49 protein-coding genes (1 of these 49 running past the window's edge) are annotated in these 57671 nt (G+C 63.0%); 21 read left to right on the top strand and 28 right to left on the bottom strand.

What is annotated here, in order from left to right:
- The coding region annotated (locus tag BDW41_RS22005; RefSeq protein WP_146217405.1) for a GntR family transcriptional regulator crosses the window boundary (this coding region is incomplete at its 3' end): on the bottom strand, nucleotides 1–42 show 42 of its 142 nt. 100 nt of the annotated region lie to the left of the window's left edge.
- A gap of 350 nt (nucleotides 43–392) precedes the next feature.
- Here BDW41_RS22005 and BDW41_RS22000 point away from each other — a divergent pair.
- The 10 genes from BDW41_RS22000 (at nucleotide 393) to BDW41_RS21955 (ending at nucleotide 17299) form a co-directional block, all read left to right on the top strand.
- Nucleotides 393–1541 carry an aldose epimerase family protein gene (locus tag BDW41_RS22000; protein ID WP_074552012.1) on the top strand — a complete coding sequence of 383 codons (1149 nt, stop codon included), beginning with the start codon at nucleotides 393–395 and terminating at the stop codon, nucleotides 1539–1541.
- Nucleotides 1542–1664: 123 nt separating this feature from the next.
- The gene (locus BDW41_RS21995) at nucleotides 1665–2849 is read left to right on the top strand and encodes a cellulase family glycosylhydrolase (protein ID WP_074552011.1); all 1185 of its coding nucleotides are present in this window, start codon (nucleotides 1665–1667) and stop codon (nucleotides 2847–2849) included.
- 333 nt (nucleotides 2850–3182) lie between these two features.
- Nucleotides 3183–4655, top strand: coding sequence for a GDSL-type esterase/lipase family protein (locus BDW41_RS21990; protein ID WP_074552010.1), 1473 nt, complete (start codon nucleotides 3183–3185; stop codon nucleotides 4653–4655).
- Nucleotides 4656–4668: 13 nt separating this feature from the next.
- Nucleotides 4669–7467, top strand: coding sequence for a TonB-dependent receptor (locus BDW41_RS21985; protein ID WP_074552009.1), 2799 nt, complete (start codon nucleotides 4669–4671; stop codon nucleotides 7465–7467).
- Nucleotides 7468–7566: 99 nt separating this feature from the next.
- Nucleotides 7567–9138 carry a glycosyl hydrolase gene (locus tag BDW41_RS21980; protein WP_074552008.1) on the top strand — a complete coding sequence of 524 codons (1572 nt, stop codon included), beginning with the start codon at nucleotides 7567–7569 and terminating at the stop codon, nucleotides 9136–9138.
- Entirely contained in the window at nucleotides 9135–10112 is a 978-nt protein-coding gene (locus BDW41_RS21975; protein WP_074552007.1) for a glycoside hydrolase family 43 protein, read from the top strand. The genes BDW41_RS21980 and BDW41_RS21975 overlap by 4 nt, the downstream gene beginning before the upstream one ends.
- 229 nt (nucleotides 10113–10341) lie before the next feature.
- Nucleotides 10342–12309 (top strand): beta-L-arabinofuranosidase domain-containing protein, encoded by a 1968-nt coding sequence (locus BDW41_RS21970; RefSeq protein WP_233496998.1) that lies wholly within the window; start codon nucleotides 10342–10344, stop codon nucleotides 12307–12309.
- An 851-nt stretch (nucleotides 12310–13160) separates the two neighbouring features.
- Nucleotides 13161–13790 carry a c-type cytochrome gene (locus BDW41_RS23270; protein ID WP_083337820.1) on the top strand — a complete coding sequence of 210 codons (630 nt, stop codon included), beginning with the start codon at nucleotides 13161–13163 and terminating at the stop codon, nucleotides 13788–13790.
- Between the two features lie 75 nt (nucleotides 13791–13865).
- Nucleotides 13866–16226, top strand: a complete 2361-nt coding sequence (locus BDW41_RS21960) for a phosphoketolase family protein (RefSeq protein ID WP_074552006.1) — start codon at nucleotides 13866–13868, stop codon at nucleotides 16224–16226.
- A complete protein-coding gene (locus BDW41_RS21955; protein WP_074552023.1) occupies nucleotides 16223–17299 on the top strand; it encodes an acetate/propionate family kinase in 1077 nt (358 codons plus the stop codon). The genes BDW41_RS21960 and BDW41_RS21955 overlap by 4 nt, the downstream gene beginning before the upstream one ends.
- Here BDW41_RS21955 and BDW41_RS21950 read toward each other — a convergent pair.
- The 7 genes from BDW41_RS21950 to BDW41_RS21925 all read right to left on the bottom strand — a co-directional run bounded on the left by BDW41_RS21950 (nucleotide 17296) and on the right by BDW41_RS21925 (nucleotide 22577).
- Nucleotides 17296–17925 (bottom strand): hypothetical protein, encoded by a 630-nt coding sequence (locus tag BDW41_RS21950; protein WP_074552005.1) that lies wholly within the window; start codon nucleotides 17923–17925, stop codon nucleotides 17296–17298. The two genes, BDW41_RS21955 and BDW41_RS21950, sit on opposite strands and share 4 nt — an antisense overlap.
- 72 nt (nucleotides 17926–17997) lie before the next feature.
- Nucleotides 17998–18759, bottom strand: a complete 762-nt coding sequence (locus tag BDW41_RS21945) for a glucose 1-dehydrogenase (RefSeq protein ID WP_074552004.1) — start codon at nucleotides 18757–18759, stop codon at nucleotides 17998–18000.
- Between the two features lie 101 nt (nucleotides 18760–18860).
- Nucleotides 18861–20327 carry an MBL fold metallo-hydrolase gene (locus BDW41_RS21940; protein ID WP_233496997.1) on the bottom strand — a complete coding sequence of 489 codons (1467 nt, stop codon included), beginning with the start codon at nucleotides 20325–20327 and terminating at the stop codon, nucleotides 18861–18863.
- On the bottom strand, nucleotides 20314–20751 hold the full coding sequence (locus BDW41_RS21935; protein WP_074552002.1) for a universal stress protein: 438 nt from the start codon (nucleotides 20749–20751) through the stop codon (nucleotides 20314–20316). Before BDW41_RS21935 ends, BDW41_RS21940 begins: the two co-directional genes overlap by 14 nt.
- 22 nt (nucleotides 20752–20773) lie before the next feature.
- The gene (locus BDW41_RS23455; RefSeq protein WP_074552001.1) at nucleotides 20774–20986 is read right to left on the bottom strand and encodes a hypothetical protein; all 213 of its coding nucleotides are present in this window, start codon (nucleotides 20984–20986) and stop codon (nucleotides 20774–20776) included.
- Nucleotides 20987–21054: 68 nt separating this feature from the next.
- The gene (locus tag BDW41_RS21930) at nucleotides 21055–21384 is read right to left on the bottom strand and encodes a hypothetical protein (protein WP_110301689.1); all 330 of its coding nucleotides are present in this window, start codon (nucleotides 21382–21384) and stop codon (nucleotides 21055–21057) included.
- 164 nt (nucleotides 21385–21548) lie between these two features.
- Nucleotides 21549–22577: a hypothetical protein gene (locus tag BDW41_RS21925; RefSeq protein ID WP_074551999.1), complete on the bottom strand. Its 1029-nt coding sequence runs from the start codon at nucleotides 22575–22577 to the stop codon at nucleotides 21549–21551.
- A 10-nt stretch (nucleotides 22578–22587) separates the two neighbouring features.
- Here BDW41_RS21925 and BDW41_RS23450 point away from each other — a divergent pair, with 10 nt between their 5' ends.
- Complete coding sequence (locus BDW41_RS23450) at nucleotides 22588–23499, top strand: cyclic nucleotide-binding domain-containing protein (protein ID WP_158537025.1); 912 nt, start codon at nucleotides 22588–22590, stop codon at nucleotides 23497–23499.
- A gap of 3 nt (nucleotides 23500–23502) precedes the next feature.
- Here the strand turns inward: BDW41_RS23450 and BDW41_RS21915 are convergent, their stop codons facing one another.
- From BDW41_RS21915 to BDW41_RS21905, 3 genes are all read right to left on the bottom strand, one after another.
- Entirely contained in the window at nucleotides 23503–25539 is a 2037-nt protein-coding gene (locus tag BDW41_RS21915; RefSeq protein WP_074551998.1) for a PAS domain S-box protein, read from the bottom strand.
- The gene (locus BDW41_RS21910) at nucleotides 25536–26237 is read right to left on the bottom strand and encodes a response regulator (RefSeq protein ID WP_233496999.1); all 702 of its coding nucleotides are present in this window, start codon (nucleotides 26235–26237) and stop codon (nucleotides 25536–25538) included. The genes BDW41_RS21915 and BDW41_RS21910 overlap by 4 nt, the downstream gene beginning before the upstream one ends.
- Before the next feature lie 225 nt (nucleotides 26238–26462).
- Nucleotides 26463–26942, bottom strand: coding sequence for a host attachment protein (locus tag BDW41_RS21905; protein ID WP_074551996.1), 480 nt, complete (start codon nucleotides 26940–26942; stop codon nucleotides 26463–26465).
- Nucleotides 26943–27029: 87 nt separating this feature from the next.
- On the opposite strand from BDW41_RS21905, the gene BDW41_RS21900 reads away from it, so the two are divergent.
- Both BDW41_RS21900 and BDW41_RS21895 read left to right on the top strand, forming a co-directional pair.
- On the top strand, nucleotides 27030–28466 hold the full coding sequence (locus tag BDW41_RS21900) for a divalent metal cation transporter (protein ID WP_233496996.1): 1437 nt from the start codon (nucleotides 27030–27032) through the stop codon (nucleotides 28464–28466).
- A 12-nt stretch (nucleotides 28467–28478) separates the two neighbouring features.
- Nucleotides 28479–29468, top strand: a complete 990-nt coding sequence (locus BDW41_RS21895) for a zinc-dependent alcohol dehydrogenase family protein (protein WP_074551994.1) — start codon at nucleotides 28479–28481, stop codon at nucleotides 29466–29468.
- 6 nt (nucleotides 29469–29474) lie between these two features.
- On the opposite strand, the gene BDW41_RS21890 is transcribed toward BDW41_RS21895, so the two are convergent.
- Nucleotides 29475–29912 carry a universal stress protein gene (locus BDW41_RS21890; RefSeq protein ID WP_074551993.1) on the bottom strand — a complete coding sequence of 146 codons (438 nt, stop codon included), beginning with the start codon at nucleotides 29910–29912 and terminating at the stop codon, nucleotides 29475–29477.
- A 304-nt stretch (nucleotides 29913–30216) separates the two neighbouring features.
- On the opposite strand from BDW41_RS21890, the gene BDW41_RS21885 reads away from it, so the two are divergent.
- A complete protein-coding gene (locus BDW41_RS21885) occupies nucleotides 30217–30795 on the top strand; it encodes a GNAT family N-acetyltransferase (protein ID WP_074551992.1) in 579 nt (192 codons plus the stop codon).
- A 15-nt stretch (nucleotides 30796–30810) separates the two neighbouring features.
- Nucleotides 30811–31692 carry a universal stress protein gene (locus tag BDW41_RS21880; RefSeq protein ID WP_074551991.1) on the top strand — a complete coding sequence of 294 codons (882 nt, stop codon included), beginning with the start codon at nucleotides 30811–30813 and terminating at the stop codon, nucleotides 31690–31692.
- A gap of 112 nt (nucleotides 31693–31804) precedes the next feature.
- Here the strand turns inward: BDW41_RS21880 and BDW41_RS21875 are convergent, their stop codons facing one another.
- The gene (locus BDW41_RS21875; protein WP_233496995.1) at nucleotides 31805–33214 is read right to left on the bottom strand and encodes a DUF4010 domain-containing protein; all 1410 of its coding nucleotides are present in this window, start codon (nucleotides 33212–33214) and stop codon (nucleotides 31805–31807) included.
- A gap of 669 nt (nucleotides 33215–33883) precedes the next feature.
- On the opposite strand from BDW41_RS21875, the gene BDW41_RS21870 reads away from it, so the two are divergent.
- Nucleotides 33884–34675: a GTP cyclohydrolase I gene (locus tag BDW41_RS21870; RefSeq protein WP_233496994.1), complete on the top strand. Its 792-nt coding sequence runs from the start codon at nucleotides 33884–33886 to the stop codon at nucleotides 34673–34675.
- Between the two features lie 52 nt (nucleotides 34676–34727).
- On the opposite strand, the gene BDW41_RS21865 is transcribed toward BDW41_RS21870, so the two are convergent.
- From BDW41_RS21865 to BDW41_RS21855, 3 genes are read right to left on the bottom strand one after another with little or no spacing between them, the layout of a single operon-like run.
- Entirely contained in the window at nucleotides 34728–36260 is a 1533-nt protein-coding gene (locus BDW41_RS21865) for a cryptochrome/photolyase family protein (RefSeq protein WP_074551990.1), read from the bottom strand.
- 24 nt (nucleotides 36261–36284) lie between these two features.
- Nucleotides 36285–36941 (bottom strand): ChrR family anti-sigma-E factor, encoded by a 657-nt coding sequence (locus BDW41_RS21860; protein ID WP_074551989.1) that lies wholly within the window; start codon nucleotides 36939–36941, stop codon nucleotides 36285–36287.
- Nucleotides 36938–37423, bottom strand: coding sequence for a sigma-70 family RNA polymerase sigma factor (locus BDW41_RS21855; RefSeq protein WP_233496993.1), 486 nt, complete (start codon nucleotides 37421–37423; stop codon nucleotides 36938–36940). Before BDW41_RS21855 ends, BDW41_RS21860 begins: the two co-directional genes overlap by 4 nt.
- 427 nt (nucleotides 37424–37850) lie before the next feature.
- Here BDW41_RS21855 and BDW41_RS21850 point away from each other — a divergent pair, with 427 nt between their 5' ends.
- Entirely contained in the window at nucleotides 37851–38417 is a 567-nt protein-coding gene (locus BDW41_RS21850) for a lipocalin family protein (protein WP_083337824.1), read from the top strand.
- A gap of 158 nt (nucleotides 38418–38575) precedes the next feature.
- Here the strand turns inward: BDW41_RS21850 and BDW41_RS21845 are convergent, their stop codons facing one another.
- The 11 genes from BDW41_RS21845 to BDW41_RS21795 all read right to left on the bottom strand — a co-directional run bounded on the left by BDW41_RS21845 (nucleotide 38576) and on the right by BDW41_RS21795 (nucleotide 48448).
- The gene (locus BDW41_RS21845) at nucleotides 38576–39103 is read right to left on the bottom strand and encodes a lipocalin family protein (protein ID WP_074552018.1); all 528 of its coding nucleotides are present in this window, start codon (nucleotides 39101–39103) and stop codon (nucleotides 38576–38578) included.
- 17 nt (nucleotides 39104–39120) lie between these two features.
- Nucleotides 39121–40209: a class I SAM-dependent methyltransferase gene (locus tag BDW41_RS21840; RefSeq protein WP_074551987.1), complete on the bottom strand. Its 1089-nt coding sequence runs from the start codon at nucleotides 40207–40209 to the stop codon at nucleotides 39121–39123.
- Nucleotides 40206–40991 carry a DUF1295 domain-containing protein gene (locus BDW41_RS21835; RefSeq protein WP_233496992.1) on the bottom strand — a complete coding sequence of 262 codons (786 nt, stop codon included), beginning with the start codon at nucleotides 40989–40991 and terminating at the stop codon, nucleotides 40206–40208. Before BDW41_RS21835 ends, BDW41_RS21840 begins: the two co-directional genes overlap by 4 nt.
- Before the next feature lie 8 nt (nucleotides 40992–40999).
- Entirely contained in the window at nucleotides 41000–41533 is a 534-nt protein-coding gene (locus BDW41_RS21830; RefSeq protein ID WP_074551985.1) for a DUF2878 domain-containing protein, read from the bottom strand.
- The gene (locus BDW41_RS21825; RefSeq protein WP_074551984.1) at nucleotides 41530–42828 is read right to left on the bottom strand and encodes a cyclopropane-fatty-acyl-phospholipid synthase family protein; all 1299 of its coding nucleotides are present in this window, start codon (nucleotides 42826–42828) and stop codon (nucleotides 41530–41532) included. The genes BDW41_RS21830 and BDW41_RS21825 overlap by 4 nt, the downstream gene beginning before the upstream one ends.
- Nucleotides 42825–43604 (bottom strand): DUF1365 domain-containing protein, encoded by a 780-nt coding sequence (locus BDW41_RS21820; RefSeq protein ID WP_074552017.1) that lies wholly within the window; start codon nucleotides 43602–43604, stop codon nucleotides 42825–42827. The genes BDW41_RS21825 and BDW41_RS21820 overlap by 4 nt, the downstream gene beginning before the upstream one ends.
- A 5-nt stretch (nucleotides 43605–43609) precedes the next feature.
- Nucleotides 43610–44884, bottom strand: coding sequence for an FAD-dependent oxidoreductase (locus tag BDW41_RS21815; RefSeq protein ID WP_074551983.1), 1275 nt, complete (start codon nucleotides 44882–44884; stop codon nucleotides 43610–43612).
- A 2-nt stretch (nucleotides 44885–44886) separates the two neighbouring features.
- Nucleotides 44887–45792, bottom strand: a complete 906-nt coding sequence (locus tag BDW41_RS21810) for an acyl-CoA desaturase (RefSeq protein ID WP_083337823.1) — start codon at nucleotides 45790–45792, stop codon at nucleotides 44887–44889.
- Between the two features lie 112 nt (nucleotides 45793–45904).
- Nucleotides 45905–46741, bottom strand: a complete 837-nt coding sequence (locus BDW41_RS21805) for a hypothetical protein (protein ID WP_083337814.1) — start codon at nucleotides 46739–46741, stop codon at nucleotides 45905–45907.
- A 171-nt stretch (nucleotides 46742–46912) separates the two neighbouring features.
- The gene (locus BDW41_RS21800) at nucleotides 46913–47308 is read right to left on the bottom strand and encodes a response regulator (RefSeq protein ID WP_083337813.1); all 396 of its coding nucleotides are present in this window, start codon (nucleotides 47306–47308) and stop codon (nucleotides 46913–46915) included.
- 222 nt (nucleotides 47309–47530) lie between these two features.
- Nucleotides 47531–48448 carry a tyrosine-type recombinase/integrase gene (locus BDW41_RS21795; RefSeq protein WP_233496991.1) on the bottom strand — a complete coding sequence of 306 codons (918 nt, stop codon included), beginning with the start codon at nucleotides 48446–48448 and terminating at the stop codon, nucleotides 47531–47533.
- On the opposite strand from BDW41_RS21795, the gene BDW41_RS21790 reads away from it, so the two are divergent.
- The 4 genes from BDW41_RS21790 (at nucleotide 48428) to avs1c (ending at nucleotide 56890) form a co-directional block, all read left to right on the top strand.
- Entirely contained in the window at nucleotides 48428–49006 is a 579-nt protein-coding gene (locus BDW41_RS21790; RefSeq protein WP_199535414.1) for an NAD(P)-dependent alcohol dehydrogenase, read from the top strand. The genes BDW41_RS21795 and BDW41_RS21790 overlap by 21 nt on opposite strands.
- Before the next feature lie 563 nt (nucleotides 49007–49569).
- Nucleotides 49570–50751 carry an AVAST type 1 anti-phage system MBL fold metallo-hydrolase Avs1a gene (avs1a, locus tag BDW41_RS21785; RefSeq protein ID WP_074551981.1) on the top strand — a complete coding sequence of 394 codons (1182 nt, stop codon included), beginning with the start codon at nucleotides 49570–49572 and terminating at the stop codon, nucleotides 50749–50751.
- Nucleotides 50748–56591, top strand: a complete 5844-nt coding sequence (avs1b, locus tag BDW41_RS21780) for an AVAST type 1 anti-phage system protease Avs1b (RefSeq protein ID WP_158537023.1) — start codon at nucleotides 50748–50750, stop codon at nucleotides 56589–56591. The genes avs1a and avs1b overlap by 4 nt, the downstream gene beginning before the upstream one ends.
- A 5-nt stretch (nucleotides 56592–56596) precedes the next feature.
- The gene (gene avs1c, locus BDW41_RS21775) at nucleotides 56597–56890 is read left to right on the top strand and encodes an AVAST type 1 anti-phage system protein Avs1c (RefSeq protein ID WP_074551980.1); all 294 of its coding nucleotides are present in this window, start codon (nucleotides 56597–56599) and stop codon (nucleotides 56888–56890) included.
- Nucleotides 56891–57119: 229 nt separating this feature from the next.
- Here avs1c and BDW41_RS21770 read toward each other — a convergent pair.
- On the bottom strand, nucleotides 57120–57671 hold a 552-nt coding region (locus tag BDW41_RS21770; protein ID WP_110301688.1), incomplete at its 5' end, for a site-specific integrase.

Genomic DNA, 57671 nt, shown 5'->3' with positions numbered 1-57671 from the left:
GACGTGTCCGTAAAGGGTGCGAACGGCAATGGGCTTCACCATGAAATCCTTGATTGAGGCTGCCTGGATCTTTTGTCGTACAAAATGACTATACGAATATTTTTGGATTGCGCCAAGGTGTTCGAAGCCCTTTTTCTGCCTCGGCGAAAGGGATGGTTGCGCCAGCACGCATCAAGCGCAACTTGGTGCGTCGCGGAATATCGCTATCGGAGCGCCGCCGCCACTCATCAGGCATTCGCCACTATGACGGGCTTTCAAATCTTCGTCGAAGCAAATGATCCGATAGTGCGTCGCACCATTCCGGATTCCTGCCTCAGAAGATACTTGCGTAATAATCCTACCATATGATTGCATGAGAACGTCGACGGCCTACCAATGGGGACAATAGCGATATGCGGCGCGCAGATTTTATGACTTCGATAGTTGGCCTGGCGGTGCTGGCGACGAGCGCACACGCTGCAGATGCAAGGCGCGAGACGTTCGGCACGATGCCCGACGGCACGAAAGTCGAAGCCGTTGTGTTGAGCAACGCTCACGGCATGCAGGTGCGCATCCTTGCGCTTGGAGCCAGCTTGCAATCGGTCTCCACACCGGATCGCAACGGCAAAAGCGAGAACATTGCGCTTGGCTATGCCTCCCTGGACGGCTACCTGTCCAAGCCGCAGTACTTTGGTGCAACGGTTGGGCGCTACGCCAACCGCATCGCCAAGGGTCGCTTCAGCCTGGACGGCCGCAGCTACGACGTGCCGGTGAACGACGGCGCCAATTCTCTGCACGGCGGCACGCGCGGATTCGACAAGGTGCTGTGGACCGTGGGCAAGGTGACGCACGACAGCGATAAGGCCAGCGTCATGCTTAGCCATGTCAGCCCCGACGGTGACATGGGTTATCCCGGAACGCTGTCGGCAAGCGTGGTCTATTCATTGGATGAGAAGAACCAGCTCTCCATCGACTACCGCGCAACCACCGACAAGCCGACCATTGTCAACCTGAGCAACCACGCTTATTGGAATCTCTCCGGCGAAGGCTCGGGCAGCGTGATGGACGATCGCCTCACCATTGCCGGTGAAGCGTACCTGCCGGTCGATGCAGGCTCCATTCCTACCGGTGAGATCCGCAAGGTTGCCGGCACGCCATTCGACTTCCGCCATGCCAAGCCGATTGGTCGCGACATTCGCACCAACGACCCGCAACTTCTCAATGGACGTGGCTACGACCACAACTGGGTGATCAGCAAGGGCGAGGCGAAGGCTCTGCGCATGGTCGCTCGCGTGGAAGATCCCATGTCCGGGCGCGTGCTGACGCTCAAGTCGACCCAGCCGGGCCTGCAGTTCTATTCAGGCAATTTTCTCGATGGGACGACCGTCGGCACTGGCGGGCACGTGTATCGCCAGGGCGACGCTTTTGTACTTGAACCGCAGCTCTATCCGGACACGCCGAACCAGGCGTCGTTCGGCTCGGCACGGCTGGAGCCGGGCCATGAGTACCGCAACCTGATCGTGTACGAGTTCACCACCGAGTCGGCGCGCGGAGCGCACTGACCTGCGAATCACTTGTCATCAAGGGCGCCTGGAAGGGCGCCCCAGGGAGCGCTTTGCCTCCGGAAAAGTGACTGCTCAACAAGCGCCGCCTACGACACCGGCGGCGCCAACGAAGGAAAACAGATGAAGCATGCATTTCTGGCGGTAGCCATGGGCCTGGCGGCAATGTTCGCTGCGCCGTCCCATGGACGCGATGCCGCGGAACGCTGGACGCCCGCCGAGGCCAAGGCCTGGTACGCCCAGCAGCAATGGCCGCTGGGCAGCAACTATCTGCCTGCCGATGCCATCAACCAGCTGGAGATGTGGCAGGCCGACACGTTCGATCCTGCCCGCATTGACATGGAACTGGGCTGGGCGCAGCAGGCAGGCATGACGACCATGCGCGTGTTTCTTCACGACCTACTGTGGCAGCAGGATGCCGCGGGCCTGAAGAAGCGCATGGGTACCTTCCTGGCGATTGCCGACCAGCACGGCATCAAGCCCATCTTCGTGCTGTTCGATTCGTGCTGGGATCCCCAGCCCAAGCTGGGTACGCAGCATCCACCGATCCCGGGCGTGCATAACTCCGGCTGGGTGCAGAGCCCGGGCGTGGCGATGGCGGATGAAAGCCAATATCCGCGCTTCGAGCATTACGTGAAGGACATCGTCGGCAGCTTCGGCAAGGACAAGCGCATTCTCGCCTGGGACGTATGGAACGAACCGGACAATCCGGGCGGCGGCAACTACGACCCGGTCGAGCCGAAGAACAAGGCTGAGGTGGTAGCGAAGTTGCTGCCGCAAGTGTTTGCCTGGGCGCGCAGCACGTCGCCCACTCAGCCGCTGACCAGCGGCGTGTGGCATGACGACGACTGGTCGGATGTCTCCAAACTCAACGCGGTGGAGCGCACCCAGCTCGAGCAGTCCGACGTGATCAGCTTCCACGACTACGGCTGGCCTGAGGCCTTCGCCGAGCGCGTCAAGCAGCTGCAGAAATACGGGCGCCCCATGATCTGCACGGAATACATGGCGCGCGGCAACGGTTCGACCATCGACGGCGTGCTGCCCATCGCCAAGAAGGCTGATGTCGGCATGGTGAACTGGGGCTTCGTGGTCGGCAAGTCGCAGACCAACATGCCGTGGGATTCCTGGCAGCGCCCGTACACCATGCAGCCGCCGACGCTGTGGTTCCACGACTTGTTCCATGCCGATGGCAAGCCATACAGGCAACGCGAGATCGACATTCTCCGTGCGCTTTCGCACGCACCGCGCGGTGTGGTTCCAGCCGACGCACTGAGCTACCCGATGTCACAGGGCGCTGTGGCGCGCTGATGCGCGCCGCAGTGCCAGGCAGTACCGACGCACCGTGACTGTCGCTACCGCCGCCCAAACCCGCCAGCCAAGCCGGCGGAGCAAGCCCATTGAGGGATACCCCCATGATTCGCCTCCACACACAACGGACCCCGCCTGCCAGTGCCTTCATGTTCGGCGTCGCACACGTCGCCTGTGCGAGGCAGACGGGCGCCGCCAACGGTGCTGGGCGATGAGCATCTCCATGCCTCTATGGCAATCCGTTTCTCCCCTGACCGGGCGCAGCGGCGGTGGTTTCCACCCCCTCCCACGGCGCCGCCGTTCGCGCCCCGGTCAATTTTTCGGGATGACATCATGACGGGTGCGCGCGGGATGCTGGCCATGTACGCGCTGTGTGCAACGGCGTTGGTGTCGCCACGAGCGGATGCCGGTGAGCACTGGGTGGCGGGTTGGGGTGCTGCTGCGTTGCAGGCGCCCATTGCCCCGAACATCGAACTGCCCTCGCCACCTCAAAATCCCGCACTGCATGACCAGACGGTGCGAGAAATCGTGACTGTCGGTGCCGATGGTACGCAGGTGCGACTGCATCTGGACAATCGCTACGGCGCGACCGCCGTCGCTCTCGGCCGTATCACGCTAGCCCGCGTCAAAAACGGCGAAGACGACGCCATTGATCCGGCATCACTCGTATCAGTAGCCCTGCATGGCGCAGGCAAACTCGTGTTGCCCGCCAATGGTTCGCTCGACACGGATGCCGTGGCGTTCACTACGCATGCGGGTGACCGTCTGGCGATAAGCCTCTATGTGCCGCAAGCGGTAGAACCCGCGTCCTGGCATGTGGACGCACGCTACAGGCAGCTCATCTCCGAACCTGGAGACCACACGGGTGATGCGACGTTCGCCGGAGCCGCGCAAGCGCCGGGCAATGACTGGCTCACGCGCGTGGATGTGAAGGGAGGTGAGGGCGCCGCGGCCGTGGTGGCAATGGGCGACTCCATCACCAACGGTTTCCGCGCCACGGCAGGCTCGAGTTATCCCGAGCAATTGGCAGTGCGCCTGAGACATGCCGGTTGCGCCATGCCCGTGATCAACGCGGGAATCGACGGCAACCAGGTAATGGCGGCGCACGGGAATTTCGGGCAGGGCGAAAGCATGGTCCGTCGTTTCGACGCCGACGTGCTGGACGTGCCCGGCGCGCGCTATCTCCTGCTGCTCGGTGGCATCAACGACATCGGCGAACCCACCATGGCCGCGCAGTCAACCGGCAGGGCGATACCCGATGCGCAGACGTTGGCGGCGCCCGTCATCGCCGGGCTGAAGCAACTGGCGTTGAAGGGGAGGCGGCATGGTTTACGCATCTACGGCATGACGCTGCCGCCTTTCGGTGGCACGGACCGCGCGTTCACGGCGCAAGGCGAGGCAGCGCGGCAGGCCATCAATGGATGGATTCGCCATGACGCACCGTACGACACCGTGATCGATGTCGATGCGGCCCTGCGCGACACGGTGCGGCCTGACCGCATGCAACCACGCTTCGATAGCGGTGACCACATTCACCCCAATGATGCCGGCTACGCCGCGATGGCGCAGGCGATTCCGCTCGCGCTGTTCGCGTGCAAGGCCAGTGCGGCCTCGGCAGGCATCCGTCGCTCGCTCTCGCCTGCGCAGCGTTCGGGTGAATCGGCCATGGTTTCGATCGCATTGATCCAAGTGCCGGGCCCCGCCGCTGAGGGGCGCCGTCTTTCCACCATGTCAGGTCCCGTCGCGGAGAGCGGCGGCACCAGGAACATCAACATCGCCGACACAACCGGCGTCGACAACCTCTGAGGGGAGGCTTTTCATGACACGCACGCATATCCACCGAACCTTGCTGGCAGCCGCCATCGCGGCCTCGTTCGGCGTCGCCCATGCGGCGGATGCACCCGCCACGGCGGCCGATCCGCAACAGGCTACGAACGCCAGCGGCACCAGCCAGCCGGCTACCACGCAGAAGAAAAGCGGCACAGCGGCCCAGGACGGCGCCACGGACGCACAGAAGAAGGACGCGGTAAACCTCTCCGGCGTGGTCGTCACTCCGCTGCGCGAGAGCCTGCAGAGCGCGCAGTCGATCAAGCAGGACTCGCGCATGATCGTCGATTCGATCGTGGCGGAAGACATCGGCAAATTGCCTGACAACAGCGTGGCCGATGCACTGCAGCGCATCACCGGCGTGCAGGTGGCGCAGGGCTTCCAGGGCGAGACCAATTCGGTCGTGATCCGTGGCCTGCCCAACGTCATCACTACACTCAACGGCCGCGAAATCTTCAGTGGCGTGGGCCGTGCGTTTGCCTTCCAGAACCTTCCCGCCACTGCGGTGAAGACCGTGCAGGTCTACAAGACCAGCGAGGCGAGCCTCCCGGATGGCGGCATCGCGGGCCTGGTGGATATGCAGCTGTTCCGTCCGTTCGATTTCGACGGCGCCAAGGTAGCCGCCACTCTCACCGAGACGAACAGCAAGTACGCGGCGCATACCGATCCGGTCGGCAGCGTGCTGCTCAGCGACCGCTGGAAGACCGATATCGGCGAATTCGGCGCGCTGTTGAATGTCGGCTACGACAAGCAGCATTACGCTTACAACGCCGTGTGGGACGATTTTCCGAAGGTGCTGACGGATGGCTCCGGTACGCCGGTGCGCACATCCAGCGGCAACCTGCTCTCTGCGCCCAACGGTTTCGGCGCCGACTACAACATCGGCAACCGGACGCGCCAGGAAGCGAACTACGCGCTGCAGTGGAAGCCCAACGACAGCACCGAGGTGTACGTCGAGGGTCTATACGACTGGGATTCGGATAGCTACAACCAACCGTTTTACTTCAGCTTCCCGGTGGGTTCGGTGGACCCGCACAACATCTCGGTGTCCAACACCTGTTATGCCGACAAGCTCACCGGCTCGCCGTATTACGGCCAGACGATCTGTGATGCCAACGGCGGTAGCTGGACGGGCAACACCTACGCGGCGACCAGCACGCAGGCGCATCAGCAGTGGGGTCACGATATCCAGAACTCGATCGGCGCGAAGTGGCACGGCGATCGACTGAACCTGTCGACTGATCTTTCGTTCAACTCTTCGTCGTTCCACGACCAGACCTTCATCGTCGACACCTTCCTCAAGGCACCAGTGACCACGATCTGGAGCGGCGCCCAGAATTGGCAGCTCGCCGGCAATCCCGCCAACGATCCGGCGAACTTCTATCTCAACGGCCTGTTCCAGACCTGGAACAATCAGCGCGGCACGCAAACCGCGTGGCGTGGCGACGGCAACTACGACATCAACGGCAGTTTCTTCCAGTATGTCGACTTCGGCTTGCGCTACTCCGATCACAAGGCCGAGTACACGGGCAGCGTAGAGGTTTCCACGCCGCCGCCGGGAGGTACGGGCGACATTTCGCTCAACCCGAACCCGGCCAATCAGGTGATTGCACGGTTCCCCAGCGGCTATTTCTGCAGTCAGCCGACTACCAGCGCGATCCCCGTGCCGTGGCTGAGCGGATGCTTCAACTACCTGACCAACAACGCCGATGCCATCCGCACGCTGTATGGCCTGCCGACTGGCCTGGCTCCGGAGAACCCGGGGCGCTTCTATCAGATCGACGAGAAGTCGTACTCCGGCTATTTCCAGTTCGGCTACGGCAACGAGCTATGGGGCATGCCATTCGACGGCCTGATGGGCATGCGCGTCGAGCGCGTCAAGCGCAACCTCGATGCGTTCTCCTATGACGCGGCAACCAACGTGTATACGCCACTGACGGCGAACACCAGTGCGCCGGTGTACCTGCCCAACGTCAGCTTCAATCTGCACATCAAGGATAACCTGCAGTTCCGTTTCGTGGCGGCCAAAACGCTGACCTATCCGGACTTCGGCCAGCTCAACCCGTCGCTTTCGCTCAACCCGGGCACCATCAACCGCGCCGGCATCGCAAGCAGCGGTAATCCAAACCTGAAGCCGATCCGCTCGAACAACTATGACGCGTCGCTGGAGTACTACTTCGCGCCGGCCAGCTACGTCAGTGGTGGTGTGTTCTATCGCGACATCAACGGCTACATCCAGAACTACGTGACGGACGTGACCATTGGCGGCCAGCCGTTCCAGCTCAACTCGCCGCAGAGTGCGGGCCAGGGCCACCTGGACGGCGCCGAGGTGGCGTACCAGCAGTTCTTCGACTTCCTGCCGGCGCCGCTCAATGGCCTGGGCGTGCAGTTCAACTACACGTACATCGAGGGTTCCACGCGATCGCCGCAGTTCATTGGTGGACCCGTGGTTACCTCTCCGTTGCAAAACGTGTCGAAGAATAATGGCAACGCCGTGCTGATGTACGAAAAGTACGGCTGGTCAGCTCGATTGGCGTACAACTATCGAAGCCGCTTCATCGACGGCTTCACCCAGCCGACCGTTTCCGGGGTCAATGACGAGATCAAGCCGGCCAACCAGGTGGACTTCTCGCTCGGATACGACGTCAACCAGTACCTGACCGTGGTACTCAACGCGACCAACATCTTCGGTGCGAACCTGCATCAGTACTGGGGCGACGGCAACTCCCGCCCGCGCGACATCCGCTACCAGGATCGTACGGTGGGCCTGGGCGTGCGCTTCAAGATGTAAATCTCTCCCGCTGGGCTGGAGCGGCGATGGCACGCCGCTCCCGCCATTTCTTCGGGCTTCTTCGTCAGGCCTTTGCGGACACAGAACGGTAATACGCACATGACACGCCTGAACTTTCTTTTGTCCACACTTGCCCTGTGCATTGCAGGGACGATCATTCGCCCATCAGTCGCACAGGACGCCACTGACACCTTCGTTGGTACGCGCCTGGCCGACGGCTCGGGTTACGTCACTGTGACGCGCATCGAGCACGGTTCGGCCGAAGACAAGGGCCGCCTGCTGATGGCGTTCGAGCAGCACGGCATGGACGGCATTCCGTTGTGGGAGAGCCGCGACGGCGGGGATCACTGGCGTTTTCTCATGAACGTTACCGATCAACAGCACCCGCATGACCCGCACTGGCAGTTACGCTGGCAACCGCACCTGACGGAGCTGCAACGCGCCAGCAGCGATCTTCCTGCCGGCACGCTGGTGCTCTCCGCCAATGCCACGGGCAACGACCCCAAGGGGCGCGTAGCGGAAGAGGATCTGCAGGTCTATGTCTCCACGGACGCGGGCAAGACCTGGCATTACCGCAGCTCCATCATCAAGGGCGGCGGTCATCCCGAAGACAAGGACAACAAGGGCGTGTGGGAATCCAACATCCACGTGCTCGATGATGGCCGCATGGTGGCCTACTACTCCACCGAGCAGCACAAGGCCGAGGGCTACAACCAGGTGCTGGCGCACAAGGTGTCCGGCGACGGGGGCAAGCACTGGGGCAGGGAAGTGCTGGACGTCGCCATTCCGGGCGGTGTGCAGCGCCCTGGCATGGCCATCGTTACGCGCCTGGGCGACAAGCGCTATGCGATGACTTACGAAAACATCGACGGACCAAAAAACGGTCAGGTGTTCATCAAGTTCAGCCGCGACGGACTGGACTGGGGCGATCCGCAGCGCCACGGCGAACCGGTGATGACGCTGTCCGGCTTCTGGCCGGCTGCATGCCCCGTGGTGACATGGTTCCCCGTCGGTGGCCCGGAAGGTGTGATCATCGTGTCGGCCGAGCGCGGGGGCGGCGGCGCAGAAGAGGGCGGGCGCGACCTGTACTGGAACAACGCATCGGGTCGCGGGCCGTGGTGGGAGGTGCGCGCACCGGTGCAGAAGCGCACAGGCAACATCCATGCCGGCTGGACGCAGGCGTTGTTGCTGCGCGACGACGGCCGCTTTCTCCACGTTACAACGTCATCGTCCGCGGGTAACCCGGCCAGCGTGGCGCAGAACGAAGTGCTCTACCAATCCGCAAAGCTCAACTTCAGCCGCTATGAGGCGGAGGACGCGCAATTCACCGGTGCGGTCGCCGTGCCTGATCCGGGGGCTTCCAATCTGCGCAAGGCCCGGCTGGGGCAGGGGTCGGCTTCGCGTTTGCGTTTCGTGGTGAACAGTACCGGCGGCGAACACACGCTGCACCTGCGTTTCGTTGACCTTGGCAACGCTGCGCAACCGTCGCTGGTGGTCAACGGCGCGCGCCTGCCCACCGGCGGCGCCACCAAGACCGGTGACCATTGGGAACTCGCCAGCGCCACTGCGATGTTGCTGCCGGGCCTGAATACCATCGATGTGGACGGCGGCGCGCATGCGGTGGATGTCGACTATCTGCAGATCGACGGCGACAACGCAGGCCAGCCATGAAGAAGGGCGCCTGGATGAAACTGAGTTTCGCCGCTGCAATCGGCATCATGTTCAGCGGATGCGCCTGTGCCGGAACATCCACCGTCATGCATCCCTTGCTGCCGTCGGGGCCTGATCCGTGGGTGACGCAGCGCGATGGCGTCTACTACTACACCAGCACCCAGGGGGATCACATCGCGCTGCGCAAAACCACCGACATGACGCACCTTGCCGACGCCATGCCGGTGGTGGTGTGGCGTCCACCGGCGCAAGGCCCCAACTCGCACTCGATCTGGGCGCCGGAGCTGCACTTCCTCGACGGCAAGTGGTACCTCTACTACTCCGCCTCGGACAAGGCGCATGACGATGACGCACATCGCCACGTAGGGGTGCTGGAGAACGCCTCGCCTGATCCCACGCAGGGTCAGTGGATCGACAAGGGCATGCTGAAGACCCATCTTGCCGGCATCGATGGCACCGTGTTCGATCATCACGGCAAGCGTTACTTTGTTTATTCCGCCTACGTGGGCGACCACAGCGACCTGATCATCGCGCCCATGATCAACCCCTGGACGCTGGGTGAACCCCAGGTGGACATCGCTCGTCCCACTTACGCTTGGGAAATGCAAGGAGGGCGCAAGATCCTTGAAGCACCGGAATTCATCGAGGGGCCGCAAGGGCAGGTGTTCCTCACATACTCCGCCAGCGCGTGCTGGTCGGACGGCTATTCGTTAGGGTTGCTGAGCGCCGCGCCAAACGCGGATCTGCTCGCCCCCGCATCGTGGCGCAAATCGCCCATACAGGCGCTCGCCAGTTCGCCGGCGCGCGGCTTCTACGCGCCTGGCCATAACGGCTTCTTCAAGTCGGCGGACGGGGAGGACTGGATCATCTTCCACGCCAATGGCGGGCCCGACTGGAAGTGCACCGCGCGTCGCGCGCCCTACATCATGCCGTTCACCTGGAAAACCAGCGGCGAGCCAGATTTCGGGAAGTGAGAAGGCTTGCGACATCGGGCTTGCAGAGCCGGAGCGTGCATGGACTGGACAGGAACACCCAACACAGGAGCCATCGTGGTCATGACTTCAACATGTCAGCGCGCCTTTGAATCCAGCAGGCCGTTGAGCAACACTCGACGGACTGCCGCAGGCCGGGAGTAGTCATATGCCTCCGCCGTCGTCGATGAGCCGCCGCTTGTTTCTGCAAGGCATGGCCCTGGCGGGCGCCATGAGCGCGATGACGTTCCGTCCACGCTTGGCTGCTGCGGCGTCAACGGCAGAAACAAGGGCAGGGCGTCCGCAGCAGGCGCCGTTGTTTCCTTCGGCGCCGTTGATGCGACAGCCTTTTGCGCCCCTTCCGGCCGGCTCAATCAAAGCCAGCGGCTGGTTGTTGCGGCAGCTGCAGATACAGGCCAAGGGCCTGAGTGGTCATCTCGACGAATTCTGGCCCATCGTAGGGCCAGACAGCGGATGGTCTGGCGGCAGCGGGGAGTCATGGGAAGACGGCCCGTATTTTCTCGATGGCCTGGTGCCGCTGGCATGGCAACTGGATTCGCCGGAACTCAAGGCGAAGGCGATGCGTTTCATGGACTGGACGCTGGACCATCCCTGGGAAAATGGCATGTTCGGCCCACGAAGCAATGACGACTGGTGGCCGCGCATGGTCATGCTCAAGGTGCTGACGCAGTATCACGAACTCACCGGCGATCACCGTGTCATTCTGTTGATGACCCGCTATTTTCACTATCAGCTGCAGGCGCTTCCTGGCCGGCCTTTACGCGACTGGGGACGCATGCGATGGCAGGACCAGCTTGTCTCCATCCTGTGGCTTTACCAGCGAACGAACGACGCTGCCTTGCTCGAGCTTGCGCGCTTGCTCAAACGGCAGGGTTACGATTGGCAGAGTATGTTTGCCCGTTTTCCATTCACACAGAAAACTGACGCGGATGCCTTGCGCAAACAGGCGGGTGGTTCCGATGCATTCATGCAAGACCTCGGCCTGCAGGTACACGGCGTCAACGTCGCACAAGCGCTGAAGGCGTCCCCGGTATGGTCCGTCGTGTCTGGAAGTGCAGCAGATCGCGATGCCGTTCGGCATCAACTGCAGATGCTGGACACCTATCACGGGTTGCCCAACGGCATGTTTTCCGCTGATGAGCATCTGGCCGGCCGCAGCCCCTCGCAGGGTACGGAACTGTGTACGGTGGTGGAAACCATGTATTCGCTGGAGGTGGCCTTGGCCATCACCGGCGATGCCGCGCTGGGAGATCGGCTCGAACGCATTGCCTTCAATGCGCTGCCGGGCGCACTGACCGATGACATGTGGGCACATCAATACAATCAACAGCCAAACCAGGTCGAATGCAGCCTTCATCGCCAGCCGTGGACGACGGATGGGCCGGAATCGAACCTGTTCGGACTGGAGCCCAATTTTCGCTGCTGTACCGCGAATTTCCACCAGGGCTGGCCGAAATTCGCCAACAGCCTGTGGATGGCGACCGCGGAGCAGGGCCTGGCTGCTATGAGTTATGCGCCGTGCACCGTGACGACCGTAGTTCGTTCAGTACCCGTCATCATTGAACAGGTCAGTGACTATCCGTTTCGGCAATCGGTAAGCATGACGATTCGGCCGCACCATGCGATCACATTCCCCCTACAGCTGCGGATACCTGGCTGGTCGAAAGGCACGCGGATCGCAGTCAACGGAATGCCAGTAGAAGTAACGGCGGGCTTCACGACGATCGAACGCAGATGGGAGGCAGGTGATACCGTCGAGATGGTGTTCACAGCCGAAGTGAAGATCGAATCTGGCTATAACGGCGCGCTGAGTTTCAGTCGTGGATCGCTGGTGTACGCATTGCCGATTAATGAGAACTGGGTCATCTGGCGTAAGCGCGGACCGACCAACGACTGGCAGGTCTATCCTGGCTCGCGCTGGAATATCGGCATCAAGCCGGATACGTCAGTCGACGTCAGTGAGCACGCCGTCGGTGAAATACCGTTCGCGGGTGCTTCAGCCGCGGTGAGACTCACTGTGCGAGGGCGATATGTTCCGGCATGGAAAGCGTCAGAAGGTGTTGCTGAGCCTGTGCCCGCCGCGGCAGAGCCGTCCGCAGATGAGGGCGAGCAATCCATCATCTTGGTGCCCTATGCAGGAGCCAAGCTACGCATCACGGCCTTCCCGATATTAGGCTGAGTCTACATTGCGTCGGGAGCGGCCCAGGGCTTGTTCAAGAGCACGACCAATCAATGAGTTTGCCTTTGAGCGAAGCTCTTGTCTGCGACCTTTAAAAGCGTCACTGGACAAAACCGATTGAATACAAAGCCCTAGAGTTGGTCGCTCGCTCGTATCGGATACCTAGTGACACCTATGTGGGTATGCCGGTCGACCAGTGCCGTCTATTGGGTGCATCGCACTCATAAACCCGCCGCTCACTTCTGGGGTGCCCGGGCTACCGGTCGCTCAGCCCCAGAGGCCCGCGCTTACTCAAGTACGCCTACATTTCGGGCGCCCACATGCGGCGCTTGCCGGAATACGTTCTGTCTGCCTATCAATCAATAACAGAAGGATGCATTTCATGCGCTATGACCAGGATGGCTTTACTGTAGAGCCGCAATCTCTCGTTGAAGACAATGGCGTCACGTGGGTTTCCAGCCTGACACTTCAGGATCAGCGAGGGTGGAGTGTCCATAAGCCGACTCTGTGGGCTTTCACGCGCGGATCTGTTTCAAGGAAAGGCCGATGCACAAAAGCCATCGATCTTTGCTCTTCTGGCTCATTGGTGCTGCCGTCACGAAACCATGATTTTGGGTAGCGATTAAGACGCGTTATCACAGGTATGAAAGGCTTATGGAACTCTTCCATTGAGTAACTTTCCATGAAACGTTCTTGGTGGCTACACCGGCGATATTGATCGCGGTCAATATCCGGCAACTGCTCCGGATACAGCATGCAGTGGCTTGAATCGATGTCGGGCTTATTGTTTGGCTGCGCCCGACCACTCGCCGCTGTCCGCCAGGCGCGGCTTTCAGGTCAGGACTCTACGCATGGGCTCGATGACGCGTTGGATCACTGCTCGAACGTGCCTGGCTGCGCTGACCTGGCTTATCTCGCTGGCATCGGTTGCGCAAACACTGTCGCCAGGCGATGAGTCTTCGGCCGGGCTTGCTTCGCAGGTTTGCGCTCGCTGCCATGGCGTAGGTGGAGACAGCCCATCCCCCTTGGTGCCGCGGCTTGCCGCACAGCGCGCGAGCTACCTGAAGGCTGAGATGCTCGATATCAGGACGCATGAGCGCAGCGAGTTGTTGGCGCGGAACGTGATGCAGCGACAGGTGGCCGATGTGGACGAAGCGACGGCAACGGCGCTGGCGCGTTACTACGCCCGGCAGCCGGCGCCGCCGGGCGTGCCGGGTGATCCAGCGCGGATGGCCAGGGGCAAGGCGCTGTATGAGCGGGGCAGTGAAAACCGCGCAGCCTGTGCGACCTGCCATGGCGTGCGGGCCGAGGGTTTCGGCATCTTTCCGCGACTGGCCGGCCAGCATGCGGTGTACCTGCAGTATCAGCTGAGGGTCAAGCAGCACGACGTGCGCAGGACGTCGGTCATGCACGGCATGATCGGCGACCTCGGCAGCGACGACATGATCGATCTGGCGGCGTACCTGGCCTCGCTTCCATAGCGCGGTGCCGCAAGCACGAACCGTGCACGCGCAGTCGCGCAAGATCCCTTCTATTTCCAGCACGGGACGTTCACCATGCCGCCACTCGATACCGATCTTCTGGGCAGGATGCAGCGCTACTGGGATGCGGCCAATTACCTGACCGTCGGCCAGATCTACCTGCGCGACAACCCCTTGCTGGAAGAGCCGCTGAGCCTGGATCACGTCAAGAAGCGCCTGCTCGGGCACTGGGGCACCACGGCGGGGTTGAACTTCATTTACGTGCACCTGAACCGCATCATCAAGCAGCACCGGCTGGACATGATCTACGTGATCGGTCCCGGGCACGGCGGGCCGGGACTGGTGGCGAACAGCTATCTCGAAGGCTCCTATACCGAGACCTATCCGCACATCGGCCGCGATCGCGATGGCCTTCGCCAGCTGTTTCGCCAGTTCTCCTGGCCTTATGGCGTACCCAGCCATGTTTCGCCGGAAACTCCCGGCTCGATTCACGAGGGCGGCGAACTGGGCTATTCGCTATCGCATGCCTACGGCGCTGCGTTCGACAATCCGGACCTCATCGTGACCTGCATCGTGGGCGATGGCGAAGCGGAAACCGGCCCACTCGCCACCAGCTGGCACTCCAACAAGTTTCTCAATCCCGTGCGCGACGGCGCGGTGCTGCCGATCCTCCATCTGAACGGCTACAAGATCGCCAACCCCACCGTGCTCGCACGCATCGGCGACCGCGAACTGAAGTACCTGATGCAGGGGTACGGATATGACCCGATCTTTGTCGAGGGCAGCGACCCGCAGGCCATGCACATGGCCTTTGCCCAGGCGCTGGATACCTGCGTGGCGCGCATCCGGCGCATCAAGGCGCGGGCCCGCAAGGCCGGGGCCGGCAAGGTCGAGCGGCCTCGCTGGCCCATGATCGTGCTTCGCTCGCCCAAGGGTTGGACCGGGCCCGCCTTCGTCGATGGCCTGCCTGTCGAAGGAACGTGGCGAGCGCACCAGGTGCCGCTGTCGGATCTGGGCAAGCCGGGCCACCTCGCGATACTCGAACAATGGATGCGCAGCTATAAGCCGCAGGAGCTGTTCGATGGCAATGGCGCGCTGGCGCCGGAACTGGCCGAGCTGGCGCCCACGGGCCGCATGCGCATGAGCGCCAACCCCCATGCCAATGGCGGCCTGCTGCTGAAGCCGTTGCATATGCCGGACTTTCGCGCGCACGCATTCCGTTTCGAGGGACACGGCACGCTCAAGGCCGAGGCGACACGCAACCTCGGCAAGTGGTTGCGCGACCTGATGCTGTCCAACAGCGAGCAGGCGAACTTCCGCCTGTTCGGGCCGGACGAAACCGCGTCCAATCGTCTCGACGCCGTCTACGAGGTGTCGCCCAAGGCATGGATGGGTGAGACGCTGGATACCGACATGAACCTCGCGCCGGACGGACGCGTGATGGAGATGCTCAGCGAGCACCAGTGCCAGGGCTGGCTGGAGGGCTATCTGCTCACCGGCCGGCACGGCCTGTTCAATTGCTACGAGGCCTTTATCCACATCGTCGACTCGATGTTCAACCAGCACGCGAAATGGCTGAAGGTGTCGCGCAACCTGGCGTGGCGTCCGCCCATTGCGTCGCTGAACTATCTGCTCAGCTCGCATGTATGGCACCAGGACCACAACGGGTTCTCGCATCAGGATCCGGGGTTTATCGATGTGGTGGCGAACAAGAAAGCCGAGATCGTGCGCATCTACCTGCCGCCGGACGGCAACTGCCTGTTGTCCGTGACGGATCACTGCCTGCGCAGCCGCCACTACGTGAACCTGATCATCTCCGGCAAGCAACCCGACTGGCAGTGGCTGGACATCGAGGCGGCCGTGGCCCATTGCACGGCCGGCGCGGGCATCTGGCATTGGGCAGGGCGGGGCGATGAAGACCCGGATGTCGTCATGGTCTGCGCCGGCGATTCACCGACGGTGGAAACACTTGCGGCCGTGATGTTGCTGCGCGATGCCGTGCCCGACCTGCGCATTCGCGTGGTCAACGTAGTCGACCTGCTAGCCCTGCAGGCCGCCGACGAACATCCGCATGGCATGGGCGATGACGAGTTCGACCGCCTGTTCACCCGCGACCGGCCGGTGATCTTCGCGTTCCACGGCTACCCGGGCATCATCCACCGGCTCACCTATCGCCGGCGCAATCACGACAACATCCATGTGCGCGGCTATCAGGAGGAGGGGACCACCACCACGCCGTTCGACATGATGGTGCTCAACCACCTCGACCGCTTCCAGCTGGCGCTGGATGTCGTCAACCGCGTGCCCAAGCTCGCACACCTACGGGCGGAGGCGGAGCAACGCTACTCCAGCCAGATCGAGCGGCACCGCCTCCACGTCAGCGAGCATGGCGTCGACCTGCCGGAGATAAGCGACTGGCAGTGGCGCGCAGCATGAACATCCTTGCGCTCAACGTCGGCTCGTCGTCGCTCAAGTTCGGCATCTATCGTTCCAGCGGCATGGCCGCGGCGCCAACGGTAGAGGGCGAGGTGGATCTGAAGGCCCGGCGCATCCGCTACCACGGCATCGCCGGCGAAGGCGAACTCTCCTTCGGCGGTGGCGGTTGTGACGAGGCGCTGGGTACGCTCGCCGGGTTGGCTTCCGAAGGAACAATCGATGTCGTCGTGCATCGGGTGGTGCACGGCGGCCCCGGCCTGCGCGAGCACTGCCTGATCGACGGTGCTGTCCTGAAGAAGATCCAGCAAGCGGCGAGCTTCGCGCCCCTGCATGTGCCCGCCGCGCTGATGTGGATCCATGACGCCATGCGGGTTTTTCCAAGCGCCACGCAGGTGGCCTGTTTCGATACGGCCTTTCACTACCCGCTGCCTGAGCTTGTCCGCGTGCTGCCCGTGCCGGGCGAGTGGCGCGAACGTGGCGTGGAGCGGTTCGGCTTTCACGGGCTGTCGTGCGAATCGATACTCGCCCAGCTCGGCACGCCGCCGGCGCGCCTGGTGATTGCGCATCTGGGAAGCGGCGCGAGCCTCACCGCCGTGCGCGATGGCCGATCCGTGGATACCACCATGGGCATGACGCCCACCGGCGGCATCATCATGGGCACGCGGACGGGCGACATCGATCCCGGCGTGCTGTTGTTCCTGCTGCGGCAGGGACATTGCAGTCCATCGGAGCTCGATGACCTGCTGGAGCATCGCTGCGGTTTAAAGGGCATTTCCGGCGTGAGCGCCGATGCACGCGAGCTGTCCGCCATGCTAGGGCACCCGATGGCACGGCTGGCGCTGGAGCAGTTCGCGCTGTCGGTGGCACGGCACGCAGCAGGGCTGGCCATCGTGCTGGGAGGCATGGACCTGTTGGTATTCACCGGCGGTATCGGTGAACACGATACGTCCATGCGCGACAGGATCATCCAGCTTCTTCGCCCTTGCTTTCCGTCACTGGTGACGCGCGTGCTTCCCGCCCAGGAGAACCTCGCCATGGCCCGGCATGCGGTGCGGCTCGCCGGCAGGACCTAAGGCTGCACGGAGGCGCTCTTTTGCGCGGGAAGGGTTTGCCTGGGACAAGTGCTCACAAGCGGCCCCGAGCTGAAACGGTCGTACTGCTGCCACTCCCGCGGAGGCCTTTCGGATACGTTGATCAGCGTGACCTCGGGGTCCGAATGCCCGAGTGTCATCGGTTCCCCCAGATAGGCTTCGGGCCATTCGGGTATGGCGACCACCAGGCGATAGGCGAGTGCGGGGTAGGGTTCCTTGGGAAAGTATTGCTGCTCGGGCGCCAGCCCGAGGCGGTCGGCAATGAGGCGGCGGGCGGGATCGTCCTGCGCGTCCACCTCGCCAGCGAAGGTGGTGAGCACCCGATAGGAGCGGCTCGCGTCGTAGCGCTGGTCGCCCACGATGACGTGGAAGTCCTGCACGTCGAAAGTGAAGCCCTTGAGGCTCATGCCGCGCATATAGAGCGAACAGATGTCAAAGACCGCCCAGAATCCGCGGTCATCCTTGCCCCGTGGCGACAGCGCGCCATCGGCGGTCGCAAGCTGGTAGACGTTGGCCACATGGACATAGGTCATCCGCACGGTTTTTTGCGTATCCCTGCTCAGGTGGTGGCCGACGCAGCCCGCAAGCACGGTGGCGAGCGTTGCCATGGCGATCAATAGCGCGGCTGTTCTCTTCATGACGTACCCGGTGTGAGCGAAGGCGGCGCAGCGTCGCGCGCGTCAACGGCAGCTGTAGCCGCCATCGACGACCAGCTCGCTTCCGGTGACGAACTTGGCCTCGTCGGAGGCGAGGTAGACCACCGCCCAGGCGATGTCGTCCGGCTCGCCGATGTGGCCCAGCGGATGAAGGCTGTCCAGCTCCTTGCGCCGGTCGACCAGCTCGCCGCCAAGTGCGCTGGCGAAGTGCTCGACCATCGGCGTCCAGATGAAGCCAGGGTGGATGGAATTCACGCGGATGCCGTCACGGGCGTAGAGCAGGGCGTCCACCTTGGACATCAGGCGCACGGCACCCTTGGATGCGTGGTACGGCGGAATATCCGGTGCGCCGACCAGCCCGTAGATGGACGACAAGTTGATGATGCTTCCGCCGCCGCCCGCGCGCATGACGTGGTACACGTGCTTGGTAAAGAAGAAGACGCCCTTGACGTTGATCGCCTGGACGCGATCCCACTCGTCCTCGGTGATTTCGTGAGTCGGCTTGTTGGCTCCCGAAATGCCGGCATTGTTGACCAGCACATCGATGCGGCCAAAGTCGCGAAGCACATCGGCCACGGCCTGCCTGACGTCATGCTCGGAGGAGGTGTCGGCGTGATAATAGCGGGTGCCCTTGCCAAGCTGATTGGCCAACTGTTTCCCTTCGCTGTCCTTCACGTCCACGATCGCCACCTTGGCGCCTTCCTGAAGCAGACGCGTGGCGCATGCCGCGCCGATGCCCAGCGAGCCGCCGGTCACCACGGCCACCTTTCCAGTCAGTCGGTTCATGGCGTCCTCCCGAAGCGTTGAATGAATCTTGCGCGCCGCAAGGGTTTCCCATGTTGATGGCTGTCAACTTGAAGCGGTGCTGGCAAGACGCAGCGCGTATTTCAGGTCAGCCTGATGGCCTGGCCCTTGGCAGGCAGATAGTGGGGAATACCGCGTTCCAGCAGCTGATCGGCCATGCCGCGCATGCCCCGCGCGTATTCGCCATGCACGAGCAGTACCTGGCGTCGGGGAGAGGTTCCCAGCCAATCGAGCAAGGCGTGTTGATCGGCATGGGCGGAGAAGCCGTTGATCGTCCATATGCTGGATCGCACATGGATGGGTTCGTCGAAGATGCGTACTTCGCGTGCGCCATCGATGATTCGTCGGGCCAGCGTTCCTTCAGCGGCGTAGCCCACGAAGATGACGCCGTTCTTTTCGTTCCATAGATTGTGCTTCAGGTGGTGGCGTACGCGGCCGCCGGTGCACATGCCGGAGCCGGCGAGAATGACCGCGCCGCCCGCGATCTGGTTGATGGCCATGGAGTCGGCGACATCCCGCGTGAAATGCAGGCCCGGCATGCCAAAAGGATCCTCGTCGCGCAGGGAGGCAAGAAATTCGCTGCCGAAACATTCGGGGTGCCTGCGAAAGATATCCGTGGCCGAAATGGCCATGGGCGAATCGAGAAATACGGACATGCGCGGTGGCAAGTGGCCATCGGCGCGTCCCCGTTTGATTTGATAGAGCACCTCCTGCGCACGCTCCAGGGCAAAGGTCGGAATGATCACGTTGCCCTCGCGGCGAAGCGTGGTCGATATTGCGTCGTAGAACTCCGCTATGGACTTCTCCTGGGGACGATGGGCGCGATCGCCATAGGTCGTCTCCATCACCACATAATCCGAGGGCGGCGCAGGTTTGGCGTTGCGCAACAGTGGATGGCCGGGGTTGCCAAGATCACCCGAGAACAGGATATCGACCTTCCTTTCGCCGCCGAGAATCTCCAGCAGGATGGAGGCGGAGCCAAGAATGTGCCCGGCGTCCAGAAAGCGGGCCCGGATGCCCGGCGTTAGGTCGAAGCACTTTTCGTAGGCGACGGGCGAGAAGTAGTCCATCGTCCGGAACACGTCGTCCAGGGTAAAGAGAGGCTGCGCATCCTCCTGCCCACGGCGGCGTCCACGTCGCTGGGCGCGGCGTGCATCCTCTTCCTGCAGGCCGGCGGCATCCAGCAGCACGATGCGCGCAAGATCGATGGTGGCGGACGTGGCATGGATGCGGCCCCGGAAGCCCTGGCGGACAAGCAGCGGAAGCCGGCCGCAATGGTCCAGGTGCGCGTGCGTCAACAGCAGCGCATGGATGCAAGCGGGATCGAAGGCGAAAGGTTCGGCATTGGCACGCTCCGCATCGGCGCCGCCCTGGAACAGGCCGCAGTCGATCAGCACGTTCCGACCGTTGCATTCGATATGGTGGCAGGAGCCGGTCACTTCCCTGGCGGCGCCGTGACAACGGTAAAGGATGTCAAATGCCATGCTGGCGGCCTTGTGAACTTGTCGCGACGGTATTAGGGCAACCCACTGTGGTTCATGGACAGACAAGTACGGGCATTTCCGCGCTGTTGACCAGCAGCGACACCTCCCGGCTCAGTTGCGCGCCGCGCCCACGGGCGTATTCGCCTGCTCCGATGACGATCAGGTCGCACCCGGCGCTGTGGGCGGCGGCGATGATGGCGGTGTAAGGCCGTTGATCGAAGACATAGATGTCTGCAAAGGCGACCTCAGCGTCCCGAGCCATGCCGGCGACTTCCGCGAGGTCGTCGTGCGCCTTTCGTATCGCGCGATCCGTGTGGTTCGAGCTGTCATGGACGATGGCATCGGCGACGAGCGTGATGGACGGCGTCGGACACAGCACCTCCAGCCCGAAGGCCTGATGTTCACCTTGGGCCGCCAACGCAATGCCGGTCGATGCGGCGCGCAGCGACTGCTCGCTGCCATCGATGGGAAGCAGTATGCGCTTGAACATGAGGCACTCCTGGCGTGGCGACTCACGGGCGGCGGGAGTCGGCGATGATGCTGAGAAGGAGCAGCACCGCGCTGCTTCCGCAAACCCATTCCACAAGGGGAATGGCACTCTTTCCCCAGTCATGCACCAGGGCCAGCGAACTCGCCGTTGCGATGACGGCAAGTACCGCGGAGGTGGTGGAGAAGGCAAGGCGCGGCTGGCTAGGTTTTTTCCTGGGCGTGGGAAGGGCGGTCATGTGACCTCCTGTTGGCAACCGTGAGCGAATGATCGCGGCCGCTCATCCGGTGTTTTCATGGGTTGAAGCTAGGTCATTGCTCTTGGCGTCCAGGCCACGCTGGCCTGCCACGGAAAAGCCTGGCCGCCGGCTGTCGCCATCTCGTCCAGGTTGTGCTGCAAGGAGTCCCCGATCCAGCAAAGGCCGCTTTGGACGAACTCCGCGTAGTCCACTATCAAGCTGCCCCAGGCGTTCGCCATCAGATCGAGCAGCGCGCCCGGGCTTGGGCATTGCGCGAGGCTGCAAAGACTCTGTATGTCTTTTTCCATCCTTCGGTTGAAGAAGCCGAGCAGGCTTTCCTGCAGGCGTTTCGCGTCCTCTGCCCAGGCTCCGGCAAGTTGCATTCCGAGGGCGGCCACGTTCGTTTCCGGCTTCTCGTAAGCGGCCGGTGATGGTGAACGTGGAGAAAAAGGCGGCCTGGCACGTGGCGGTGTCATCGTTGCATCCTCGCGAAGGGCGACGTCTTCAGCATCACGCCACGGCCAGCGGCGTTATTGACGGGGATCAAACGAAGCGACGGTCGCTAGCCACGAAACCCGTCCGCGTTGGCAAGGGCGTTTTCACGCCCGTGATGGCTGAGCGGATAGAGGATGGGCTCGTCTATCCACATTTGCATGGAGGACCGCAACGCGATCTGCGCGTAGGCATTGGCGCTCGCGTGCTGCAGCAACGCATCCATCCGCGCAGGGCTGGTGCCGTGTCGGCGGTACCACTCCATGGCGTAGCCTTGCGAGCCAGCCATGCCTGCCATGCGTGATTCGTCGAAAGAACGAAGGCGTTGCGCCACCGGCAAGGGATCGACGGCGTTGGCCACATGGTTGGCCAACTGCGCGAGATGCGGCTGGGAGGTAATGGCGGTGAGCCTGGACTGGCGAAGTCCGTGGCGTATGGCATCCGTGGCCAGCGAGGGCGAAAGCTCCCTGAGCTTGTAGGCAACGGGCAGTCGCCGCGAAATCTGGCATCGAGGGCCGCGGTCCCGGGCAAGGCGGATGCTTGCGGATAGACTGCCGGCGGCCAGGCGCTGGGATATGTCGTGGGCCAAGCGGGATGCCGCCGGGCTGCCGTAGGCGATGCCCAGCAGAAGGAACGCATCGGCAAGGCCGATCAGGCCAATGCGAAGATGCATGCCCGGGCTGCCGGGTGACCAGCGTGCCTTTTCCGCCGCGTTGTCCAGCATTTCGACCGCCAGCGCGGCGGTCGATTCAACGGCTTGCATGTCGACATGCGCGGAAGGCAGGCCCGGGTCGTTCACGAGCTGCGCCATGTTGAGAACGGCCACCAGCTCGTTGGCCGGCCATGTCTCACGGTCCGTCCCGGCGGTGGAGAGTACGCGTTCGTCCGGCAGGAGGCGCCAGGTCGCCAAGGCATCGCCGAGGCGGCGCTCCATGTCATTGGTGGCGGCGCGGCCCTTCGGTCCGGCGATAACGTGTACCACGCGCGCCCACGTGTCCTGGATGGACACATCCCGCAGTTCGCGCTGTTCGCGCCAGCGGAACCAGGTGTCCCAGCCTTCGACAGCGGCGATATCGATGAAGGGCGATGTGGGGCTCATGGCGTGTGGCGTGACTTCCCTGATGGGTCATCAGTCTCGGGTGGCCGCGAAACCCTGTATTGAGTTGCGTCAATTCATTGGTGCCGCCACCTGCTGTTACGCACTGTTACAAACCGTTGCACGGCCGTTGTCGGCCTGTGACAAGGCGCGCGTAGGGTCACGCTCAGAAGCGGGATGTCGCGATCAACGGGGTGTCGCCATGAACATGCGCTTGGGTTCCCATGATTCCTTTTCGGTACCTGCCCGCGGCGCGCCACGATTCGCGCAGGACGGGGCAGGGGTTATCGACGTCGACGAACTTCGTCGCCATGTGCCGGTGCTGCGACACAAGCTTGCCGCGGGGCAGCCGGTCTACCATGCAGGGCAGCCGTTCAAGTCCCTGTTCCTGGTGCACGCAGGTTTTGTGAAGCTGGTCGAGCTGTCCGACGACGGCCGCGATCAGGTCACCGGCTTTCGCGGCAAGGGAGATTTCCTCGGTACGGATTCGATAGGCCTGCCAGCCTACGCGTGCGGCGCCGTATCGCTGGAGAGCGGTGAGGCGTGGGAGCTGCCTTACCCCGCCATGTTGCAGGCCTGCCGTGACATGCCGGAGCTCAACGCACGGCTCGCCGCTGCGTTGGCGCGGGAAATTCGCGCGGACCATGCATGGATGCTCACCATCGGCACGTTGAACGCGGAGCAGCGCGTGGCGGCCTTCCTGGTCGCGGAAGGGCGTCGCTGCGCCACGCTGGGTTTCAGTGCCAGGCATTTCATGCTGCGCATGCGCCGCGCCGACATGGCAAGTTTTCTGGCGCTCACCAATGAAACCGTGTGCCGCGTACTTGCCAAGCTGCACGACATGCGCCTGATCGCCGTTGCGCGACGCGAGGTGGAAGTGCTTGACGAAGGCGCGCTGCGCAGCATGGCAGGCCAGCTCGCCTGAGCGTCAGTGGCCGGGCGGATGTCGCCGGTCGCCGTGGATCGCCTGATATACGGCATCGGCAAGATCCTCCTTGCGGTAGGGCTTGGGCAGCAGGGAGAACTGCTTGAGCGCGGCCTCCTTGACGTCCGGTGCGCGGCGCTCGTATCCCGAGGTCAGCAGTACAGGCAACCGCGGCCACAAGCGGCGCGCTGACTCGGCCAGCTCGACGCCGGTCATGCCGCCGCCGAGCACGATGTCCGAGAACAACAGGTCGATGTCGGCGTGCTCGCGAAGCAACGTAAAGGCTTGCTCGGCGCCTTCGGCCTCGAGCGTGGCGTAACCCAGCGAGCGCAGAAAGGCCAAGGCGATCCTGCGTACCTCGGGCTCGTCCTCGACGACCAGAATGGTGCCGCTACCCACGCGCGGTGCAACGACGTCCACCTCGGGTCGCGCCAAGGGCATCTCCGTCGCAACCGGAAACCACAGCTCGACCTGCGTGCCATAGCCCAGCTGGCTGTCGATGCTCATGCGTCCGCCCGACTGCTTCACGAACCCATAGACCATGCTGAGGCCGAGCCCGCTTCCCTTGCCGGCCTCCTTGGTGGTGAAGAAGGGCTCGAGCGCATGCGCCAGCACCTCGGGCGCCATGCCCATGCCGGTGTCCTGGACATGGAACACGATGTAGCCGGTGGATGATGGCTCGTCCGCGCTTTCCAGTCGCACGGTGATATCGAGCCGGCCGCCACGCGGCATGGAATCCCGTGCGTTGACGGCCAGGTTCACCAGTGCTGTGTCGAACTCCGAGGGGTCCACGTCGATGGCCGGCAGGCCGTCCGGACATTCCATGTGTATCGCGATGCGCTCGCCGAGCGCGCGGGAAAGCATTTCGTGCAGATCCGAAAGAAGGCGGGCCGGTTGCACCGCCTGAGGCTTGAGGTGCCGCCGGCTCGCGAACAGGAGCAGCTTGCTGGTGAGTACTGCGCAGCGGTCGGCGGCGCGCGCGGCGCTTTCCATGGCTTCCAGTGAAAGTGCATCGTCGGGTGGATTGGCGGCCAGAAGCTGAAGATTCCCGGAGATGATGGTGAGCAGATTATTGAAGTCGTGCGCAATGCCGCCGGTGAGCTGGCCGATGGCGTCAAGCCGTTGCGCATGAGCCAGCTGCTCTTCGCTCCGGCTGCGCTGTGCGGCCGCCGCCAGGATGTTCGCGACCGATTGCAGAAAATGCATCTTGTCGTGGTCGAATCCATCACGCTCCCGCGAAAGCACCAGCAGCAATCCCATGGGTTCGTAGCGATCCGGCAGCGGCGCCAGCGCTGCGCCCATGAAGCGGGCATCGATGAGCAATTCGCGCACGCGCTCGAATCCGTCAGGCGGGGGCGAATTGCTACCGTCAAATTCCAGCCGCATGTCGGTACCGGCCCAGCCGGCGTCCGACAGCTCCCTGCAGAGTGCTCGCTGCAATGCCGGTTCGATGCCGCTCGCGCCACGGCAGTTCCAGGCACGCGCGTGGGCATCGCGGAAAAAAATGGCGACTGCCGCGGCCTTCAGTGTCGACGCCACGAGGGAGGGCATGTTGTCCACGGCCTTCTCGTAGCTCGGCGATTCCAGCAGCAAGCGGCTCACCTGACCAACGGCTGCGTCGTAGCGGGCGCGCACCAGGGCCTGGCGCGCGCGTTGCGTCTCGGAGATGTCGCGAATCGACGCGGCATACAGGGCGTCGCCGTCGGTGGCGATGGGGCTCAACCCAATCTCCACCGGAAACGACTGGCCTGTGCGCCTGACCCCGGTCAGCTCGTAGCCTGCCCCCATGGGGCGCACCCTGGGGTTGGCCATATAGCTGGAGCGATGGGATTGGTGCGCGTGGCGCACTCTTTCCGGCAGCAAGGTTTCCACGGGAAGGCCATGCAGTTCGTGCGGGCCATAGCCGAACATGCGCTCCGCCTGCGGGTTGGCCAGCACGATGCGCCCGTCCTGGTCGACCACGATCATGGCGTCAGGCGCGGTATCGAACAGCGCGCGGAACAGCGCGGCGTTGCCGGCCGATGATGGCGGCAGCGTCATTCCCGGCGAACCCGTTCGGCGAACATGTAGCCGGAACCGCGAACGGCCTTGAGCAGGCTCGGCTGTGCGGGGTCGGTTTCTATCTTGCGGCGCAGGCGGCCGATCTGCACGTCGATGGCACGGTCGAACGGCCCGGCATCGCGGCCGTGAATATGCGTCATGATGTCATTGCGCGACAGCACTTTCTGCGGATGCTCCAGGAACAGCTTGAGCAGATCGTATTCGCCGCTGGTGAGTGGAACCTCTTCGCCATCGGCTGTGCGCAAAGCGTGCGATGCCGTGTCGAGCCGGTAATCGCGAAATGCCAGGATGGCGTGGTTTGCTGCACCGGCGTTTTCCCGCCCATGCGCCGAGCGGCGTAGAACGCTGCGAACGCGGGCCAGCAGCTCGCGAAGGTCGAACGGTTTGGTGACGTAGTCATCGGCGCCCAGCTCAAGGCCCACGACGCGATCGACCGACTCGCCGCGTCCCGAGACGATGATGACGGGACCGTGCCAATGGGAGTGAAGATAGCGTGTAAGTTCCAGCCCATCCTCGCCCGGCAACCCGAGATCGAGCAGGATCAGGTCGACCTTGCCGGCGCGCAGCACCTCGCGAAGTTCGTCGCCGTTCGCGGCGGTGCTTATCCGAAACCCCTGGGGCGTCAGGTATCGGCGGAGCATGGCGGCGATCTCCACGTCGTCGTCCACGACGAGCACATGCGGCAAGGCCGCCTCGGCTGACCTCGAGGGGCCGTTCATGGACGCTGGCTTCCCCATAGGCCACCCACCCCAGGCGCTGTCTTCGACCGGGTCCGCTGCTGCATGCCCGATGGTTTGAAGATACACCGGCACGGTGAGGGAAATCACCCGGCAAGGTGGCCGAGGGAGCAGGCGCGAGCAGCCTGTCAGCGAACCGCAAGCCGCACCATCGTCAGGGCGACATCAGGAGGCACGCGCAGGCCTGGAGTCGCCACGGCGCAGTGGGAAATGAGCCTTGAGTTGCGCAAGCAACTCCGCGGGCGGGAGCGCGACCATGTCCTTGGGCAACTCGCCAGCAAGTCCGGCGCTTGGCGCATGGCGCAGATGTTCGCGCAGCACTCCCAGAAAATGCGGTGGCGCCACCAGGAACAAGCGGTCGTAGCGATGATGCGAGTGCGCTTCGAGCAGGTGCACCACCAGGGTATGCGCGAACGCCTGCGTTTCCTTGTCGCGATGGCTGGTGTGCGGCTCGATGATGTGGCGGGCCGGGCCAGTGCTGTCCTGCGTGCGTGGCACGGTGCGGCCCGTGCTGCTCAGGTTGGTCGCCCCACGCAGCCCGGGGTTTGTGTAACACGCGATCTCCACGATGCTTGCATCGTCGGCGATGGTTTCGAAAAGGCGTGCGCGTGCGGCGTCGCTTACCAGGATCCATGCGGTAGACATGTTTCTCCTCCCGGCCGCTCCTGCGGTGATTGTCTGGCGTATGGGGAAAGATAGAGGCGCATGGCCGGCGGCTATTGACGGGCGTCAATGGCGATGTCGATGTGGCGCGGCGAGTCTCTTCGGGTTGCACGTTGCCTGAATCCCTTCACGCAGGAAATGCGCGGCCTATTCGGCCGTGCGTTGACGGCGATCAATAGCGCCAACGGCCGCTCTGAAATGCTTCGCGTGGTTGCCGGGAGGTTCCTCATGTCACTTGAACGGATCGATGCGCCACTCAGGCCAGTGCAGTCGGTGGGCGTGCGCCGGCTGGGCGCGGGATTGATCACCGGCGCGGCCGACGACGACCCCAGCGGCATCGCCACTTACACCCAGGCCGGAGCCCTTTGGGGCTACGCGATGCTCTGGACGGCCGTGCTGACCTTGCCTTTCATGATCGGCATCCAGATGGTCTGCGCCCATGTCGGCCGAGTGACGGGGAGGGGGCTGGCAGCCAACATGCGCCTGCACATGCCGCAACCGCTCGTCCTCGTGGTGGTCGCGCTGCTGCTGGTGGCCAATGTGATCAACCTGGCTGCGGACGTGGGCGCCATGGGCGCTGCCGCGCGGCTCGTGCTGGGCGGTCCCGCCTGGTTCTATGCGGTTTTCCTTTCGCTGTGTTCGCTTGGCCTTGAGGTGTGGGTGCCGTTTGGCCGGTATGCGCCTTTCCTGAAGTGGCTCACCTTGAGCTTGCTGGCATACGTGGTCACGGCCTTCGTCGTGCATGTGCCCTGGCGCGAGGCGCTCGCGCATCTTTGGCCTGCGGGACCGTGGAGCCGGAGTTACCTGATTGTGGTGGTCGGCGTCTTTGGCACCACCATCAGTCCGTACCTTTTCTTCTGGCAGGCCTCCGAGGAAGTGGAGGAGGAGGAAATATCGCCTGGGGACGAACCCCTCAGCGTAGCTCCGAGCCAGGCGTTCGCCGCGTTCGAGCGCATACGTTTCGACACGGTGTTCGGCATGACTTATTCGAACCTGGTGGCCTTCTTCATCATTCTGACGGGCGCCGCCGTGCTGCACGCGCATGGCGTCACCGAAGTGCGGACGCCCGCCGAAGCTGCGCAGGCGCTTGAGCCCATCGCTGGCCGGTTCGCCTCGCTGCTGTTTGCCGTCGGCATCATCGGCACGGGCATGCTGGCCTTGCCGGTGCTGGCCGGATCGGCGGCATATGCCATGGCCGAGGCTAACGGGAAGCGATCGAGCCTCAACGACAGGCCGGGCAGCGCCAAGCTTTTCTATTTCATCATCAGCATGGCCATGCTCATCGGCATAGCCTTGAGCTGCTCGCCTATCAACCCGATTCGCCTGCTGTTATGGGCGGCCGTTATCAATGGCGTGATATCCGTGCCGCTCATGGTGGCGATCATGTGGGTTGCCTGCCTGCCGAGCGCCATGTCGCGCTTTGTCGTCAGTGGCTGGTTGCGTTGGCTTGGCTGGGGCGCCACGGCCATGATGGCCCTGGCCGTGATGGGCATGTTCATCCTGTGATGGGAGGCTCCGATGAAAGCGATGCGACTTTCCGCGCCCGGGCACGCCTTGGTGGAGGTCGATGAGCCTGCGCCGTTACCGGGGCCTGGCCAGGTGCGCATCGAGGTGAGGGCGTGCGGCGTGTGCCGCACTGACCTGCACCTGCTTGATGGCGAGCTGCCGCAAGCACGGTATCCCGTGGTTCCTGGTCATGAGGTGGTCGGCATCGTCGACGCGGCCGGGCCGGGCGTGTCGTCTCCAGCCGTGGGCGAGCAGGTGGGCGTACCCTGGCTTGGCCGCAGTTGCGGGCATTGCCATTACTGCCTGCAAGGCAGGGAGAATCTCTGCGATACGCCGGTTCTCACCGGCTGCAACCGGGATGGCGGTTATGCCAGCCATGTCGTGGCCGACGCGGCATTCTGTCTGCCGTTGCCCGAAGAGGATTACCCAGATGCCGCGGAGGCTGCGCCGCTGCTCTGCGCCGGCCTGATCGGCGGGCGTGCGCTGTCGCTGGCTGGCGAGTGCGAACGGATCGGGCTGTATGGCTTTGGCGCAGCGGCGCACCTGCTGATACAGGTGGCGACGTTCCAGGGAAAGGACGTTTGCGCGTTCACTCGCGAAGGAGATCAGGCGGCGCAGCAATTCGCGATGTCGTTGGGCGCCGTGTGGGCGGGCTCGTCCCTGTCGCCGCCGCCATTTCCCCTCGACGCGGCGCTGATCTTCGCACCTGCCGGCGAACTGGTGCCGCTCGCCTTGCGCACGGTGAGGAAGGGCGGTTCGGTCGTCTGCGGCGGCATCCACATGTCCGATATCCCGAGCTTCCCCTATGCATGGTTATGGGAAGAAAGGCGCCTGCTCTCCGTGGCGAACCTGACGCGTGACGATGGAAGGGCATTTCTTGCCTTGGCCGCCCGCGCCAAGGTCAAGGTACATGTACGCAGGTACGCACTGAATGATGCGAACAAGGCATTGGAAGACCTGCGGCGCGGCCATCTGCAGGGCGCCGCGGTCCTTGTTCCGTAGCCTTTGTCACTGGCAAACGAGTACTGGAATATCGGTGCTCAACAACAGCTTGTTGGTCTGGCTGCCAAGCAGGAGCTTGTCGATGCCCTTGCGGCCGTGCGAGCCCATGACGATCAGATCGCATTTCTGCTCATGCGCGATATTCATGATCGCTTCGTAGGGGCGGTGGGCATATTCGTGCCGGCCATTCCACGGCACCTTCGCCGCATCGGCACGCTGCTTGATCTCTTCCAGATAGTACTGCGCCCGCTCATTGACCTCCCTCTCGTAGGCGTCCTCGGGGAAGATCATCATCTCGGTGAAATACGGCACGGTCTCGAATGGCTCCATGGCGTGGAAGGCAAACACTTCCGCGCCCAGTTGCTTGGCCAGCTGTATGCCGATGTCTACGGCCCGGAGGGAGAGTTCCGAGCCATCGGTGGGCAAGAGAATGCGCTTGAACATGACGGTGCTCCATGGGAACGAGTTCGGCACGGGAATGCCTTAGGAAGAGGGCGCCTGTCCGTGGACGGGCCGGCGGCCACAAGGCAAACATGCGCCTCCTGCGGCACGCCGTTTTGACGATGGTCAACTTCCCGGCCTGTCCTTCCCCGGCGTGGCGGCGCTCGCATGTGGCCATGGAATTGATCGTCATCAATTCCACCAGCGGGCACGCGATCTAAAAAGGATCCGCGCTGGAAGCCAACGACGTCACGGCCGTCCTGTCCGCCGGAAGAGGAGGGAGGCCCGAATCATCAAGGTAGCCACCATGTCTTCAACCACCCACACTGCGGATCTCGCCAAACCGTTCCTTCCGTTTCTGGACGCACTGGAGGGAGATCACTGGATCGAACCCCTGCGCGATGGAACGCCCGTACTGATTCGCCCGCTGAGCGCACAGGACAGGGCACGGGAGATCGAGTTCATCGAACGCCTGTCGCACAAGTCCCGGCGCATGCGTTTCCTGGGCGATTTCCAGCATCTGGCGCCGAGGACGCTCGATCAACTGATGGATATCGACTACGAGAGCCAGATGGCCTTCGTGGCACTGATCCACGACAACGGCGTGCTTCGCGAGATCGGCGTGAGTCGCTACAGCGCCACCGGCGACGGCAAGCGATGCGAATGTGCCGTGACGGTTGCCGACGATTGGCAGAGCCGGGGCCTGGGCGTGTTGCTGATGCGCCACCTCATCGACGTTGCCCGACGGAAAGGCTTCCGGCAGATGTTCTCGATCGACGCATCGGAAAATCAGGCGATGCGCGATCTTGCCAGCTACCTTGGGTTCTCGCGCCGAGTGAATCCCGATGACAGCACGCAGGTCGTTCACAGCCTGGACTTGGGCTGAAACGCCGGAGGCTTTATGAGCACGACCGAGAGCCGCCTGCCGATCTACGAAGTAGACCCCATGGCTCGGCCACGAAAGGGCTACAACGACGTGCTGGCACTGGTAACGTCCTCCGGCCCGTGGAGCCCCGCGGCTTTCGCCGGCGTGGACATTGCCGCGATGTTCAATGCGCACGTGACGGGCTGCTACATCGATCCATCGTTGCGTTCACTGCGCGGCATCGACGACGAGCCCTCGGTGATGGCCTTGTTGATGGATGCACCCCATGCCCGCCGCGAGGACTTCGACGCCTTCTCCGCCTTTGCCCACTCGCGCGGCGTGCGCCATGTATCGTGGACCTATACCCAGGTCGGCCCTGCCAAGACGATGCGGTCGGTTGGGGCGTGGCATGACCTGATCGTGCTGGAGCGGGATCTCGCCGAAGAGTCCCTGTTGATCGACGTGCTCGGCGAAGTGCTGCTCACCTGCCGCGCACCTTGCCTGGTCTTGCCCCCTCAGTGGGACAAGCCCCTGGATATGAAACGCATCGTGATCGGCTGGAACGGAAGTATCGAGTCCACCAGGGCGACACACGCCGCATTGCCGCTGGTCGAAGTCGCTGAGCGTGTCACGGTATTGCGGGATGGCGCGCTACGGGTGGAGAGCGAGGATCCGCAACCTCCCGCCTTCAACGCAGGGCAATACCTGAGGGCGCACGGCGTTCCCGTCACCGAAGTGCCGATGCATGCCAGCCTACTGGTGGCGGGCGAGGCACTCCTGGCTGAGGCCAAGCGCCTGCGAGCCGATTGCCTTGTCATGGGCGCCTATGGGCACTCGCGGGTGCGCGAACGCGTGTTGGGCGGCGCAACGCGCCATGTGCTCCAGCGTGCGGATATTCCTGTACTGATGCAGCACTGAGAGGCCGCGAGGCGAGGGATTCCCATCGCACGAACGGCGGCGGTATCTCCTCTAATGGTGACGCCGAGCGCTCCCGATGAATATCGCGTGCGAGAACTTTGCGCCGACCACGCTACGGAATCATGGTCGCAAGAACGAATGCGCCATTGATGAGCGCCAGCGCGCTGGCAACTCGTATTCCATACGCAAGGCTGCCCTTGAAGAAGGCGACGACGCACTTCCACGCACCGTTGGTTACCATGGCGATGGTGGCGTAGAGAATGGCGTGGGAGGAATCGATCTGTCCAGTCGCCGCTGCCTGCGCAACGGCTGCAGCGGCGGCGTGCACATCCGCCAGCGCGGACACAGCCGTCATCCATGGCATGCTCGCCGCTCCGAGCTTGGCCCTTGCCATGGCAAGAAGGAGCATGACCGCGGCAATGGGCGTCACGAGCTTAAGCACGGATACCGGGTCAAAAGGATGCTTCTCCATAAAACCGGGCTCGTGACCGTTCGTCATGAAGGAGCGCCAACTCATGACAAACCCGGCGACCACGGTTGCCGAGGCGGCGACCAGTAATGGCAACGCGATCTTCTCGAGCAACGACTGGTTCTGCGAACCCACCACTACGGCAAATTGCACCACGGTCCCCACGTTGGACATGACAGCTGCACTTGCGACCTGCGCGGTCCGCTGCGGGTTTGTTGCTGCGCGGTCAGCCATCGACAGCACGGTCGCGGTGCTGGAGACAAAGCCTCCCGCCATGCCGGCGATGGCAAGCCCAAACCTTGTTCCGAACACGCGAAGCGCCAGGTATCCGAGCGTGGCGATGGCCATGATGGCGACCACCAGAATCCAAAGGCGGCGTGGATTGATGGCTCCCCAGGGGTCCAGGGGCGCGTCCGGGAGCAGGGGAAGCACGACGAAGGCGCAAGCGAGCAGAATCAGGAAGTCCTGAAGCTCCGCGGCAGTCAGCCATCGGCGGGAAAGGTGGTGAAGCTTGTCCTTGCTGGCGAGGAAAATGGTTGCCACGATCCCCAGCGAGCCGGCGATGGCTGGCGAGCTCAGGGCAAGGACGCCCAGCAGAAACGTCAATAGCATCGCCACCTCGGTCGTAAGGCCGGGGTCTTCGGATCGAGTGCGTAGGTAGCCAGCTGCCATGGCGACCGAGAGGAAGGCGCCGGAAATATAGATGCCTGCGGGACCGATCAAGCCCGCGGCGGCACCGGTCAGGCCGATCATCGAGAACGTGCGGACGCCGGCCGGATGGCGACTGGGCCCCCGGCCCTTGCTGCGCTCGCGCTCGAGGCCAATGAGAAGGCCCATGGCCAGCCCCACGGCAGGGCCAAGCGCGTCATTGGCAATGTCGGATAGCGCCGGCAGGGAGGATATGGCCATTACCGTGAACTGTGGCTGCTGAGTTTTTCCCAAGTGGTGCCGTGCTGCGCGGAAACGCTCCTCCCAGTAGAACTCGTGCAGCCGACGACCGCTCGCACAAGGAGTTTCGTGCCGTGCCCGCAAGGAAAAGTTGATTGCAATCAACGCAGGCTTCAGAGGTCGCTCCTGCCCATTTTTGCAAGGCAGGCTCACGTCCCGCGGAAACAGGCGTGCTGATGAGCCGTCGTTACCGGCCGGGGAACGCAAAGACTCCTGTGGCGCCGGAAACATGGCAGGCGGCGCCTGCATGAGCCGACATGACTCGATTAGCGGACAAAGCTCGAGAAAGTAATGATGCGCTCGACGCATGTGTGTAACTAATTGAATTTAAAGCGGACGGTGTCTTGTTCCTTCCGGCGTTAGTTTCCGGGACCTGAAACTAAATGTGCCATCATCCCTGGGACGAAACTAAAGAAGAGAGCTTTCCTGGCTGACGCCAAGCGGAAGTTGCACCCGGCGAATTAAGGCGGCAAGGCCCATCACTGGTGTCGTCTCCCTCCTAGTTCCCGCATATCCGGGTCCTCCTTCCGCAGGCGGCGCGTGTAGGCGTGGACGCTGCCGTACCCGTGCCGCATGCAGTTGGTGCGGCTCACATGGTGAGCGTCTCGCCTGCCACTGCGCCCCCCGCCGATGGTTGGCGGCGTGCGCCCGCTGCGAAGGTTTCGGCCGAAACGGGCCAAGACCATCGCCTCGGAATGCCGAAGCATCCGAACCATGATTTATTCCGTATACCAAAAATAGGACAGGTCGGCGTTTACACCGTGGGTGTATCGAATGGGCCGCTATTGGATGTGTGGCAAGTCGCCTTGTAGACAGGCGGTCAACGCCGGTCTGGAGAACATCGTGGACATAAAGGTCGGTTCGCTTTCGGCAACACGCCGCAACGACGATGAGCCGCCGGTTTCGGAGCGCATCCGGCAGCGCATTCTTCACCACGGGAAGCGATTCCATGCCAATGACAACATTGGCGAGTTTCTGCAGGAGGGCGAGCTCGCGCTGCTACAGCAGGAAGTGGCCGAAAGGATGCACGGAGTGCTTGAGTCGCTGGTGATCGATACGGTCAACGACCACAACACGCGTGAAACAGCGGGGCGCCTGGCCAAGATGTATGTCCAGGAGATATTCGCGGGCCGCTACAGCGTCATGCCTGATGTCACCGAATTTCCCAACGTGGAGCAACTCAACGAATTGATGGTGGTAGGGCCCTTGCGCATCCGCAGTGCCTGCTCGCACCACCTGTGCCCGATCATGGGCCAGATCTGGATCGGCGTATTGCCGCAGAAGGATTCGAGCCTGATCGGCCTTTCCAAGTACGGCCGGCTGGTGCAATGGATCATGTCCCGGCCGCAGATTCAAGAAGAGGCAGTCGTACAGGTCGCCGATCTGCTGGAAAGCCGGTTGAAGCCCGAGGGCTTGGCGGTGGTCCTGGAGGCGGATCATTACTGCATGCGTTGGCGAGGCCTCAAGGACGACGAGGCGCGAATGGTCAACAGCGTCATGCGCGGACCGTTTCTCAAGGATGCCTCGCTGAGGTCCGAGTTCTTCTCGTTGCTGCCCAGGCGTTGAACGCGGCCATGGGCCTGCGGCTTTTCAGTACGGAAAGCAGTGGATGCAGGCTCTAGAGCTTTTCCAGGTTTGATCGAATGGACCATGCGGCGCTCGACAACGCTCGCTGCGCCTCGGCGTCCATTCGGTCCCACTGGCGATAGGCTAGTGCCAATCGGGGATTGCCGCCCAGCAGGTGGCGATGCCGATCCAGGAAATCCCAGTAGAGAGTGGTGTAGGGGCACGCGCGAGCGCCGGTTCGCTGCGTTGGGCGGAAAGGGCACTGCGTGCAGTAGTTGCTCATGCGCTGGATATAGGCACCCCCGGAAACATAGGGCTTGGTGGCCAGCAGCCCGCCATCGGCAAACTGGCTCATCCCGACCGTATTGGGCAACTCCACCCATTCGAAGGCGTCGATGTAGACGCCCAGGTACCATTGGTGCACCTGCCAGGGATCCAGGCCGGCCAGAAGGGCAAAATTGCCGATCACCATCAAGCGCTGTATGTGGTGCGCGTGCGCCTCCTGCAGCGATTGGCCAATGGCGTGCGCCATGCACGCCATGCGCGTTCGGCCGTTCCAGAACCAGCTGGGAAGATCGCCACGGTGGCCGAAGACGTTGCTGCGATCGTAACCCGGCATGCGGGCCCAGTAGACGCCGCGCACATACTCGCGCCACCCCAGGATTTGCCGGATAAAACCCTCCACGGCCGCGAGCGGCGCGTTACCTTTGCGCCAGCACTGCTCGGCGCGCTCCACCACTTCGCGGGGCGACAGCATCTTGGTGTTGAGTGCGAACGACAGCAGCGAATGGAACAGGCGGGTCGCTTGCGTGCTCATCGCGTCCTGGTACCTGCCAAAATAAGGCAATACCCGCGCCATGAAGAAGTCCAGCTGAAGCAGCGCCTCGCTACGGTCGAGCGGCCAGCGAAACGCGGATGCCTGGGGCGCGCCGAAGCTTCGCACGCCGCACTGCTGGATGGTGCGCCACAGCGCGCCATGGTCGTGGCATGGACGAGGATCGTGGGGCTCTTCCGGTTCGCCACGCCAGGCCTGCCGGTTCTCGTGGTCGTAGTTCCATCGATCGCCGGCCGGCTTGCCGTCCGTCTCCATCAGCACGCCATGCTTGCGTCGCATGCTTCGATAGAACGACTCCATGAGCCAGCGCTTGCGCTTGCCGAACTGCTGCTGCCCTTCGTCGCGCGTGGTGTAGAAGTGTTCGCTGTCGACCATGAAGCTGGCGAGGGGCAGCTGCCGGGTATATTCGAGCAACTGCTCGTCCAGGCGCCACTCGTCAGGAGCCTGGTACTCCAGCCGCGCCGCGCCGTATTCGGCGATGATGGCATCCAGGTTGACGCAGAGCGACTGTTGATTGGCCGGGGCGTCGATGGCCAGGTAGTGTACGCGATGCCCGCGTTCGCGCAGCAGCTCCGCAAAGCGTCGCATGGCCGCGAAGATGGCAAGGATCTTCTGTGCGTGGTGCAGGACGTAGTCGGTTTCCTGGCGGATCTCCATCATGACGTACACGACGTCACCGGAGATGTCGCGAAACCACGAGTGACCGGGATTGAGCTGGTCGCCGAGCACTAGGCGAATCGTCGTCGCCATGCCGTGGTTACCTCGCTGTTCGCCCTACAGCTTGAAGAACGGCTGCAACGTTCGCGCGAGCCACCCCGAAAAACGCAGGGGCAAGTCGGTCGCGGCGACGCACACACAGGGCACGCCAGGCGAGGTCACCGGCTGATGCTCCACATCGCTGTCAAGATCGGCTACGTCGCCGGGCGCAAAATGCCCCAGTGAGTCGTCATAGGCGCCTTGCAGGATCATGGTCAGCTCGTTGCCGCCGTGCGTATGCATGGGCACACATCGCCCCGGGGCGATGCGCAACAGCATCAGGTGTCCATCATCGACATGGCGCGAACGGATGTGATGCACGCCAGGGCCGATGGTTCGCCAGCGAAGGTCGCTGTAGGTCTCACCGAAATAAGGCCAAAGCGGCCGCGGCAGAACATGGGGGTCCAGAGTGCGGTTGGCCGTGGCAGTCATGGATGGCGGCGTCGAACGCTCGCCAAGCCGGCGCATGATGTCGTTGCGTGCGGCGGCGGACATCGCCGCGCCCTCTTGCAGGCTGATCAGCTGACCGCCCACCGCATCGGCGTCCAGCATGCGCTCGCGGCAGCTTTGGCAGATGCTCAGATGAGCCGACACCACGACGCGGAAGGCCGCCGGCAAGGCGCCTGCCGAGTAACCGATCAACGTGCTGTCATCGAGGTGGTGGTGCGGCTTCATGACGAGCCCCTCAGCCCCGCCTGCAGCTTGGCGAATGCGCGCCGCAGATTGGACTTCACGGAACCCAGCGGCATGCCCAGCTCATGGGCGATCTCGCTGTGACTCTTGGCTTCGAAATAAGACATGCGAATAAGGCGGGCCTGCGTGGCCGGCAGTTGATCGATGGCGCGGGAAAGGCCAACGTGGTCGGTGAATGCCTCGGTGCTGCTGGCATCGTCTTCCGGCGTGGTCCGGTCGAGCCAGTCGAGGCCTTCCTGGATATCCAGCCAGTGCGGTTCGCCCCGGATGCTGTCGATATACAGGTTGCGGGCAATGCGAAACAGCCAGGTGGCCAGGCTGGCGCGCCTTGCATCGAACAGGTCGGCGCGGCGCCACAGGCGAAGCATGGTCTCCTGCACGAGCTCCTCGGCCTGGGCCTGGGCCACCTTCAGGCTCAACAGGTACCTGAGCAACCGCGGCGCGTAGTGGTCGTAGATGCGCATGAAGCACTCCACGTCCCGCCGCGCGACGACGCCGGCCACCTGGTCAGCCCAATAGTTCGCGTCGTCGGTTGCTTGGTTTGCTGGGCCAGACACGCGGCGAGCGGCCTCGAGAGGCCTAACCTTTGTAGGAGGAGGAGTGGGGGCCATCATAGCCTTACCAGGCTGATCCTGGGTGCGCAAAGATGTCCGCCGCCGTCACCGTGGACCCTCGCGGGGAGTCGAGCGCTGACGGTGGCGACGGCGGGCAGCAGGGCGACGGTCATGTCGAGTGGGGTGATGGAATCATGCTGCTTATACGTGCCTGGCCATGCATTGGATGCAGCGACCGTCCAGGGCGGTGCAGTCGCCTGCCATGGCGTTCAGGGCGCCCCATCCTGGCGCGCACCTGTTGTTGCATCCATCGGGCGGCCTGCTGCGTAAGCATGGGATGAACCCAGTCAGCACCTTTCTCAACAGGCGTCTCCTTGCGCCCGCCTTTGTCGGCTTGCTGGTGACGTGTTCGGGCATTCATGCGCAGAGCCTCCCCAACCAGCCGGTCGCCCGGCTGGATCTGGCGCGATACATGGGCCAGTGGCACGAAATCGCCCACCTACCGCTGGTGTTCCAGCGTCAGTGCGTAGGCGACATCACCGCGCATTACGCCCTGATCGAGGGCCAGATCCAGGTCACCAATGCCTGCCGTACGGGCGACGGTTCGCTCGATACCGCGATCGGCCTGGCACGGCCGGACGGCAGCGGTCGCGGCGGCGCGCTGCAGGTGCGCTTTGCGCCACGCTGGCTGAGCTGGCTGCCGTGGGTCTGGGCGGATTACTGGGTGGTGGACGTCGACCCGGATTATCGCTGGGCGGTGGTCGGTAGTCCGAGCCGCAAGTACCTCTGGATACTGTCGCGCTCGCCCGCCATGCCTCGCGCGCAGTTCAATGAGCTTGTGGCGCGTGCGAAGATGAGGGGTTATGTCCTGGATGCCTTGCAGACGAAAGCGCCGCTGCTCTGAACGAACGGTGGCTCTGCGTGGGGTGGGGATTTCCCTGCGCAGTGCGCTTTGGGTTGCCTGTTGACGATCGGCATGCGCCGCCACCGGCAAGCCGGATGGCGAAGCCCTGAGTGGGAACGTGCCGGGCCCTTCGATATGACAACCCTCCGAGTTTGGCCTTATTCCTGAGGCACTTTTCGCAGGCGGCGCGTGTCGTAGCCCATGGCGGCCACATGGGCGACCAGGAGGTCATACTGCGACTCGGGAATGGTCGGCGAGCGCGCCATGATCCAGACGTAATCGCGTTTGTTGCGCGCGACAATGACCGCGCGGTAGTCGGGATCGAGCCAGGCAATGATGTACTCGGCCTTGATCGGCCACAGGAACTGCATGCCCCATACCGCATTGCCGCTGTCGGCATGGACGAAGCCGGTGGCATGCATGGTTTTCAGCTTGCCGTCCGGCGTACCGTCCCGATAGGTAAAGGTGGTCTGGATGCGGCCGTCTGGGCGCAGGGCGTAGGACTCCACGGCATGATAGGCGTGCCGCTCGAAGTACGTGGGTATGGCGGCAATGACATACCAGTCACCCATATACCGCTGCACGTCCACATGCCGCACGGGCGCGATCGGCGCCTGATCGGCGAATCCGGTCAGCGGCAGCGCAACAAGCGCGGCGGCAACCACACCTTGCAGTAATTGGCGCATGACGTGCTCTCCCATGGTTACCGCTCCCGCACAAATCGGTAATGGGCTACCAGCCACTCCTGGCCGTGGCGATAGCCGAACAGTTCCGCGCATGACATCCAGAACATGCGCCAGCGCTGAAACCAGAGGCTGGCGAGGGCATCATTGCCGTAGGCGTTTTTCAACACCGACAGCACCGGACCGCGTTGCTCGTCCTGGCGCGCCAGCCACGCATTGGCGGTGCGTTGATAATGCGTGCCGTCCACCAGCCATTGCCGTTCAAGGCACAGGTCGCGCTGGAAGCAGAGCAGCGTGTCCGCGGCAGGCATCATGCCGCCAGTAAAGAAGTGCCGCCCCATCCAGTTGTCTTCGCCTTCCGTTTCAAACGGGTAGGCGGCATGGCGATGCGCGAAAATGTGCACGAAAAGCCGCCCATCGCGGCGTAGCCAGCCCGCGATGCGTTGCATCAGCAGCTCGTGGTTCCGCACATGTTCGAACATTTCGACCGATATGCAGCGGTCATAGCTTTCGCCGGGAAGATCGAGCGCATTGATGTCGCAGGTGATGACCTGCACGTTGCCCAATCCGCGCTCATGGCACTTCGCCATGATGTGGGCGCGCTGGGAGTGCGAATTGGACACGGCGGTGATGCGCGATGCGGGGAAGCGTTCGGCCATCCAGAGCGTGAGGGAGCCCCAGCCACATCCGAGCTCAAGTATGTCCTGCCCGTCGCACAACTGTGCGCGCTGGGCATACAGCTCGAGCATGAACAGCTCCGCCTGCTCCAAGGTGGTGTCTGCTTCCGGGAAGTAGCAGGATGAGTACTTCAGGTTCGGGCCGAGGCAGCGTTCGAAAAAAGCGGCGGGCAATTCGTAATGCTGGGCATTGGCGGCGTCGGTATGAATGGCCATGGGGCCGTGGCGCAGCCTGTGGATCAGGCGCTGATGGCGCTCCTGGCTGGCACTGGCGCCGCCGCGATAGCACTCGGCCAGGCGCTGCGCGCACAGTCGGCGAATGCCCGCCCTTAGCAGGGTATCGGGCAGCAGTCCGCGTTCGGCCAGTCCAAGCAGTCCAGGGGCGGGGCGATCGGCGTGCAGTTCGTCGGTAGAGGCGAGGGTCGCGCTCATGAGGATCTCCTGGAAGCATCGGAACGGGGAGGCCATGGAAACAGCATGGGCGTGCTTTGCTGATACGCGCGGTAGTCGTCGCCCCGCGTGCGCAGTGCCTGGGCCTCGGTGTAAGGAACGCCGCTTATCCAGCGCAGGAACACGTACATCATCAGTGGGCCTGACCAAGCCAGCCAGCCGATCGGCGAGCCCACGGCAAGCGCGACATAGCTGAACCAGTGCAACCACTCGAAGAAATAATTCGGGTGGCGCGAGTAACGCCACAGGCCCGAGCGACAGGTCTTGCCGCGTCGAGCCGGGTCGGCACGGAAAGCGGCCAGCTGCCGGTCGGCAAGCGATTCCAGCGCGACACTGGCCAGCCACAGCAGCACGCCACCTGCTGTCCAGGCAGTCATGCTTCCGACCGGATTGGCGGCTACCGCCATGAACGGCAGCGCGAACACCAGCACAAGCAGCGCCTGTGCCTGGAAGAACAAGAAGAACTTGGCCTGGCTACCTTGCCAGTGCGCGCGCAGGTGGCGATAGCGCCCGTCTTCCGCTTCGCGGTTCACGCGGTGCCATAGATGCGCGGCCAGACGCCACGACCAGATGCCGCCCAAGAGAGCGAGCAGTGCGCGAGGCAACACCGCGCCGGTGCCTGTCACGGCCATCAGCACGGCAGCGACGCCCAGACCGGCAGCCCACAATACGTCGACGATGCCGGCATTGCGGCGACGCCGCTGCCAGTCCCAGCCCAGCGCCATGATCAGCGCCATGATCACGCCCAGGGACAGCAGTTGCATCGCGCCGCTCATGCCCGACGCGCCTCATCGCGTGGAGCATCGCGTCGGCTGAGGGCGCCCAGCAGCGGCAACGCCAGTGCCCAGCAGGCGGCGATCCAGGACAAGCCCGGCCAGTACGACACCTGCACCGCGCCCCATCCGTGTGCCGCGGCGAGATAGGCCAGCGGTGCGCCGATGCCACCCGCCAGCGCAGCCAGCCACGGTCGGCTTCGCAATACCGACAGCGATCGCGTGATGGTCGTGGCGAAGCAGGCCCAGAGCATCAGGATCCATAGGGGCGCGCCTTGCGACGGCCACGCGGGTTGTGGCGAGGCATAGTGCAGCCAGCCGGTGGAAGCAGCCACGCCGTCGACGAACAGCCCCATCAACAGGGCCGCCACCAGAAGCCGCGCCTCTAGCGAGGTGTGCTGCGTCGCAAGCAGCTGACCGAGCACGAACGCGGCACCGGCGAGCAGCGGCAAGGCAAGCTGTGCGTGCGCGGCCCCGCGCACCAGCAGGAACCACACCGACTGGTAACCCAGGAGGTTGATCCAGAACGTCATGCTTCGCCGCCTCGGTCGCGCGCCGTCCATCGGGCGGCGGGCGGTAGCGCGCCAGGCTTGGCCAGAAGCAGATGCGACACGCCGATGGAGCGCTCCAGGAAGCCGCCTTCGCAGTAGGCCAGGTAGAACTCCCACAGGCGAAGAAAACGTTCGTCAAACCCCTGTGCGCGCGCGTCCGCAAGACGGGCCAGAAACCGCTCTCGCCACGCGTGGAGCGTGCGGGCATAGGACAGGCCGAAATCCTCCTGATGTACCAGGGCCAGGTCGCTGACACGCGTCTTCGCCGCCAGGATGGCGTTCAACGACGGGATGAAACTGCCGGGAAAAATATGCCGTTTGATGAAGTCGACCGAGGCCAGTGCCCGCTCATAGCGGTGATCCTCGATCGTGATGGCTTGAACCAGGCCCATGCCGCCGGGTTTGAGCAGCTCGCTGAGCTTGGCGAAGTAAACCGGCAGATAGCGCGCGCCGATGGCTTCGATCATCTCGATCGACACCAGCTTGTCGTAGCGGCCATCCAGATCGCGGTAATCCTTGAGCAGCAGGCTGACGCGATCGGCGAGGCCCGCGCCGGCGATGCGCTCGCTGGCCAGCGCGTGCTGTTCACGCGAAATGGTGGTGGTGGTGACGTGGCAGCCGTAGTGCCTGGCGGCATGGAGCGCGAAGCCGCCCCAGCCTGTGCCGATCTCCACGACGCGGTCGCCCGGTTTGAGATCCAGCTTGCGGCAGATCACGTCGAGCTTTCGTCTTGAGGCGGATTCGAGCGTGTCATCGTTATCGCCCCACAGGGCCGACGAATACATCAGATCCGACGACAAGAACAACGAGAAAAATTCGTTGCCGAGGTCATAGTGGGCGGCGATATTGCGCCGCGCGCCGGCGCGGGTGTTCTCATGCAAGGCGTGCCAGACCCGCATGGCGAGCCCGCCCAGTTTGGCCATGCCGCCCTCCATGCCGTCGAGCAAGTCGCGGTTGCGTACCAGGAGCCGCACCAGGCCGACCGGGTCTTCACAGCGCCACCAACCCTGGGCATAGGCTTCACCCGCGCCGACACTGCCGTTGAGCGCCAATGCACGATAGAAGCGCATGTCGTGTACATGTACGTGCACGCGCAAGGCATCCACGCCTTCGTTGGCCGAACCCACGTCGATGGCGCCGACGGCATCGCGCAGGCACAGCACGCCGTGGCGCAAGCCACCCATGGCCTTGAGCAGGCGCTCCCTCAACAGGCGATCAATCAGGCCAGGTCGCGTGGCGTCCGCACTCATCAGACGCTGCTTGGCGATTTCGGTCATGACATTTCCCTTGGATGCAGCCTGCCATGGCCGGCTGGATGGTCGTGGACGGGAGTGCGCTTGAGCCAAAGCTTGAGCGCTTGCCAATGGATGGCGCCGATGACTTGCGCAGTCATGAGCGGATAGCGCCACAGCACCCGCCCAAGCGCATGGCGATCCAAGGGGCGGCGTTGCAGGGACAGCGATGCATCGAACTCGCAGGCGTTGCCGTCGCGCACTTTCATGTGCACCAACAGGTCGTCGGCGGGCGGCGTAAACCGCCAGTCGTACTGGCGCGTCATCGCCATGAAAGGTGACACGTGGAACTGCTTATCGAAGTTCCAGGCCATGGCGCGGCCACGGCGCAGTGCGCGATCGGCCGTCAGCACGTAGGCATGGCGCTCGCTCCACGGCGTGTTGGTGATCTCGGCCACGATGCACGACAGCGTGACGCCATCGCATTCATAGCAATAGTAGAAGGTGACGGGATTGAACACATACCCCGCATAACGCGGATGCGCGAGCATGCGGATGGGGCCACGGGGCACCTGGCCGCAGTGACTGCGCACACGCTCGCGCACGGCTTCTGCAAGCGGCATCTCGGCGGGGCCGAGGTAGTCATCCCGTCGCCATTCGGCGAGATTGCGGCGATTGGCCGACCACAGGGGATGATGCTGAAACACCTCCTCGATCTCGTCCAGATCCAGCAGCAACTGCGCCATGCGATAGCGGAACGCATGTGCCCGCGGCGCATGGCGTCTATGCGTCACCACGCCCTCATAAACGGCGCTGGCCAGCGCGCTCACGGGCAGGTCTCGCGCATGGCCTGGGGCAGGCGGACGAGGGAGCAGAGCTTCTGTGCCACTTCCACCGCGCTGCGCATGCCGTCCTCATGGAACCCCCAGCCCCAATACGCCCCGGCGTACCAGGTTCTGCGGATTCCCTGGATTTCCGCCTTGCGCGCCTGCGCAGCAACCGAGGCGGCCGTATAGACGGGATGGCTGTATGTCATCCGGCGCAGTATTCGCGCGGGGTTGATCGATTCGGTCTGGTTGAGGCTGACCACCAGCGGTTCGGGTGCATCGATGCGCTGCAGCAGGTTCATGCAGTAACTGACTGTGCAGGGCGCTTCCGGATTTTCGGGGATCACCGCGTTCCAGGCCGCCCAGGCCTTGCGAGAGCGGGGCAGCACGCTCGCATCGGTATGCAGCGCCACTTGATTGGCCTGATAGGGCATGGCGCCAAGGATGTCCCTCTCACGCTCGGAAGGATCGGAAAGCAATGCAAGCGCCTGGTCGCTATGGCATGCCATGACGAGGTGATCGAAATGCTCCAACCCCCGGTTGGAATCAATCGCTACCTGGGCGCCCTGGCGAGTTACCGAGCGCACGGGCGAGGACAGGCGCTCATCGACATCCCAGCGTTGGCGCAGGGCGCGTACGTAGGTCGAAGAACCCCCTTTCACCACCTGCCACTGCGGACGTCCGCTCACTTGCAGCATCTGGTGGTTGGCCATGAACTGCACGAGGTAACGCGCGGGAAACTGGAGTATCTGCCGCGACGGCGATGACCACAGCGCGGACGCCATCGGAACCAGATGATGGTCGCGAAACGCGGCACCATAGCCGTTTTGCTGTAGGTAGTCGCCAAGCGTCGGTCCTGCGCTCGACAGGGCGAGAAGCGCCGGCGCCTCCCGATAGAATCGAACGAGATCGCGCACCATGCCCCAGAAGCGCGGCGACAGCAGGTTGCGTCGCTGGCAGAACAACGTATCGAGGGTGGTTGCGTTGTACTCCAGGCCGCTGGCTTCGTGCCTGGCCGAGAAGCTCATCGTGGTGGGCTGTGAACGCACGCCCAGTTCGTCGAACAAGGCATGCAGCAAGGGGTAATGCACGGGGTTGTGCACGATGAACCCCGAGTCGACCTCGTAGGATTCGCCCGCCAATTGCACGTGGTGCGTATGTGTGTGGCCACCAAGGTAATCGTTGGCTTCATACAAGGTGACGGCGTGTTCACGGGACAACAGCCATGCCGAGGCAAGCCCTGCGATACCCGAACCGATGACGGCGACGCGCATGCCTAGTACTCCGCCTTGCGATGCACCCAGGCGGGTACGGGCTTGAGATCCCATACCAGGCCAAGCAGGGCCAGAAAGCGCAGGCCGTACCAGGTGAGGTCGATCTCCCACCAGCGGAAGCCCTGCCTCGCCGAGCCGGGATAGAAGTGGTGATTGTTGTGCCAGCCCTCGCCGAAGGTGATCAAGGCCAGCCAGGTGTTGTTGCGGCTGTCGTCGTTGGTGGGAAAGCGGCGTCGCCCAAAGCGGTGGGCCAGGGAGTTGATGGTGACCGTCGCGTGGAACAGCACGATGGTGGAGATGAAAAAACCCCACACGAGCATCTGCCCGCCACTGGTTCCCCAGGAGGGCGCCAGGGCGTGGAGCAGCGAGCCGAAACCGAACAGCAGCAGCGCGAGCGCGACGGGTATGGCCGTGTCGTACCGATCCAGCCAGCGAAGCTCCGGATAGCCGCGAAGATCGGTCACGCGATCCAGATCCGTGTGGAAAGCTTCCGGCGTCAGGAACCAGCCGGCGTGGCTCCAGAGAAAGCCGTAAACAGTCGGGGAGTGGGGGTCGAGTTCCGTGTCGGCGTGACGATGGTGGTTGCGGTGATGCGCGGCCCACCACAACGGGCCGCGCTGCACGCAAGACGCCCCGATCAACGCGAAAGCAAACTGCACGGCGCGCGAGGTACGAAATGCGCGATGCGAGAAGTACCGATGGTAGAAGCCGGTGAGGGCAAACATGCGGACCGCATAAAGGACGGCCGCCGTCACCAGGGCCACGGGCGAGGTACCGACCCAGATCACGCCAAGGCACGCCAGGTGCATGGCAAGGAAGGGAATGGCGCGTACCCAGTCGATGCGATGCGACGCACCGGACGCCGAAACTTCGGAGCCCGCGTCGAACCACAGGCGCACGCGCTGCATCAGGGAGCCGCTTTTCGACGGGGCTTGCGGGAAAAGCGGGTGGCTCATGGAAGGGTTCCGCCGTGGTATGTGACGTATACGTCGCGTGGCATCGATTGGATGCAGCGTCCGCTCAGGGCGGACAATGCGAGGCGAGCGGCAATCGGGCGGCCGCCTCGACGTCGGGTTGCGCGGGCGCGGGACCGATAGCCTCTCGGGGAAATTGGATCCGCACCCGTTGGCGGCGACCTCGCTCGTCGCGGATATTGCTAATCCCTGCGAATTCCTCCAGGCGGTGATCGACGTTCGCGTAAGTCAGCCACACCGATGGGGCAAGGGCGCCCAGGAACCCGTCAAGGCCAAGGCGGAATTGGCGCGAGTCGCCATGAACATTCGTCAATGGCTTGAGCTTGAGGTCCAGGTAACCCAGCCGGCCGGGCACCACGAACGCCGCTTGCACTCCCTCGGGGCGGTTCAATGCTGCCCAGTGGGACTGCACGAACGCGTCGAATCCCGCATCGACGACCGTGTCCGGCCGCGCCGGAAGGTCCGCGGACTGCGTGGGCGCATCAGCGCGTTCTCTCACATAGACACGCCATGCCCCTAGCATGCGCGTCGCACCTTCCTCGTAGCCATCGCGCGCATCCTGGAAACTGAAATCCGGCGCCCCGGGTTGATCCCCGTAATGCAACCACTTGCGCGCAAACGGCTGCCCGCCCGAGCAGCGATACAGGACCAGGCGCGTCAGCGTGCCTTGCTCCCGGAACAGCCAGTGCTCCTCCCGATAGCGCAACTGGCCGTTATCGGCAGCGTACGCCATGCCCGAATAATGCGACACGCCTTCGAATGACCCGGCGTGCAGTAGGCCGGATGCCGTCAGCAGCAGGCAGAGGGCAACTGGCCTTGGGAGCAGGCCAGGAAGGCAGGCGAGAGGTGACGCAAGCAGACGAGACGCGAAGTGAATATCCATGGGAATCCATGCCGAACCAGGGGAAACAGGGGCGTCTACTCGAGCGCGGACGGCGCGAGGTCTTGCCATTTGGGCGCCCGTTCTCACGTGTGCAGCACGCAATGCGGCAAGACCATGGAAAGGAGCGCCATCCTTTGCATGGCATTTGTTCAAGCGACCGATGAATACGCCTCACCGGGTCCTGGAGCGATCGATCTCCGCCGCCAGATCTCTCAGGTAGAAAGGCTTCGCCAGCACGGTGACATCGTGGGGCAGCTCCGCGAGATCCTGTCGAGGCTCCGCCGTCACGACGATGATCATCAGGCGCTCGAACAGCTGGCGGGCCATGGCGGCCAGAACAGAGCCGTCCATCGTCCCCGGCATGTTCACGTCGGTCAGCAGCAGATCGAAGGGCCCAGCTCCGCGAAGAAGGGCAAGTGCCTCATCGGCATTGCTCGCGCTGGTAGCCGCGAAACCGAGTGCGTCCAGCATGGCGCAGAAGAGTTGCCGAAGATCGTCAGAGTCCTCCACGACCAACGCCCGCGGGATGGCTGGCCCCACCTGGATGTCGCTATCGACTGAAGTCATGGCGATGTTTCGCGATTCCTGGGTTGTCGCGCATGCGAAGGGTAGTCTTCCCTCGAAGGCGACCCTATGGCCTGAGGTTCTCCTCGGATGTACGCGTTTGGCTCGCGTTTGGATGCAGCCTGGAGCTACGAAATTTCCAGCCACACCACAACGTTCCCTGGCTGGCCGATGCAAAGTCGAACTCGGCCAACGATCGCGGGATGCGGGCGGGCCATGCGATGCTTAGGTCACACCGGGTTCCGGCGACGGTATGGTCGATGCCGTAACCTCGCGAGCGGGCGTGCCAGGGACCGCCAAGAGGTGGCTCGCGCGGCTGGCCAATAAGCTGCCCGCCTGGAAGTAGCCCATCACGGTGCCCACGCCGCGATGCTCGGTCATCGCCATCACCTCCCCGAGCGGGACACCCTGCCGCGCCGCTGCGGTGACGAAACCCGAGCGCAGGCTGTGCGCCGCCCAGTCACCGGCGAGACCGGCCAGGCGAGCGCGCCGCTGCACCATGCGCGCAATGTGGTCACCGGTAAGGGCCGTGCTGCCGACGGCGTCACCGCGGTGCAGCCGCCGAAAGAGCGGCCCGGTGGCGGCCGGCGCCTTGGCCAGCCAGGCGGCCAAGGCGTGGGCAGCCTCACCGCGCAGAGGCTTTTCCCGGTGGGTGCCGGTCGTGTCGGTCTTGGTCGCACCGAGGGTCACCATCCAGGTGTCGGCATCGAGCGGGCGCACGTCGGTGACCTGCAACCCCACCACCTCGGAACGGCGCCGACCGCCACTGCTCCACGCCACCAGCAGCAAGGCACGGTCACGCACGCCGCGCACCCCGTCGGTGCATGTGGCGAGCAAGGCCTGCAGCGGTTCCACGGTCATCGCCGTTTTGGAATGCACCTGCACCCCCTGACGGACCTGCGCTTTGCGGGCCTGCTGCAGTAGGCGCTTCACCGCCGCCGCGTCGGTCGGTGCCGTCCAGTCGCGCACGCGATGCCAGCTAGCCAACACCGCAAGGCGGTGCATGACCGTATTGAAGGCCAACGGGCCTGGCCGATGCTTGACGCCGGCTGTGACCAAGGCGGCATCCAAGGAAGGCGGTAACGCATGCGCCCAGTCGCCGTCGTCCGTCGGGCGGGCTACGTGATCGAGGATGAACTGCACCGCGACCGCCGGCGGCAGCGGCGCCTCCGACGGCAGCAGGCCACAAGACAAGGCACTGGCGGCGTCTCGACGTTTGCCATTCAGTTCGCTGCAGCGGCAGGCGCGCGGGTCATTTCCACCTCATCCAGCGACGACAAGCTCAGTTCAGCACGCAAGCTCGGTGCAAGCGAAACCATCAACTACCGCATACATCCGGAATGGCAGCAAGAAGCTCTGCGGCTGACGGATGGGCGTGGTGTTGACCATGTCGTCGAGGTCGGCGGCGGCACAATCGACCGCTCGGTTGGCAGCGTTGCGGTAGGTGGCCAAGTTCACATGATCGGCGCCCTATCCAATGGCACGCTCAGCCCGCGCCTGCTGGTGCCTTGGAAGACACTTCGTGGCGTTATGGTCGGCTCTACCGCCGACCATGAAGCGATGAACCGAATGGTGGCATACCATAAGATTCGACCGGTCGTCGGTAAGGTCTTTCCCTTCGATGAGGCGGTCGAGGCATATCGGTACCTTGAATCTGCCTCCCATGTCGGCAAGGTCGTTATTACTCACAATCATGGTTGAGATCTGAAATCACCGGCGCATTTTTCTCGAGGTAAACGATTCATTCTAGTGGCCTATATCAAGGCCAATAGCCTAGCCTGTGGGTCGACAGAGGGTCCGCAATCCGGATTCAGGCTTTCTGATGGGCGCCGTTCGATGATCACTGCACTGGCCGACCCGAATTCGCGTGATTAGGGCAAGTTATCGAGGGTAGGGCGGTCGCGCTTCTCCTGTCACAGAAGCCATTGAATCTCGCCAGTGATACCTGGACTTATACCCGTGCGCTGCCTCTTGGCGGCAACGGGCGGCCCAGATCCAGCCCCTTGGTATTGCGCCCCGCCCGCCTTTGGCCGATTTCGGATTATGTCAAAGCTATTGGCCGATGTTATTGGGGTAATGACATTCGCCATTTAGCAGCCATGCCCCAAGCGATTGATCCTGAGATTTTTACGGCGGAAGCATCGCGGTTACTTGTGACACATTGAGGTCGCATCGCTGGAGCGGGGCGTTCGGCTAAACTATCGCTAGTCGTCGATGTCGGTTCCAGAAAGGGGAGTCATTGTCTATCGAAACGAGTCGCCTTGATGTCTAAGCTCAAGATGTACTCGGCAAAAAATGGGGATGCGTTCCTCGTTGAGATTGCCGGGCAATACGTCCTTGTCGACGCCGGGTATGCGTCCACCTTTTGCAACGAGATCGCCCCTGACTTGTCGCAGCTTCGTCTGGCTGGGCAACGATTGAGCCTGGCGTTATGCACGCATATCGATGCCGATCATATCGGCGGCATGATCGAGTTCGTTTCGGCCAATGGCCCACGAGGCGCTCGACGGATCATTGACGTCGACGACTTCTGGCACAACAGCCTCCGATCGCTACCCGTCCAGGCAGGCGCGACGGACAGCCTGGAAGATCAACAACTGCTGGAGGCCCTTCGGCGGCGAGGCTATCCATCGGTGGCTGGACAGGCCCCGGCAGCCCATCCGGTGGGCGCCCGGCAGGGCAGTTCGCTGGCCCGGCTTCTCAAGGAGTGCGGATACCGGTGGAACGGAGGCGATGGTACGCGTTGCATCCAATCACAGACGTTACCGGTTGAGTTGCCTGGCGGGGTAGAAATTCAAGTGATTGGGCCCCGTATTCAGAGACTGGAGGCCCTGCGAAGCTGGTGGATGCGCGAACTGCAGCGCCTTAGCTACCGAGGAAGTGGCCAGATAAGCGATCTTGTCGAAGACGCCTACGAGATGTGGTGGGCGGCAGCGACGCCGCCAGGCGCAGCGAAGATCAGGTCCATTGCATCCAAGGCGGACCGCCGGTTGAGCGACGTCTATGTTCAGGACACGTCGCTGACCAATGCCAGTTCCATCACGGTGATTCTACGGGGAGAGGGAACCAGCATGCTGTTCCTGGGAGACGCGTGGGCAGAGGACGTGGTCAGCCAACTCGAAGCGACAGGGCTATCCACGCCGCTGTTCGATGTCATCAAGATCGCCCACCACGGCAGCAAGGGCAATTCGAGCGTCGAGCTTCTGCAGCTGGTGGATGCGCCGTGCTTTCTGATCTCAACTGATGGGACACGGCACGGTCACCCCGATTTTGAGGTCTTGGCCGAGATTGTCGATCGACCGGCCCCCTTTGAGCGCGCCATCTACTTCAATTACGAGACACCGGCAGCCCAGCAGCTCAGGGGGTATACCTCCCGATCGCATACGCCCTTCCGCGTACACATAAGCCACAATGACTGGATCAACATCGGGGGAGAGCGGCATTGATCGAGGAAGAAGTCAAGGACGCCAGCTGTCAAATCGTCAGTGATGTCGGCTCGGGAACTGGATGGCTGATCTCCTCGGAGCTTGTGATCACGGCGCTGCATTGCGTCCGGGACTCGTCAGGGCGCATTGTCGATACCGCTACCCTGACATTTAGTGGCACTGACGCCGCCGCGACGGTGGAAGCCGCGGTCGTCGGATCGGATGATGCGCTGGACGTGTGTTTGCTGAAGCTGCCAGGACCGTCCGGGCGCCGACCGGTGCCGCTTGCCACCGCAGGAACTCGGGCAGGCGAGAAGTGGTTCGCCTTTGGCTACCCCGTGGTCAAGCTGCAACTCGGGCACGTCGCCCAAGGTGTCGTGCAGCAAGTCCTTGAGGCGCCACTCCATGGCATCGATATGGACTTGGTCGTGGATGCATCGGTCGCCTTGAGCGACTACGAAGGCCTATCGGGTGCGGCTCTCATGGTCGACGATGTTTGTCAGGGCCTCATCCGCGTTCGCGTGGACAACGGCCTGGGGGCGATCAGCTGCTCGAGCATTCGGGAATTTCTTCTCGCGCATGGTCTGAGTCCGGATACCCCGGCACCGGTCATCACCGCCATGATGATCGGTACACGCCCACAGTTCGATGCGCTGCTCGTCGATGGGCTGCGCGAAAGTAAGTCGGGCTACCTGCTTCTCGAGGGAGCGCATGGCATAGGAAAATCGACCTACTGCCAAACGTTCGCCCCCGACGCCGACGATGTGGAAGTACTAGGGGTATACGCCTTCACGGATCGGGCCCGCGGCTACACCTCTGCGCATCAAGCCCAGCCCGAGATCTTCTACGACTGGCTCAATACGTTGCGTTCCACGCGATCAACAGGGCGGCCTGCACGCCTGAGTGAGATGTCCTACTCCCAACTGATTGAGCACACGCACCGAGCCCTGCAGGCACTCGCCAGGGGGTGCGCGGAGTCGGGCAAGGATGGCGTACTGTTCATCGATGGCGTCAATGAGGCTGTCAAAGCAGGGGCCGAGGCGCTGCAGCGGTTCATGGGCCTGCTTCCGCAGACGCTGCCTCCAGGCCTGAAAATCATCATGACGGGCGTGGGACTGGAGTCGCTTTCCGCCAAGCTGGGCGATGTTGCCCTCGGGGCAAAGCGCTTGACGCTGCCCGTTCTCGGAAGGCAAGCCCAGGTGGACATCTGCCTATCCGTTCTGGACGGTAAGCGGGCAACGCCGGCCCTCGTGAACCTCCTGTGCGATCGGGCACTGGGGCATCCACTTTATCTTCGCTATCTGCTTGATCTCGTTAACGGTGGCACCAGCGATGACGAGCTGGAAAAGCTGCCCGCATTCAGTGGCGTCATCGAAGACTTCTACGAGACAGTATGGGCACAGCTGCTGTCCGACAGCGACGCCATTAATCTATTGGGCATGATCGCCCGACTGCGCTGGGGCGTACCGACGGCAGCGCTAATGCCGCTGCTGACTCCTGGCGAGTCAGCAGCCTATATTCCAACACTGGCGAGGATTCGCCACCTGTTGTCCACGCCAGAGACGACAGAGATCTACCACCCTTCGTTCTCCGAGTTCGTCATACACAAGACTGCAGAAGCCAGTGCATGGGTGCATGGTCGACTGGCTGCGTTCTGCGCAGACGATGCCAGCGGAAAATATGGCGTGCTCAATCGGGTCTACCACGGCCTGCTCGGAGACCACGCTCGTAGGGTGGATGCGATGACTGTCTGTAGTCAGTCATGGGTCGATGCATCCGTTCTGCTTGAGGCCGACCCCGACCTATTGCTGTCGGACATTGATGACGCGTTAACAGCGGCGACGCGTGAGGGCTCGGCGGTTGATATTGTCCGCCTGCTCTTGCTGTCTGGGCGGCTGACCTTTCGCTACAACATGCTCTTTGCACAGTCCGCCGAACTGGTGGCTCAAGCCCTTATTTCCCTCGGCAAGACGGACCACGCGCTACGGCATGCGTTACGTGACGGGCGCTTGATCGTGGGACCGGAAGAGGCCTTCGCCGTTGCCTACAGTTTGATTTCCACCCAACAGCACGAGCAGGCACTGACGATCTTGACCGCTGTGAACCGGATTTTGGCGGAAGCGTGCGCTGACGACGCGATGACCATTCGTCAATTCATCCATCTCGCGGAATTGCGGATCCACGTCTATGTTATCTCCGAACTGGCAGGGGCCGATACGCCGACGTTCGAGCTCGTGAAGTACGTAGGAGAAGTCCTGGGGGAGCCGCGGAACAAGATACCCCGTGACCAACAGGGGCTGATGATGCAGCGGATCGTTGGCGACATGCTTGGCGCCACCCTTTGCTTACAAGGCCGGTATAAACCCGTCGCGACCATCCCGATGCCCGAAGGGGTGCCGTCGCACGCGAAAGCCTTATCGCTTATCGCAATTTTGAACTTCGCCAGGATGTACAGTTCGATCTACAGCGTCCGGCTTCCCGAAGCGCCGATCCGGCAGCTGCTGGCGGATATCAGTGACCATCTGGACGAAACGCTCGTCGCTGAGCACCGTGATTTCGATGTCGTCGATGCCCTGATCAGCGTGGGGGCGGCGCCCGAGCTCGTCGCTCGTTATGCAGAAGGCGTCACCGTCGAGACGAGTGACATCCCGCTATTCACCAAGAACAGAGCTCTGCCCGACGACAAAGCGTTTGACGCAGCCTATGCTCAGCTGCGCGCTGCCTATTTTTTGGGCGAACAAATGGTCCAGCCTGTTGCCCAATGCCCACGCCCGAGTGACTGGGAAGTGCGCCTCTGTACGTTGGCCCGAGCAGTCGCATGGTATGACGGCATGGCACGCCGAGCGCATGGAGCCGGTGATACCACAGCCCTTAACGGCGTTCGAGAGGAACTTGAAACCCATCTGTTGCCCGCCTTCGACTTCCCGCTCAGATCGCGTATTGCATGGGAAGAGAGCTACTTCATGCCGGAGCATGTCGTCCCACGGCTCTACCGGCGACTGGCAGAATTGTACGTTGACTGCTTTGCCGGCGAGGCGGCGGGCCTGTTCGACCTCATGGAACGCAGCTTTAACTGCCAACTGGGCCTTTACAACGAGGGGTTTCGTCGTGCCTTACACAGTGTGATTGAGCCGTTCGTAAGAGGTGCTGTGCAAGGCTCGGTGGCTGACAGGGCCTTCGACCTGCTGAGTGCCTGGCGGGACTATGTGAGGGCGAATGTCGAGAACCGCTACGAACTGGTACCGGAGTTACTCCACATCGTGTCCTTGCTTGCCCAGGCCGGATCACCCGAGGAAGCTCTTCAGACATACCAGTACGTTCTAGCCGTTTCGATGGGCCCCGGCTGGTACAAGGAGGACCAACTATCGCTGATGACCGACGTGCTTTCAGCGCTTCCCATACAGACCAGCGTTCATGCGTCTGCGCTCGCAGAGATAGCGACTTATTTGGAGCGCGCCACCGGCGAGATGACCTTTAGGCGCTACGTGCGGTCTGTGAAGGGCACATTCATCGGTGAGCTGTTTCGTCGTGGGCTGGGTGCCGATGGCGTGATGTACTTCCAGCATCAGGCCTGCGGTACGACGCAGCAGCTCATGGAGCAAATTTCCGACGGCAACCTGGATCGCGTGTCGCCTTTTATCGGCATGCGGTTTCCGGGTGGCTCCCTCGAGGAGCAGGCAGCCTTGCTCCAGATTCTCGCGAATATGGGGGATACCCACGGCTGGCGGATTCGCTGGGCGCTGCTTGAGACTTATCAGCATGGCGATGATCGCCATCTGATGGATTGGGGGCGGCAATACGCCGAGATCATGCGAGGGCTGGCAGGGCAGCCCTCGGACTTGGCGTGGGCCTGCGCCCGGATTAGGACGATCGCGTGCTCAATGGATGGCGAAAAGGCTTGGCTATGGCTCCAGGCCCTGGTGCCGGCCTTGAAACCGCTCATGGTAGAGCCACTAGCTTCGCTATTGAACGAGCTCGAGTCGACATTCTCGGATCAGCAACTAGACCGGTGGGGCTCAAACTTTGGCGTGCAGCGCCGCCCACAGGTCTCGTCACCACGGACCGCCACGCCTGCGCTCACTGATAAGACCAGCAGTGCCCCTGCCGGAACGACACCAAAAGAAGTGGGCAACGTTGCTGAGCCCGACGACGACGGCATCCGGCTACCGGGAACGTTTGGGCGACGTTCCGCTGTGCGAGAGGCCGAGCAGGCCATGGAACGTGCACTGGCGGCGAATAGACGGCGGAACGCGGCGGCTGCCATCGAGCACAGCGTGGCCGCACTCAAGGCCCTTCAGCAAGGCGAATGGTCTATCTGGACCGATATGCACGCCGCGGGAGGGGCGGACCAGATGCTGAAGGACTTAGTCCCCGACGGTGACGCACTGGCCAGAACTTACGGATGTTTGGCGCTTGACGAGCGTCACGTTGAGCGGTGGCGGATTGCGGCCCGACTTATTCAGCTGTCCGCAGCGCGTATCAGCGAGCCTAGTCAGACAGAACTACTGCGCATAGCGATCGAACACGTGGCTCACATGATGGGTCACGCATCGGCTGAACGGTTTTCCTATATGGGAAATAGCGCGTGCGCGGAAGGTACGCCCGCCGCGTTGGAACTTTTGCTGTGGACGCTGGATCATCCGACATGGGAGCGGCGCGACAGTGCTGCGGCGATGGTGCTCTGGCTGCTTCGGACCGAGGATGCGTGGATAACCTCGCTCACGCATCTCATCGTGTCCAATGACCGCCGACACCGGGCCGATGTCGTGGCGGCGTCGCTAGATATCCTGTCGAGGGAGGATCCCGTCGGCCTTTGGCGGCGCGTCGCTCCTTGCCTCAATATTGACGAGTTACCTGATCAGGTCCGCCACGTTGGCAGGTTCTCGGTTCTTCTCCGGATCGCAGAACGTGCGGGAGGGCAGGGGGAGGAAAGCGCGGATGCACTGGCGCGCGCGCTTACGGCGAAACTGGATCAGGTGGTTACATCCGCCCGAACTGACGCTTCCGAAGAGTCACCTCCGTGCGTGCCCATGTACCTGGACGACCTATGGTACGACTTGAGCGAGCTTGGGCTGCTCGACACAGCTGCTGTCGAACGGTTTAACGCTGAGCTCGCTGATGCCTGTGCGCCACTGAGCATTGAAGACGGCTATATGCTCGAGCGAGGTGTTTCCAGGTCGGCCAATGAGTCCGCGACGTCGCTTGACCGCTGGGCGTTAAGGGTTCGTCATGCGCTGCACGTTGCGATCTTCCCGAATGTGTCTCTCGAGACCTTGCGGGAAGCGGATGCCATCCTGCGAATCCACAATCCAGAGTCGCTAGTCGAACCACCGGATGGTCGGCAAATCATTTCCCGCTTGCTCGATGCGCTGGCCGCCGGAACAGTGGGCAGCTACACGCCATCGACCCCCGATCTGGTGTACTTGCACATGCAATGCACCACGGACATTGACGGTAGCGAGTCACATATCGAGCTCATACCCCAGCTGGTGCGATCCGGATGGCGTGGATCCCGCGCGCTGGCAGAGCCTACGTTCCGTTCCACCGAGTGGCCGCGGCCTGACGAGGACGATGTTTCCGGTGTATGCAGTCGCGTCGATCCGGTCCCGGCTTACTTCGGCTCGTTGACACCGGCGGTCGCAAACCCAGCATTCTTGAAGTTGATCGGTGCCGACGCGACCGCAACCTTCCGCTACCATTGGCGGGACGGGGGAAGGAGCAGCTCGCGCGCTCCGAGCCGTGGCCATGAACATTCGGTGCTCGCTTTGAAGCGGGCATCACTCTGCCTTCCGCCCGAGTGGCGATTGGAATGGTGTCTGCTCGTTGATGGAGAGCATGTAGCCAGGTTGAAGAGGTATTGAGGTCCATGCTGCCAAAAATCTCATCCATGTCACCCCCTTCAACAAGGGCGGAATTCGAGGAGCGGATGAACGTTCTTCGTGAGCAATTGAGACTGGGCAAAATGCACTTTGCACAAGGGCTTCGAGGCCCTGACTCGCTGTTGAAGGTACGCAAGCTTCCGAATGGGCGCATCGATCTGCTCAGCATCGACGAGAGCGCGCGGCTTCAGGCAAACATGATGCATCAGATGCTCAGTGGGGCGTTCGGATCGGATTTTGATGATGCAATCGCCCCTGACGGGCGGGCGCCAGATGACTGAAAGCGCCTTCGCTTCTCAGAGCAATACGCAGCTGTGGATCATTGTCAGGCCAAACACCTATTCGGTCTGCAGAATGTCACGCGCCACCAGCTACTTGGGCGTAGCACCCAGTAGCTAGCGTAGAAGAAGGGGCTCGCGAAACCTCGGCAAGACCAATAGCAATTGGAACATTCAGGCAGAGAGTGCACTGCAGAAAGCCTATTTCCTAACAAGGTCGCGCTGCACTTGCCTATTTCAGTAAGCGAGCTGCAGGGTTGTCTTCGGCTTGCCCTGATTGAAAATACCCGATGACGCTCGCCACGGAGCGGTGTTCCGTCATGGCCATCACGGCGGGGAGCGGCACCCCTTGCTTGCCCGCCTCGGTCACAAACCCCGACCTTAAACTGTGTGCCCCAAAATCCCCCTCAATGCCCGCCAGGGCTGCTCGTCGCTTGACGATCGTCGCCACTGAGCCTGGCAGTAGGGCAGGGCCAACCCGATCCTTCCAGATGCGCCGAAAAAGCGCGCCCTCGCGAATCCCCGCCGCCTCGAGCCAAGCCGACAACGCCTGGGCGCTACGCCCCAGGATCGGCTTGTCCGGCGTCGAATCCACCTTGACGCCCGCCTGCTGCGTCTTCGAAAACTCCAGCCGATAGATGTAGCTGTCCTCGCCCGTCTTGCGCAGGTCACGCAGGTCGGCCGCCGCAATCTCGCTGCGCCGGCGCCCGCCGCTGGCGAAGCCGAAGCAGAGCAGGGCGCGGTCACGCAGGCCTTCCAGCGAGTCGTCGCAGGTAGCCAGCAT

It is taken from the genome of Dyella sp. AtDHG13 (assembly GCF_003201105.1).
Taxonomy (GTDB): domain Bacteria; phylum Pseudomonadota; class Gammaproteobacteria; order Xanthomonadales; family Rhodanobacteraceae; genus Dyella; species Dyella jiangningensis_B.
This window is presented reverse-complemented; position numbering and strand designations above follow the sequence as displayed.

Coding starts and splice junctions, on each gene's coding strand:
- BDW41_RS22000 (WP_074552012.1), top strand. CDS start 393: ATGCGGCGCGCAGATTTTATGACTTCGATAGTTGGCCTGGCGGTGCTG.
- BDW41_RS21995 (WP_074552011.1), top strand. CDS start 1,665: ATGAAGCATGCATTTCTGGCGGTAGCCATGGGCCTGGCGGCAATGTTC.
- BDW41_RS21990 (WP_074552010.1), top strand. CDS start 3,183: ATGACGGGTGCGCGCGGGATGCTGGCCATGTACGCGCTGTGTGCAACG.
- BDW41_RS21985 (WP_074552009.1), top strand. CDS start 4,669: ATGACACGCACGCATATCCACCGAACCTTGCTGGCAGCCGCCATCGCG.
- BDW41_RS21980 (WP_074552008.1), top strand. CDS start 7,567: ATGACACGCCTGAACTTTCTTTTGTCCACACTTGCCCTGTGCATTGCA.
- BDW41_RS21975 (WP_074552007.1), top strand. CDS start 9,135: ATGAAGAAGGGCGCCTGGATGAAACTGAGTTTCGCCGCTGCAATCGGC.
- BDW41_RS21970 (WP_233496998.1), top strand. CDS start 10,342: ATGAGCGCGATGACGTTCCGTCCACGCTTGGCTGCTGCGGCGTCAACG.
- BDW41_RS23270 (WP_083337820.1), top strand. CDS start 13,161: ATGGGCTCGATGACGCGTTGGATCACTGCTCGAACGTGCCTGGCTGCG.
- BDW41_RS21960 (WP_074552006.1), top strand. CDS start 13,866: ATGCCGCCACTCGATACCGATCTTCTGGGCAGGATGCAGCGCTACTGG.
- BDW41_RS21955 (WP_074552023.1), top strand. CDS start 16,223: ATGAACATCCTTGCGCTCAACGTCGGCTCGTCGTCGCTCAAGTTCGGC.
- BDW41_RS21950 (WP_074552005.1), bottom strand. CDS start 17,925: ATGGCAACGCTCGCCACCGTGCTTGCGGGCTGCGTCGGCCACCACCTG.
- BDW41_RS21945 (WP_074552004.1), bottom strand. CDS start 18,759: ATGAACCGACTGACTGGAAAGGTGGCCGTGGTGACCGGCGGCTCGCTG.
- BDW41_RS21935 (WP_074552002.1), bottom strand. CDS start 20,751: ATGTTCAAGCGCATACTGCTTCCCATCGATGGCAGCGAGCAGTCGCTG.
- BDW41_RS23455 (WP_074552001.1), bottom strand. CDS start 20,986: ATGACCGCCCTTCCCACGCCCAGGAAAAAACCTAGCCAGCCGCGCCTT.
- BDW41_RS21925 (WP_074551999.1), bottom strand. CDS start 22,577: ATGAGCCCCACATCGCCCTTCATCGATATCGCCGCTGTCGAAGGCTGG.
- BDW41_RS21915 (WP_074551998.1), bottom strand. CDS start 25,539: ATGACGCTGCCGCCATCATCGGCCGGCAACGCCGCGCTGTTCCGCGCG.
- BDW41_RS21905 (WP_074551996.1), bottom strand. CDS start 26,942: ATGTCTACCGCATGGATCCTGGTAAGCGACGCCGCACGCGCACGCCTT.
- BDW41_RS21900 (WP_233496996.1), top strand. CDS start 27,030: ATGGCGATGTCGATGTGGCGCGGCGAGTCTCTTCGGGTTGCACGTTGC.
- BDW41_RS21895 (WP_074551994.1), top strand. CDS start 28,479: ATGAAAGCGATGCGACTTTCCGCGCCCGGGCACGCCTTGGTGGAGGTC.
- BDW41_RS21890 (WP_074551993.1), bottom strand. CDS start 29,912: ATGTTCAAGCGCATTCTCTTGCCCACCGATGGCTCGGAACTCTCCCTC.
- BDW41_RS21885 (WP_074551992.1), top strand. CDS start 30,217: ATGTCTTCAACCACCCACACTGCGGATCTCGCCAAACCGTTCCTTCCG.
- BDW41_RS21880 (WP_074551991.1), top strand. CDS start 30,811: ATGAGCACGACCGAGAGCCGCCTGCCGATCTACGAAGTAGACCCCATG.
- BDW41_RS21870 (WP_233496994.1), top strand. CDS start 33,884: ATGGGCCGCTATTGGATGTGTGGCAAGTCGCCTTGTAGACAGGCGGTC.
- BDW41_RS21865 (WP_074551990.1), bottom strand. CDS start 36,260: ATGGCGACGACGATTCGCCTAGTGCTCGGCGACCAGCTCAATCCCGGT.
- BDW41_RS21860 (WP_074551989.1), bottom strand. CDS start 36,941: ATGAAGCCGCACCACCACCTCGATGACAGCACGTTGATCGGTTACTCG.
- BDW41_RS21855 (WP_233496993.1), bottom strand. CDS start 37,423: ATGCGCATCTACGACCACTACGCGCCGCGGTTGCTCAGGTACCTGTTG.
- BDW41_RS21850 (WP_083337824.1), top strand. CDS start 37,851: ATGAACCCAGTCAGCACCTTTCTCAACAGGCGTCTCCTTGCGCCCGCC.
- BDW41_RS21845 (WP_074552018.1), bottom strand. CDS start 39,103: ATGCGCCAATTACTGCAAGGTGTGGTTGCCGCCGCGCTTGTTGCGCTG.
- BDW41_RS21840 (WP_074551987.1), bottom strand. CDS start 40,209: ATGAGCGCGACCCTCGCCTCTACCGACGAACTGCACGCCGATCGCCCC.
- BDW41_RS21835 (WP_233496992.1), bottom strand. CDS start 40,991: ATGCAACTGCTGTCCCTGGGCGTGATCATGGCGCTGATCATGGCGCTG.
- BDW41_RS21830 (WP_074551985.1), bottom strand. CDS start 41,533: ATGACGTTCTGGATCAACCTCCTGGGTTACCAGTCGGTGTGGTTCCTG.
- BDW41_RS21825 (WP_074551984.1), bottom strand. CDS start 42,828: ATGACCGAAATCGCCAAGCAGCGTCTGATGAGTGCGGACGCCACGCGA.
- BDW41_RS21815 (WP_074551983.1), bottom strand. CDS start 44,884: ATGCGCGTCGCCGTCATCGGTTCGGGTATCGCAGGGCTTGCCTCGGCA.
- BDW41_RS21810 (WP_083337823.1), bottom strand. CDS start 45,792: ATGCAGCGCGTGCGCCTGTGGTTCGACGCGGGCTCCGAAGTTTCGGCG.
- BDW41_RS21805 (WP_083337814.1), bottom strand. CDS start 46,741: ATGGATATTCACTTCGCGTCTCGTCTGCTTGCGTCACCTCTCGCCTGC.
- BDW41_RS21800 (WP_083337813.1), bottom strand. CDS start 47,308: ATGACTTCAGTCGATAGCGACATCCAGGTGGGGCCAGCCATCCCGCGG.
- avs1a (WP_074551981.1), top strand. CDS start 49,570: ATGTCTAAGCTCAAGATGTACTCGGCAAAAAATGGGGATGCGTTCCTC.
- avs1c (WP_074551980.1), top strand. CDS start 56,597: ATGCTGCCAAAAATCTCATCCATGTCACCCCCTTCAACAAGGGCGGAA.